This window comes from Ruegeria sp. O6 (genome assembly GCF_056535045.1).
Genome location: NZ_JBQERM010000006.1, coordinates 109,223 through 166,893, shown reverse-complemented (window position 1 = coordinate 166,893; position 57,671 = coordinate 109,223). Strand labels below are relative to the sequence as shown.

General features: G+C 58.0%; 49 protein-coding genes, 3 tRNA genes, 2 pseudogenes and 1 riboswitch (1 of these 55 cut by a window edge). Of the genes and pseudogenes, 37 read left to right on the top strand and 17 right to left on the bottom strand.

The window, feature by feature from the left end:
• The 5 genes and pseudogenes from ACR0DY_RS10405 to ACR0DY_RS10385 form a co-directional block, all read left to right on the top strand.
• Window positions 1–937, top strand: partial view of an NADPH:quinone reductase gene (locus ACR0DY_RS10405; RefSeq protein ID WP_480545799.1) — the 3' portion only. The gene continues 53 nt to the left of window position 1, outside the view; the window shows 937 of its 990 coding nt (coding positions 54–990); the start codon falls outside the window, past its left edge; the stop codon is at window positions 935–937.
• A gap of 90 nt (window positions 938–1,027) precedes the next feature.
• Window positions 1,028–1,102, top strand: a tRNA-Gln gene (locus ACR0DY_RS10400).
• A gap of 161 nt (window positions 1,103–1,263) precedes the next feature.
• Window positions 1,264–1,456: riboswitch (cobalamin riboswitch) on the top strand.
• 153 nt (window positions 1,457–1,609) lie between these two features.
• On the top strand, window positions 1,610–2,614 hold the full coding sequence (locus tag ACR0DY_RS10395) for an ABC transporter substrate-binding protein (RefSeq protein ID WP_480546099.1): 1,005 nt from the start codon (window positions 1,610–1,612) through the stop codon (window positions 2,612–2,614).
• Between the two features lie 14 nt (window positions 2,615–2,628).
• Entirely contained in the window at window positions 2,629–3,660 is a 1,032-nt protein-coding gene (locus tag ACR0DY_RS10390; RefSeq protein WP_480546157.1) for a FecCD family ABC transporter permease, read from the top strand.
• Window positions 3,657–4,166, top strand: a pseudogene (locus ACR0DY_RS10385) (ABC transporter ATP-binding protein); the annotation flags it as partial. The gene ACR0DY_RS10390 and the pseudogene ACR0DY_RS10385, both read left to right, overlap by 4 nt.
• 889 nt (window positions 4,167–5,055) lie before the next feature.
• Here ACR0DY_RS10385 and ACR0DY_RS10380 read toward each other — a convergent pair.
• Window positions 5,056–6,006, bottom strand: a complete 951-nt coding sequence (locus tag ACR0DY_RS10380; RefSeq protein ID WP_480546100.1) for a GlxA family transcriptional regulator — start codon at window positions 6,004–6,006, stop codon at window positions 5,056–5,058.
• Window positions 6,007–6,172: 166 nt separating this feature from the next.
• Between ACR0DY_RS10380 and ACR0DY_RS10375 the strand changes: the two genes are divergently transcribed.
• Genes ACR0DY_RS10375 through ACR0DY_RS10360 form a run of 4 tightly spaced genes read left to right on the top strand, consistent with a single transcriptional unit; the run spans window position 6,173 to window position 10,647 of the window.
• Window positions 6,173–6,883, top strand: coding sequence for a GntR family transcriptional regulator (locus tag ACR0DY_RS10375; protein ID WP_480898213.1), 711 nt, complete (start codon window positions 6,173–6,175; stop codon window positions 6,881–6,883).
• 7 nt (window positions 6,884–6,890) lie between these two features.
• Window positions 6,891–7,808, top strand: a complete 918-nt coding sequence (locus tag ACR0DY_RS10370) for a dihydrodipicolinate synthase family protein (RefSeq protein ID WP_480546102.1) — start codon at window positions 6,891–6,893, stop codon at window positions 7,806–7,808.
• Between the two features lie 5 nt (window positions 7,809–7,813).
• Window positions 7,814–9,310, top strand: a complete 1,497-nt coding sequence (locus ACR0DY_RS10365) for an aldehyde dehydrogenase (protein ID WP_480546103.1) — start codon at window positions 7,814–7,816, stop codon at window positions 9,308–9,310.
• Window positions 9,307–10,647 (top strand): NAD(P)/FAD-dependent oxidoreductase, encoded by a 1,341-nt coding sequence (locus ACR0DY_RS10360; protein ID WP_480482092.1) that lies wholly within the window; start codon window positions 9,307–9,309, stop codon window positions 10,645–10,647. Before ACR0DY_RS10365 ends, ACR0DY_RS10360 begins: the two co-directional genes overlap by 4 nt.
• Before the next feature lie 9 nt (window positions 10,648–10,656).
• Here ACR0DY_RS10360 and ACR0DY_RS10355 read toward each other — a convergent pair whose 3' ends face one another.
• The gene (locus ACR0DY_RS10355; protein WP_480546104.1) at window positions 10,657–12,204 is read right to left on the bottom strand and encodes a trimethylamine methyltransferase family protein; all 1,548 of its coding nucleotides are present in this window, start codon (window positions 12,202–12,204) and stop codon (window positions 10,657–10,659) included.
• A 228-nt stretch (window positions 12,205–12,432) separates the two neighbouring features.
• Between ACR0DY_RS10355 and ACR0DY_RS10350 the strand changes: the two genes are divergently transcribed.
• The 3 genes from ACR0DY_RS10350 to ACR0DY_RS10340 all read left to right on the top strand — a co-directional run bounded on the left by ACR0DY_RS10350 (window position 12,433) and on the right by ACR0DY_RS10340 (window position 15,033).
• Entirely contained in the window at window positions 12,433–13,899 is a 1,467-nt protein-coding gene (locus ACR0DY_RS10350) for a flavin-containing monooxygenase (protein WP_480546105.1), read from the top strand.
• A complete protein-coding gene (locus tag ACR0DY_RS10345; RefSeq protein WP_480546106.1) occupies window positions 13,900–14,901 on the top strand; it encodes an alpha/beta fold hydrolase in 1,002 nt (333 codons plus the stop codon).
• Window positions 14,902–14,956: 55 nt separating this feature from the next.
• Window positions 14,957–15,033: transfer RNA gene (locus ACR0DY_RS10340), tRNA-Met, on the top strand.
• A 57-nt stretch (window positions 15,034–15,090) separates the two neighbouring features.
• Here ACR0DY_RS10340 and ACR0DY_RS10335 read toward each other — a convergent pair.
• Window positions 15,091–15,648 carry a ZrgA family zinc uptake protein gene (locus ACR0DY_RS10335; protein WP_480482100.1) on the bottom strand — a complete coding sequence of 186 codons (558 nt, stop codon included), beginning with the start codon at window positions 15,646–15,648 and terminating at the stop codon, window positions 15,091–15,093.
• 248 nt (window positions 15,649–15,896) lie between these two features.
• On the opposite strand from ACR0DY_RS10335, the gene ACR0DY_RS10330 reads away from it, so the two are divergent.
• The 10 genes from ACR0DY_RS10330 to speB all read left to right on the top strand — a co-directional run bounded on the left by ACR0DY_RS10330 (window position 15,897) and on the right by speB (window position 26,928).
• Window positions 15,897–17,168, top strand: a complete 1,272-nt coding sequence (locus ACR0DY_RS10330) for an imelysin family protein (RefSeq protein WP_480546107.1) — start codon at window positions 15,897–15,899, stop codon at window positions 17,166–17,168.
• Window positions 17,169–17,261: 93 nt separating this feature from the next.
• Window positions 17,262–17,555, top strand: coding sequence for a (2Fe-2S)-binding protein (locus ACR0DY_RS10325; protein WP_480482354.1), 294 nt, complete (start codon window positions 17,262–17,264; stop codon window positions 17,553–17,555).
• Window positions 17,503–17,988, top strand: coding sequence for a bacterioferritin (gene bfr, locus ACR0DY_RS10320; RefSeq protein ID WP_267365109.1), 486 nt, complete (start codon window positions 17,503–17,505; stop codon window positions 17,986–17,988). The genes ACR0DY_RS10325 and bfr overlap by 53 nt, the downstream gene beginning before the upstream one ends.
• Entirely contained in the window at window positions 17,948–19,495 is a 1,548-nt protein-coding gene (locus tag ACR0DY_RS10315) for a di-heme oxidoreductase family protein (RefSeq protein ID WP_480546108.1), read from the top strand. The genes bfr and ACR0DY_RS10315 overlap by 41 nt, the downstream gene beginning before the upstream one ends.
• A 3-nt stretch (window positions 19,496–19,498) precedes the next feature.
• Window positions 19,499–20,509: an imelysin family protein gene (locus ACR0DY_RS10310; protein WP_480546109.1), complete on the top strand. Its 1,011-nt coding sequence runs from the start codon at window positions 19,499–19,501 to the stop codon at window positions 20,507–20,509.
• Window positions 20,510–20,512: 3 nt separating this feature from the next.
• On the top strand, window positions 20,513–21,598 hold the full coding sequence (locus tag ACR0DY_RS10305) for a DUF1513 domain-containing protein (RefSeq protein WP_480546110.1): 1,086 nt from the start codon (window positions 20,513–20,515) through the stop codon (window positions 21,596–21,598).
• 100 nt (window positions 21,599–21,698) lie between these two features.
• Window positions 21,699–23,588: a biosynthetic arginine decarboxylase gene (gene speA, locus ACR0DY_RS10300; RefSeq protein WP_480546111.1), complete on the top strand. Its 1,890-nt coding sequence runs from the start codon at window positions 21,699–21,701 to the stop codon at window positions 23,586–23,588.
• Between the two features lie 22 nt (window positions 23,589–23,610).
• On the top strand, window positions 23,611–24,834 hold the full coding sequence (locus ACR0DY_RS10295; protein ID WP_480482112.1) for a saccharopine dehydrogenase family protein: 1,224 nt from the start codon (window positions 23,611–23,613) through the stop codon (window positions 24,832–24,834).
• Window positions 24,835–24,919: 85 nt separating this feature from the next.
• Window positions 24,920–26,089 (top strand): carboxynorspermidine decarboxylase, encoded by a 1,170-nt coding sequence (gene nspC, locus ACR0DY_RS10290; RefSeq protein ID WP_480482114.1) that lies wholly within the window; start codon window positions 24,920–24,922, stop codon window positions 26,087–26,089.
• Entirely contained in the window at window positions 26,086–26,928 is an 843-nt protein-coding gene (speB, locus tag ACR0DY_RS10285) for an agmatinase (protein WP_480482116.1), read from the top strand. Before nspC ends, speB begins: the two co-directional genes overlap by 4 nt.
• Here speB and ACR0DY_RS10280 read toward each other — a convergent pair.
• Complete coding sequence (locus ACR0DY_RS10280) at window positions 26,925–27,515, bottom strand: HD domain-containing protein (RefSeq protein ID WP_267365093.1); 591 nt, start codon at window positions 27,513–27,515, stop codon at window positions 26,925–26,927. The genes speB and ACR0DY_RS10280 overlap by 4 nt on opposite strands.
• Before the next feature lie 101 nt (window positions 27,516–27,616).
• On the opposite strand from ACR0DY_RS10280, the gene ACR0DY_RS10275 reads away from it, so the two are divergent.
• Complete coding sequence (locus ACR0DY_RS10275; RefSeq protein WP_480482118.1) at window positions 27,617–28,450, top strand: LysR family transcriptional regulator; 834 nt, start codon at window positions 27,617–27,619, stop codon at window positions 28,448–28,450.
• 2 nt (window positions 28,451–28,452) lie between these two features.
• On the opposite strand, the gene lptF is transcribed toward ACR0DY_RS10275, so the two are convergent.
• Window positions 28,453–29,592 carry an LPS export ABC transporter permease LptF gene (lptF, locus tag ACR0DY_RS10270; protein WP_480482120.1) on the bottom strand — a complete coding sequence of 380 codons (1,140 nt, stop codon included), beginning with the start codon at window positions 29,590–29,592 and terminating at the stop codon, window positions 28,453–28,455.
• 443 nt (window positions 29,593–30,035) lie between these two features.
• Between lptF and ACR0DY_RS10265 the strand changes: the two genes are divergently transcribed.
• Window positions 30,036–30,248: a hypothetical protein gene (locus ACR0DY_RS10265; RefSeq protein WP_480493678.1), complete on the top strand. Its 213-nt coding sequence runs from the start codon at window positions 30,036–30,038 to the stop codon at window positions 30,246–30,248.
• 164 nt (window positions 30,249–30,412) lie between these two features.
• Here the strand turns inward: ACR0DY_RS10265 and ACR0DY_RS10260 are convergent.
• A tRNA-Trp gene (locus ACR0DY_RS10260) sits at window positions 30,413–30,488 on the bottom strand.
• Window positions 30,489–30,629: 141 nt separating this feature from the next.
• Here ACR0DY_RS10260 and ACR0DY_RS10255 point away from each other — a divergent pair.
• Window positions 30,630–31,334: a lysophospholipid acyltransferase family protein gene (locus ACR0DY_RS10255; RefSeq protein ID WP_480546113.1), complete on the top strand. Its 705-nt coding sequence runs from the start codon at window positions 30,630–30,632 to the stop codon at window positions 31,332–31,334.
• Here the strand turns inward: ACR0DY_RS10255 and ACR0DY_RS10250 are convergent.
• The 5 genes from ACR0DY_RS10250 to ACR0DY_RS10230 form a co-directional block, all read right to left on the bottom strand.
• Window positions 31,331–31,576 (bottom strand): MoaD/ThiS family protein, encoded by a 246-nt coding sequence (locus tag ACR0DY_RS10250; protein WP_170346142.1) that lies wholly within the window; start codon window positions 31,574–31,576, stop codon window positions 31,331–31,333. The two genes, ACR0DY_RS10255 and ACR0DY_RS10250, sit on opposite strands and share 4 nt — an antisense overlap.
• Window positions 31,569–33,824 carry a xanthine dehydrogenase family protein molybdopterin-binding subunit gene (locus ACR0DY_RS10245; protein WP_480546114.1) on the bottom strand — a complete coding sequence of 752 codons (2,256 nt, stop codon included), beginning with the start codon at window positions 33,822–33,824 and terminating at the stop codon, window positions 31,569–31,571. Before ACR0DY_RS10245 ends, ACR0DY_RS10250 begins: the two co-directional genes overlap by 8 nt.
• On the bottom strand, window positions 33,824–34,303 hold the full coding sequence (locus ACR0DY_RS10240; RefSeq protein WP_209597982.1) for a (2Fe-2S)-binding protein: 480 nt from the start codon (window positions 34,301–34,303) through the stop codon (window positions 33,824–33,826). The genes ACR0DY_RS10245 and ACR0DY_RS10240 overlap by 1 nt, the downstream gene beginning before the upstream one ends.
• Window positions 34,300–35,166, bottom strand: a complete 867-nt coding sequence (locus ACR0DY_RS10235; RefSeq protein ID WP_480546158.1) for an FAD binding domain-containing protein — start codon at window positions 35,164–35,166, stop codon at window positions 34,300–34,302. Before ACR0DY_RS10235 ends, ACR0DY_RS10240 begins: the two co-directional genes overlap by 4 nt.
• 125 nt (window positions 35,167–35,291) lie before the next feature.
• Window positions 35,292–38,504 (bottom strand): reductive dehalogenase, encoded by a 3,213-nt coding sequence (locus ACR0DY_RS10230; RefSeq protein WP_480546115.1) that lies wholly within the window; start codon window positions 38,502–38,504, stop codon window positions 35,292–35,294.
• Window positions 38,505–38,579: 75 nt separating this feature from the next.
• Here ACR0DY_RS10230 and ACR0DY_RS10225 point away from each other — a divergent pair, with 75 nt between their 5' ends.
• Window positions 38,580–39,482 (top strand): LysR family transcriptional regulator, encoded by a 903-nt coding sequence (locus ACR0DY_RS10225; protein WP_480482132.1) that lies wholly within the window; start codon window positions 38,580–38,582, stop codon window positions 39,480–39,482.
• Between the two features lie 131 nt (window positions 39,483–39,613).
• Window positions 39,614–40,315 (top strand): SDR family oxidoreductase, encoded by a 702-nt coding sequence (locus ACR0DY_RS10220; protein ID WP_480482134.1) that lies wholly within the window; start codon window positions 39,614–39,616, stop codon window positions 40,313–40,315.
• A gap of 2 nt (window positions 40,316–40,317) precedes the next feature.
• On the opposite strand, the gene ACR0DY_RS10215 is transcribed toward ACR0DY_RS10220, so the two are convergent.
• From ACR0DY_RS10215 to ACR0DY_RS10205, 3 genes are all read right to left on the bottom strand, one after another.
• Window positions 40,318–41,589, bottom strand: a complete 1,272-nt coding sequence (locus ACR0DY_RS10215; RefSeq protein WP_480546116.1) for an NAD(P)/FAD-dependent oxidoreductase — start codon at window positions 41,587–41,589, stop codon at window positions 40,318–40,320.
• A 176-nt stretch (window positions 41,590–41,765) separates the two neighbouring features.
• Window positions 41,766–42,923 carry an acyl-CoA dehydrogenase family protein gene (locus ACR0DY_RS10210; protein WP_480482138.1) on the bottom strand — a complete coding sequence of 386 codons (1,158 nt, stop codon included), beginning with the start codon at window positions 42,921–42,923 and terminating at the stop codon, window positions 41,766–41,768.
• 142 nt (window positions 42,924–43,065) lie between these two features.
• On the bottom strand, window positions 43,066–43,629 hold the full coding sequence (locus tag ACR0DY_RS10205) for a TetR/AcrR family transcriptional regulator (RefSeq protein ID WP_480482140.1): 564 nt from the start codon (window positions 43,627–43,629) through the stop codon (window positions 43,066–43,068).
• Between the two features lie 303 nt (window positions 43,630–43,932).
• On the opposite strand from ACR0DY_RS10205, the gene ACR0DY_RS10200 reads away from it, so the two are divergent.
• Together ACR0DY_RS10200 and ACR0DY_RS10195 are read left to right on the top strand one after the other, a co-directional pair.
• Window positions 43,933–44,397 (top strand): nuclear transport factor 2 family protein, encoded by a 465-nt coding sequence (locus ACR0DY_RS10200; protein ID WP_209504702.1) that lies wholly within the window; start codon window positions 43,933–43,935, stop codon window positions 44,395–44,397.
• A gap of 11 nt (window positions 44,398–44,408) precedes the next feature.
• Window positions 44,409–45,029, top strand: coding sequence for a pyridoxamine 5'-phosphate oxidase family protein (locus ACR0DY_RS10195; protein ID WP_480482142.1), 621 nt, complete (start codon window positions 44,409–44,411; stop codon window positions 45,027–45,029).
• Between the two features lie 220 nt (window positions 45,030–45,249).
• Here ACR0DY_RS10195 and ACR0DY_RS10190 read toward each other — a convergent pair whose 3' ends face one another.
• Window positions 45,250–45,912, bottom strand: coding sequence for a TetR/AcrR family transcriptional regulator (locus tag ACR0DY_RS10190; RefSeq protein WP_480546117.1), 663 nt, complete (start codon window positions 45,910–45,912; stop codon window positions 45,250–45,252).
• A gap of 65 nt (window positions 45,913–45,977) precedes the next feature.
• On the opposite strand from ACR0DY_RS10190, the gene ACR0DY_RS10185 reads away from it, so the two are divergent.
• From ACR0DY_RS10185 to ACR0DY_RS10150, 8 genes and pseudogenes are all read left to right on the top strand, one after another.
• Window positions 45,978–47,294 carry a flavin-containing monooxygenase gene (locus ACR0DY_RS10185; protein WP_480546118.1) on the top strand — a complete coding sequence of 439 codons (1,317 nt, stop codon included), beginning with the start codon at window positions 45,978–45,980 and terminating at the stop codon, window positions 47,292–47,294.
• Window positions 47,291–48,193 carry a bile acid:sodium symporter family protein gene (locus ACR0DY_RS10180; RefSeq protein ID WP_480482148.1) on the top strand — a complete coding sequence of 301 codons (903 nt, stop codon included), beginning with the start codon at window positions 47,291–47,293 and terminating at the stop codon, window positions 48,191–48,193. The genes ACR0DY_RS10185 and ACR0DY_RS10180 overlap by 4 nt, the downstream gene beginning before the upstream one ends.
• Window positions 48,190–49,122, top strand: a complete 933-nt coding sequence (locus tag ACR0DY_RS10175; RefSeq protein WP_480826703.1) for an SDR family oxidoreductase — start codon at window positions 48,190–48,192, stop codon at window positions 49,120–49,122. Before ACR0DY_RS10180 ends, ACR0DY_RS10175 begins: the two co-directional genes overlap by 4 nt.
• Complete coding sequence (locus tag ACR0DY_RS10170; protein ID WP_480482152.1) at window positions 49,119–49,883, top strand: SDR family NAD(P)-dependent oxidoreductase; 765 nt, start codon at window positions 49,119–49,121, stop codon at window positions 49,881–49,883. The genes ACR0DY_RS10175 and ACR0DY_RS10170 overlap by 4 nt, the downstream gene beginning before the upstream one ends.
• Window positions 49,884–49,962: 79 nt before the next feature.
• Window positions 49,963–52,431, top strand: a complete 2,469-nt coding sequence (locus ACR0DY_RS10165; protein ID WP_480546120.1) for a heavy metal translocating P-type ATPase — start codon at window positions 49,963–49,965, stop codon at window positions 52,429–52,431.
• A complete protein-coding gene (cueR, locus tag ACR0DY_RS10160) occupies window positions 52,428–52,817 on the top strand; it encodes a Cu(I)-responsive transcriptional regulator (RefSeq protein ID WP_209504709.1) in 390 nt (129 codons plus the stop codon). The genes ACR0DY_RS10165 and cueR overlap by 4 nt, the downstream gene beginning before the upstream one ends.
• 95 nt (window positions 52,818–52,912) lie before the next feature.
• Window positions 52,913–53,791, top strand: a pseudogene (locus tag ACR0DY_RS10155) (NAD(P)-dependent oxidoreductase); the annotation flags it as partial.
• 107 nt (window positions 53,792–53,898) lie between these two features.
• Entirely contained in the window at window positions 53,899–56,964 is a 3,066-nt protein-coding gene (locus ACR0DY_RS10150) for an aminotransferase class III-fold pyridoxal phosphate-dependent enzyme (RefSeq protein WP_480898204.1), read from the top strand.
• Window positions 56,965–57,013: 49 nt separating this feature from the next.
• Here the strand turns inward: ACR0DY_RS10150 and ACR0DY_RS10145 are convergent, their stop codons facing one another.
• Window positions 57,014–57,490: a hypothetical protein gene (locus ACR0DY_RS10145; protein WP_480898202.1), complete on the bottom strand. Its 477-nt coding sequence runs from the start codon at window positions 57,488–57,490 to the stop codon at window positions 57,014–57,016.
• On the bottom strand, window positions 57,487–57,654 hold the full coding sequence (gene hemP / locus ACR0DY_RS10140) for a hemin uptake protein HemP (protein WP_209504713.1): 168 nt from the start codon (window positions 57,652–57,654) through the stop codon (window positions 57,487–57,489). The genes ACR0DY_RS10145 and hemP overlap by 4 nt, the downstream gene beginning before the upstream one ends.
• Window positions 57,655–57,671 lie beyond the last annotated feature (17 nt).

The window sequence follows — 57,671 nt, the reverse complement described above, 5'->3', positions numbered from 1 at the left end:
ACAGGATATTCCCCCAGTTCCGCCTGGACCGGGTGAAGTCACGGTCGAGTTGTCTTATTCCGGCGTAAATCCCTCGGACGTCAAGGCCCGCGCGGGAACCCGACCGGGTGTCACAGAACCTCCGTTTCCGCTGATCGTTCCGCACAGCGACGGGGCTGGAGTCATCACAGCGGTTGGCGATGGCGTACCCGCGACGCGGATTGGTCAGCGCGTGTGGATTTGGAACGGGCAATGGCAACGCGCGTTCGGTACAGCTGCCAGCCACATCACCCTGCCTGAATCTCAGGCTGTAGAACTGCCCGAGACGGTGTCACTTGAAACCGGAGCGATTCTTGGAATTCCGGGCCTTACCGCAAGCCACGCAGTGTTCTCGGGCGGCACGCCGCGCGGGCAAACCATTTTGATCCATGGTGGGGCGGGTACTGTCGGGTATCTGGCTGTCCAGCTTGCCAAATGGGCCGGAGCCAATGTGATCGCAACGGCCAGCACCCGCAGCTTTGACCGGGTCAAGGCAGCCGGTGCAGATGTCGTTCTCGACTACTCCGGTGAACACCTTTCGGATCAGATTCTCGACGCAAATGATGGACGTACAATTGGTCGAATCGTCGATGTCGAATTTGGACAGAACCTTGACACCAACATTGCCGTCATCGCCGAGAACGGCCGTATCAACGCATATGGATCTGCCCGGAATATGACACCTGTCTTTCCCTTTGGACCCATGATGTTCAAGGCCGTGACACTCGAGGCAGTCCTGATCTACCTGCTGCCCGCAGATTTGCGCGCCGCCGCAATAGAGACTCTACACAAGGCACTGGCTGATGGCGCATTGATCTGCCCCGTACATAAGGTCTTTACACTGGAAGAATGCGCTGCCGCCCATGCGATGGTACAGGAAGGCAACCGTACCGGAGCGGTGTTGATCGACACCAAATGAGGGGCCTTCAAAAAAAATTTACGGCGCTCGCTTTTTTTGCAAAACGCTCTTGAACCCTGCCATCAACAATCGTAGATAGCCGCTCACCGTTGGGGTGTAGCCAAGTGGTAAGGCAGCGGTTTTTGGTACCGTGTATCGTAGGTTCGAATCCTACCACCCCAGCCATGATTTTCCCTAATATCACACACTATGAATCTGGGTCCGGATTTTGGCGCGTTCTCAGCGGCTTTTCTGATATCAGCGCCATGTTGAGACGCGCAGGTGCATGCTCTTGCGAGAAAATAGGAAAGACCCCGGAGTTTTTTCTTGCCGCAGGGTAAGTGTTAAGGTACCCGCGTTTTACCGGTCCCGATGTGGCTAAGAGGGAATCCGAGGTGCCTTTTGGTGCCAACCGGAACTGCCCCCGCAACTGTAGGCGGCGAGCGCTGTCCATTTCCGTCACTGGGCCATTTTGGTCTGGGAAGACAGGACAGACAAAGACCCGTCAGTCAGGAGACCTGCCGGTATGAAACCGAAACACGCCGGGCGGGGTTGTCCGGGGAGGTTGCCGAAGAAACGCGCCGGGCGGTCTATTTTCTACCCTGCGCTCACGGCAGGCAGTAAAGCGCCTGTTGCTTCGGTAAATGCCCATTCACCCGTTCTCTGGTCATTGACACATGGAGATCGATTGTCATGTTTCTACGCACTGGCCTGTTTGGCCTTTCCTTGCTGGCTACCAGCGCTGCCGCCGAAGGAAACTTTCCCCTTTCTATCGAAAACTGCGGTCACTCGGTCACGTTTGACGCGCCAGTGACGTCGTCAGTCACGGTCGGCCAGGCCGCGACCGAGGTGCTTTATGCGCTGGGTCTGGGCGAGCAGGTTCTTGGAACTTCGGTCTGGTTCAACGAGGTGCTGCCTGAATATGCCGAGGTGAATGCCAAGGTAGAGCGTCTGGCGGACAATGATCCCAGCTTTGAAAGCGTTGTTGCCAAGCGGCCGGGACTGGTCGCAGCGCAATATGAATGGCATGTCGGACCCGAGGGCATCGTCGCCACGCGTGAGCAATTTCACGAACTGGGCATTCCAACGTACGTAATGCCTGCAGATTGCATCGGCAAAGACAATACGGTCGGCGGCGATGGCACCCGCCTGCAAGCGTTCTCGACCGATACGCTGTATCAGGGTATCGAAGAACTGGCGGCAGCCTTTGATGTATCCGAACGCGGCACGGACCTGGTTGCCGAGTACAAGGCCCGCGAAGCCGCAGCCGTCGCCAAGGCGCAAACCGTGAAGCTGGACGATGTGTCAGCCGTATTCTGGTTTTCCTCTCCCGAAATGGAAAGCGACCCGTTTGTGGCCGGACAGAAAGGCGCACCGGGATACATGATGAGTAAATTGGGTATCCGCAACGTCGTCGAGACGGATGAAGAATGGCCAACAGTGGGCTGGGAAACCATTGCCAAAGCCAATCCGACGGTGATTGTTATCGCCAAGATGGACCGCCGTCGCTTTGCTGCGGACGACTACCTGAAAAAGCTGGAGTTCCTGCGCACTGATCTGGTGACCAGCCAGATGGATGCGGTCAAAAATGACCGGATCGTCATTATGGATGCGCAGGCCATGGACGCCACCATCCGCGCAATCCCGGCGCTGGAGGATCTGGCCGAGAAGCTGGATACCATCGGAAACAACCTGTGAACGAGGTCGCCGCAATTTTACGGCAGGGTTTCAAGGCTGCGTGCCTTACCGTGCCATTGTTGATTGCGGCGGTTCTTGCGGGCGCGATGATCGGGGAAACCTCTCTGTCGCCCGATTTGGTTCTCTCCGTTCTGGCCAACAAGCTGGCCGGAGTGGACTTTCCTGTAGACCCAATTGATCAGGGTATTATCTGGAGCTACCGGATTCCTCGCGCTCTGGTCGCTGCGTCCTGCGGTGCCGGTCTGGCTGTCGCAGGGGTCGTGTTGCAGGCTTTGCTGCGCAACCCGTTGGCCGACCCTTACATTTTGGGCATTTCTGCCGGGGCCTCGACGGGTGCCGTGGCTGTAACCATCGCTGGTTTGGGTGGGGGGGCCTTGTCGCTGTCTTTTGGCGCGTTCAATGGCGCGCTTTTGGCTTTTGGTTTTGTCGCGTTGCTGGCCCGAGCCGCTGGCGCAGGGGGCGGACGGGCTGCGACGGCACAGATCGTCCTGGCGGGAATTGCCGGGTCTCAGTTGTTCAATGCGCTGACGGCCTTCATCATCGCCAAATCCGCCAATGCCGATCAGGCGCGCGGGATCATGTTCTGGCTGATGGGAAACCTCAGCGGCGTGCGCTGGCCGGATGTGTATCTGGCCATTCCGGTGGCCCTTGTCGGTTGGCTCATTTGCCGCTTTCACGCCAGAGCACTGGACGCCTTTATTTTCGGCTCTGATTCAGCGGCCTCGCTGGGCATATCGGTACGTCGGGTGCAGGCAACCCTGATCTTTGCGACCGCACTTACAACAGCTGTCATGGTTTCTATCGTCGGATCCATTGGCTTTGTCGGGCTGGTCATCCCTCATGCTGCCCGGTTCCTTGTGGGACCGGGGCATCGCAGGCTTATCCCAACCGCCGCCTTGATCGGAGCGGTCTTCCTGATCGGCGCAGATATCGTGTCGCGCATCATCATCCCGGGTCAGGTTCTGCCGATTGGGGTGGTCACCGCCCTGATCGGTGCGCCTGCCTTTGCCGTAATTCTGGTGCGCGGCCAGAGGAGCGCCCGATGAAGATCGAGGCGAAAAACCTGACATATTCCGTTCGCGGCAAGACTTTGCTGTCAGACGTATCCTTTGTCGTGGAGCCCGGCGAAACACTTGCTTTGGTCGGACCTAACGGTTCAGGGAAATCAACGCTGATGCGCCTGCTGGCGGGGTTGGTACGTCCGGTTTCAGGAAAAGTCGTCATAGCGGGTCATCCCGTTTCGCATTTGTCGCGCAGACAAATTGCCCAACGGATTGCCATCGTTGAACAACAGGCTGATACGGCCGAACGCGTGACTGCACGATCCGTGGTCGAACTGGGCCGCACGCCCTGGCTGTCGGCCTTACGGCCGTGGCGCGCCGAGGACACCTGGCAAGTCGACAAAGCCCTGCAAACCGTGGAAATGGCCGATATGGCACACAGAGAATGGGCGACATTGTCGGGAGGAGAGCGCCAGCGACTGCACATCGCACGCGCTTTGGCTCAGCAACCGGGACTCTTGCTTTTGGACGAACCGACCAACCATCTGGACATTCATCACCAACTGTCGATCCTGAACTGTGTTCGAATTCTAAAAGTGACGACAGTGATGGCGCTGCACGATCTGAATCAGGCGATGGCCTGTGACCGGGTGGCTGTTTTGTCAAAAGGGCGGCTGGTCTCTCTTGGCCCGCCCGAACATGCCCTGTCTTTGGAAACCGTTTCAGAAGTTTTCGGTGTCAAAGCACAGTGGGGGTATAGTACCGGCGGGACAGAACGGTTTCTGTCCTATCATCTGGACTGACGGCTTCCGATCGCTTCTGGTCGTACTGGATATCAGTGTCGTCAGCGCAGCATGCCAGATACGTACAATCTACGGCCTCAAAGCCATATTCCAACGGCGCGCAATCTTGACCTGGGTTTCCTCACAACCCGTCAAGTTGCCCGTCGAATGCTGTCTTGATTCTGACCTGGATTGGATTCGTTCGTTTTTTGCCTTCAAAGATGATCGGCAGGCGCGTTGTCCGAGCGTGGGTCGACCAAACCTCAGTGATATGTTCACTACTTGTTTTGAACCGTGAAACAGATTCCTTTTAGAAACCTCTGAGGCCTGACACAAATCACGACACGCCATCAGGTTGAACAGATTGCGGCGACCGCATGTCGATATTGCAGATTACCCACAATCAAAGCCTCAATCTGAGCCTTAAATTAACGGTAGATTAACGAAACAGGGCACAACAAACCTGTCGATGACAAGTTCTTGATATACTTATGCCAATATCGAGATCTATTGGTGGGTAATCCTGCCGATCTGTTGACTAGTCCAGTTTTAACGAGGGGGTATCTCGGCGGGATCAGGGGGTGCCAGGTCGGACCTGTTCAAGGTCGGCGGATCGCGGCACCCCCGCCGGCAGGTAGAAGCAGCAATTTATCCGATTTCAGTTGATCTTGTTGCGCTGCGCGTGCGGTGTGATGCCAAAACTGGACCGGTATACCCGAGAGAAATGTCCCGGATTTTCAAAGCCGCAGGCCACGGCGACCTCGGTGACCGACGCTTCGGTTTGCAAAAGCAGCTTCCGGGCCCGTTCCAGCCGCATTTCCATAAAGTACCGTTTGGGCGAAGTGTTGAGGTACTTGCCAAACAACCGTTCAAGTTGACGGGTGGAGATACCCAAATTGTCTGCAATGAAGGATGGTGAAACTGGGGTTTCCAGACTGTCCTGCATAATATCTATCGCCTTTGCCAGATGGGCATTGCGCATTCCATTGCGCGACTGCAGCGAAACGCGCTGCTTAGCGGTCGCATTACGCACAGTGTTATAGACCATTTGATCCGCAACATCGGTGGCCAGCTCTTCGCCATGGTCTCGTTCGATCAGATGCAGCATCAGGTCTGCGGTCGCGGTTCCACCTGATGCTGTAATGTGTTTTTCGTCGGCGACAAAGACGCTGCGCACCAGATTGACATCCGGAAACGCCTCCATGAACGCGTCGTGGTATTCCCAATGGATCGCCGCCTGCATACCGTTGAGGAACCCGGCCTCGGCCAGCAGCCACGCGCCGGAACACAATGCCCCGATCCGCGTTCCACGCGCTCGTTCGCGCCGCAGTGTGGCCAGAAGGGAACGGGTCACGTGGTCACGCATGTGAATGCCCGACAAAACAAAGAGCTGATCGCACTTGGACAGTTCCTCAAGTCCGGAATGCACAAGGGTGACGGACCCATTGGAAGACACGGCCTGCTCGCCCTGTTCGGATACAAATGACCAGCGATACAGCTCTTCGCCACTTACAAGGTTGGCGATCCTCAGCGGTTCGACCGCACAGGAAAAGGCGAGGTGCGAAAACTCCTCGACAAGGATGAAGGCGAAGTGCTGCGTCTGAGGCATGAGCAGGACCATTTCCAAACTGGGCCGACGCCCAAGCGTGAGTCTATTTTGCAGACACCCATGCTGCACGAGATTTTTTTGTATACAAGTTGTATTTTTTAGAAATACAAAAATACGACCACCGCGATTCGGACACGGCAGCCAGAGGACATAGTGAGGCCAAAGGATGAAAGACGAAGCCAAGTCGCGCAAAAATGCGCTCAGAGAACACCTGAAGATGTCCATCCTGACGCTGCGCCTTCGTCCAGGTGACGATCTGGATGAGGCGCATTTGTCCGATGAATTCGGCCTGTCGCGCACGCCTCTGCGTGAGGTGTTTCGTCAACTGGCAGGCGAAGGCTATCTGGATCTGCGAAAAAACCGCAGCGCCCGTGTTTCGGAAATGTCCTACACCACACTGCGCGATTTCTTCCTTGCCGCGCCGATGGTCTACGGGGCCATCCTGCGTCTGGCGGCAGTGAACGCGACTAACGCGCAAATCGCTGACCTGAAAGCGGCTCAGCACGCGTTCAAAGCTGCCCTTCGTTCAGGGTCGGTCGAGGATCGCGCACTTGCCAACAACCGTTTTCATGACGTGACCGGAGAGATGTCCGGCAATGTCTACCTGCTGCCGTCATTCAACCGGCTGCTGATCGATCATGCACGGATTGGCATGACGTTCTACCGGCCACAGACAGTTGAAATGTCCGAAAACCTGTCGCTGGCCAGCCAACAGCATGACGCGATCATCGCAGCCATCGAGGCACGCGATGAAGCCGCGGCGGCGAAACTGGCCGAGGATCACTGGAACCTGTCCCGGGATCAGATCGGGATGTTCGTGATGCCTGACGCGCTGGATGTGCCGATGGGTATCCCACCATTTTCGAAACCCGCATGAGGACGGAATGAACCCGATTTTCAAGTTTGAAGGGATATATACCCCTGTGGTCACCCCCTATCACGACGATGGCAGCGTGAACTGGGACGCCCTGTCCGACGTGATCGAATACCTGATCGAAAATAGTGTGCACGGCCTGATTTCCGGCGGATCCACAGGTGAGAATTATGCCCAGACCGTGGCGGAGCGGCTGGAACTGGCCAAATTCACGCATCAGCGCCTGAAAGGGCGGTTGCCCTTGGTCGTTGGCACGGGCGCGATGCTGACTTCGGACTCGATTGCACTGGCCGCTGGCGCGCGCGATATCGGCGCGGACGCCATCCTGTTGGCCAGCCCGCCCTACTCGGTGCCGACGGATCGCGAAAACGCGCTGAATGCACTGGCCATCGACAAGGCCGCCGACCTGCCGGTGATGCTGTACAACTATCCGCACCGTACCGGCACAATGATGGGGGAAGAGTTCCTTGACCGCGTGGGTCGCAGCCGAAATTTCTGCGGCATTAAGGAAAGCTCGGGCGATATCAACCGGGTGCATCTGTTGGCGCGGGATTATCCGCATATCCAGCTGGGCTGTGGCATGGACGACCAGGCACTGGAGTTTTTCGCCTGGGGCGCACCATTCTGGGTCTGCGGCGGTTCGAACTTCCTGCCAGCAGAACATGTGGCATTGTATCAGGCCTGCGTGATCGAAGGCAACTTTGCCAAAGGGCGCCGGATCATGTCTGCGATGATGCCACTGATGCGGGTGCTGGAACAGGGTGGCAAGTTCATCCAGACCATCAAGCATGGCGTCACCATGAACGGTATCGACGCGGGTATCATGCGGCCTCCACTGAAGGGCCTGAACAAAGATGACAAGCGCGCGCTGGAGCAGGTTACGCGCGTGCTGACGAAGACAATCGCTGACATCGTGGCTGAGGGGTGACAAACATGGATCTGCTGACACAGGACGAGTACAAATCCATCGCCGCAGGTCTGAACCTGCCGACAGGTGCCTTTATCGACGGCGTATTCCGTCCGTCGTTCTCGGGCCAGACCTTTGCGACAGAGAACCCTGCAACCGGTGAAAAGCTGACCGATATCGCATCCTGCGATGGGGCGGATGTGGATTTTGCGGTCGCGAAAGCTCGTGAGGCGTTTGACGATGGCCGCTGGAGCAAGCTGCATCCGTCCGATCGCAAGGATGTATTGATCGGGTTGTGCAAACTGGTAACCCGCAACGCCCGTGAACTGGCCGTGATGGAAAGCATCGACAGCGGCAAGACGATCTTTGACTGCGAAACTGTTGATGTGCCCGAGACGATCCACTGCCTGAAGTGGCACGCCGAGGCGATTGACAAGATTTACGATCAGGTTTCGCCCGCCAGCGACGATCACATCGCCATGGTGGTGCGCGAGCCAATCGGCGTCGTCGGTCTGGTGCTGCCGTGGAACTTTCCGCTGCTGATGCTGGCATGGAAGATAGGGCCAGCACTGGCGGCAGGCTGTTCGGTTGTTGTGAAACCGGCGATGGAAACCACTTTGACGGCCCTGCGCCTTGCCGAATTGGCGATGGAGGCCGGTTTGCCACGCGGTGTACTGAACATCGTACCTGGTGGCGGGACCGAGGTGGGCGAACCCATTGGGCGGCACATGGATATCGACATGGTGTCCTTCACAGGCTCGACCGTGACCGGCAAACGCTTTCTGACCTATTCGGCGGAAAGCAACGCCAAAGAGGTGGTGCTTGAGATGGGCGGCAAGAACCCTGCCATCGTGATGGAGGATGCCGAAAACCTCGACCGGGTGGCGGCGCATATCGTCAATGGCGCATTCTGGAACATGGGGGAGAACTGCTCGGCCTCGTCACGCCTGATCGTGCATAAGAAAGTGAAGGCCGAGCTGCTGGAGCGCATCGCGCATCACGTCAAACAATGGAACACCGGCGACCCGCTCGACCCCGAAACCCGCATGGGCGCACTGGTGAGCGAAGACCACTACACCAAGGTTTGTGGCTATCTGGATCAGGCCGAGAACGTGGTGATCGGTGGCAAAGCGGACAACGGGTTTGTCGAGGCCACCGTGGTCGAAGTGCCCGGCAACGACGCTGCATTGGCGCGCGAGGAGATCTTTGGCCCTGTCTTGTCGGTAATTGAAGTCTCGGGCTTCGATGAAGCGATCCAGATCGCGAACGACACCGACTATGGCTTATGCGCCTCAATCTTCACGGCCAATGTCAAACGCGCCATACGTGGTGCGCGGATGATCCGCGCAGGCACCGTGACGGTGAACAGCTTCGGCGAAGGTGACATCACGACACCTTTCGGTGGTTACAAGCAGTCGGGTTTTGGGGGTCGCGATAACTCGATCCACGCGCATGACCAGTACACCCAGTTGAAAACCATCTGGATCGATCTGGCCGATGACGCGGATGAGGCCGTCGATTGAGTCGACATGACGCAAAAAGGCTACCCCGGCAGACAGGCCCGTCGGGTTGGAATGCGATTCTGCCGCCCCAAACACCTCTGGCGGTGCTGGAACGGAACCTGACCGCAGATATCACAATAGTTGGCGGTGGGTTTGCCGGGCTCAGCGCGGCGCGGCGGCTGCATCAATTGGATCCTTCCCTGAAAATCGTTCTGCTGGAAGCCGGCCGCTTCGCGGACAGCTCGGCAGGCCGAAATTCCGGGTTTATGATCGACCTGCCCCATGACTTGGCCTCGGACAACTACGCAGGCAAGGGATCAGAGGCAGATCGCGCCACCATTGCGCTGAACCGCAAGGCCATTGCCTTTGCGACCGAAGTGGCCTCCGATTGCGGGCTGCCACAGGAAATGTTCGACCCTTGCGGCAAATACAATGCCGCCGCCACCAAAGCGGGCGACGCGCAAAACCGCGCCTTTGCCGCGCACCTGACCAAACTGGGCGAGCCGCATAAGCTTTTAGATCAGCAGCAGATGCAAGAGGTCACGGGCAGCCCGCACTATACCTCGGGACTTTATGCGCCGGGGACAGTGATGATTCAGCCTGCGGCTTATGTGCGTGCGCTATCCGCCCGTCTGGCCGGGCAGATCGAAGTGTTCGAGCATTCACCCGTCACCGGTTTGGAACAACAAGGCGCAGGCTGGGTGGTCAGCACCAACAAGGCCAAGGTGAGCACCGGGCGGATAATTCTGGCCAATAACGGCCACCTGGAGAGCTTTGGGTTCTACCAGCGGCAATTGATGCACATTTGCCTTTACGCCTCGCTCACAGCCCCGCTGAACGAGGCGCAGATCAAGACACTAGGCGGGAAGTCGCGCTGGTCGGTGACGCCAGCGAACCCGATGGGGACGTCAGTACGGCGCATTTCCGGCAGCTATGGGGATCGCATCCTGATCCGCACCTGCTCCAGCTTTCATCCAACAATCGAGACCAGTCCAATGCGACTGCGCAATGCAGGCTGGGTGCATGACCGAAAGTTTAGGGAACGCTTCCCGCATCTGCCGGATGTGCAGATGGAACATCGCTGGGCCGGGATGCTTTGCCTCAGCCGCAATGGATCGGCTGCGTTCGGCGAGCTTGAGGACGGTGTCTACTCAGCCTGTTGTCAGAACGGTCTGGGCATTGCACGGGGAACACTGCAAGGCATGGGCATCGCTGAACTGTTGTTGGACCAGCAGTCTGACATCGCCGATCATTTTCTGGCGCAACCGGACTTGCCGCGTTTGCCGCCCGAGCCATTCGCCTCGCTTGCCGCCAACAGCTATCTAATCTGGAAAGAGTGGCGGTCCGGTAAGGAATGAACTTGACCGTCAGTAAGTCTGGTTTAGCTCATCTGCTGCCGGAATTTCCCTCTCACGGCGGGCGACATAGTCCAGAAGGGCGTCGTTCTTGGCCTCGTCCAGCTTTGGTTCCTGATACTCGGCTAAAAGCTTCCTCGCGTATTTCAGAGCGCGTTCGGTGATTTCAACTTCACCTTCCGCCACCCATTGTTCGATCGAGTTGTTGTCAAACAGTTCGGGCATGAAAAAAGCCGTCTGAAAATTCTCCTGGGTGTGCGGATGCCCCAAATAGTGCCCGCCGGGACCCACATCCGGAATTGCGGCCAAGCCTTCGTCAAAATCATGCCATTTAGGCCCCTCCGCCATCCGATAGGCCATCGCGCATTGTTCCGCGTCCACAACAAACTTGGCGACCGAACAATGCATCCCCGCCTCGTTCCAGCCTGCCGAATGCCAGATGTAGTGGGCCCCTGCATGCAGAACAGCGCCCAGAGTTGTGGCGGATTCGTACCCGGCCTGCGCGTCAAACGTCTTGGCCCCGCCCAGCGTGTTCGAGGTGCGCCATGGCACATCGTAAAAGCGCGCCATCTGACCAATCATGAAATTCATCAGACTGATTTCAGGCGTCCCTGCCATCGGCGCACCGGATTTCATCGAAACGGTTGACAGATAATGCCCCCAAATCGCCGGACAGCCCTTGCGGATCACCTGCGTATAAGCCAGTGCCGAAAGCGCCTCGGCGGTTAGCTGTGCCACGGTTGCGGGTACCGATGCGGGCGTATTGGCACCGCCCAGAACGAAGGGCGAGCACAAAACCGGCTGATTCCGGCGGCAGAAGGCGCGCATTGCACCCAGCATGGTTTCGTCCCAGACCAGAGGGCTGTTGCCGTTGCAGTTGCCGGTGGTAACAGGATGGTCGTCAATGAAACCTTCGCCGAACAGGATATCGCACATGTCCATCACGTCTTCGGCATTCCTGGGCGAGGTGGTCATGCCCATAAAGGTTTTGTCCGAGTATTTCATCGACGAATAAGTGATGCGCAAGTGCCGCTGGCTGATCGGGTGGTCGTAAGGTTCGACGATATGATGGGCCGAGCTGTGCAATGCGGGCATCATGTGCGACAGTTTGTGAAACATCGCCAGATCGTCCAGCGTCGGGTTCCGGCGCACGTCGTCAAGATCACGAAGAAACGGCGCGCCGGTCATCGGCACGAAGATCGAGTGCTTGCCGCCTAGAGCGAGGTTCTTTTGCGGATCGCGCGCGTGATAGGTGAATTGCGCCGGAATGGTCGCGATCAGCTCGCGCACCATGTTGCGGTCCAGAAAGACCAGCTCTTCTTCGACCTTTGCCCCCGCTTTCTTCCAGTCTTCCACTGCGGTCGGGTCGCGGAACTGGACACCGACGTTCTCAAGAATATCCATGGCGGCCTTGTCGATAAGCTCAACCTGACTTCCGTCCATAACTTCGCAATGCGGGATGCCGCGTGTCAGCCCCGGCAGCATGTCAAAATTCGGCGCAGTGCGAAGAGCGCGGCGCGCGGAACGCCCACCAGCGCGTGTAAGAGTACGGGTCGACAAGGGGCAATCCTCCTGTTTTGAATCAGACTGGCGGAATTACGCCGCGTTCACCTCTCTGATTGCGATATGTGTTTGCAGGAAGCGACACCGCCCTGATGACGGTTTTTCGCCATGTCTGTTCACGTAAGGTCGTTCGGTCAATTTACCTTGTGTGACCTACTTCACTGCCAATCACGTGCAGACATCTGCAACAGATATCCATAAAGTTGTTTCAGGAGGGGCGCTTCAATGCACCACACGACAGAGATGCTGATCATCGGTGCCGGGTTCTCGGGGCTGACGATGGCGCTTGAGGCGCGCAAACGTGGCATCAAAGATATCGCCATTCTGGAAAAGGCCGAAGATATCGGTGGCACGTGGCGCGAGAACACCTATCCTGGCGTCGCCTGCGATGTGCCTTCGCATCTGTATTCCATGGCGACCCACCCAAATCCGCACTGGAGCCGCGCCTATGCCGGTGGCGCAGAGATACAGGAATATCTGCAAGATGTCGCGCATCAGGAAGGGTTGTATGATCTTTGCCACTTTGGGCAGGCGCTGAAATCGGCGAAATGGGATGGCACGCTTTGGCAGGTCGAAACCATGGATGGCCAGTTCTGGTCGGCCCGGTTTCTGGTCTCGGCCATCGGCGCGCTGCATCATCCCAGCATTCCGGACATTCCTGGCGCGGGCAGTTTTCCCGGCCCCTGTTTTCATTCGGCCGAATGGGATCACACCGTCGATCTGACCGGAAAGCATGTGGCTGTTGTCGGCACCGGGGCGTCAGCCGTTCAGTTCGTGCCCGAGATTGCCAAGGTTGCGGGCCACGTCACCGTTTTTCAGCGCAGCGCGCCTTACGTCATGCCGCGCCCTGACGGCCCGATCGCACCTTGGGTGCGCAAACTATATGCCTACCTTCCCCTGCTTCCGCGCATCCGGCGCAAACTGATTTTCATGTTCTTCGAGTTTCGTCACCGCGTGTTCAGGGGCGAGGAACGCGCGATGAACTTTGCTCTGAAGATGTGGCGAAAATCGTTGGAAGGCGCGATTGCCGACCCCGAAGAACGGCGCATTCTGACCCCGGACTATCGAATTGGGTGCAAACGCATTCTCAGTTCAAATGACTGGTACCCGGCGCTGGCCCGCGACAATGTCAGCGTCATTCCGCACGGCGTGGCCAGTATCGATGGCAACAGCATCCTCGCGTCAGATGGCACCAGGGCAGAGGCAGACTCGCTGATCTGGGGCACCGGGTTTCAGGTTACCAATGTCGTAGAGAGGTTGGATATTACTGGCACAGATGGGCTAACGCTGCGGTCGGCCTGGACAAACGGGATGTCTGCTCATCTGGGCACGGCGATAGCCGGTTTTCCCAACTTCTTCATCCTTCTGGGGCCTCATACCGGGCTTGGGCATAATTCGGTCGTGTTGATGATCGAAGCCCAGGTCGGGCATATCGGCCGGGTTCTGAGCGAGATGCAACGCAAGGAACTGTCGGTGATCACCCCCGATGCGGCGAAACAGGCGGCCTTTACACAGGAAATGCAGGACCGCCACGCGGACAGTGTCTGGCAGACCGGAGGCTGCACATCCTGGTACATTGATGCGGACGGGCAAAACACGACGCTTTGGCCCGGAACAGTTGCCGAGTTTCAGAAACGCATGTCACAATCGGGATTGGAGCAATACATCCCTATTAGGACCGGAGACAGCTAGATGACAATTTTTCTTAGCCTGGTTGCGGCCTTTGCCGTCTTTCTTCTGGCCATGGCCCTGTGGACCCGGCGTATAACCCGTCAGGGGCTAAAAACCGTGCCGCAGATGGGCCAGATCGTGCCCGCGCAGGGCGGCAGCATCCACTATGTGGAAAAGGGCAATCCGGACGCGCAGACGGTTATCCTGATTCATGGTCTGGCTGGGCAGTTACAGCATTTTACCTACGCGTTGGCAGATCAACTGGCCGAGGATTTCCACGTCATCGCGCTGGATCGCCCCGGTTGCGGATATTCAACCCGGGATACGGCAGAACTCGCACAATTGCCGCAGCAGGCCGCGATGATAGCTGAGTTTCTTGAAACCAAAGGCGTGAATCAGGCCGTGCTGGTCGGGCATTCACTGGGTGGTGCGGTGTCGCTGGCGCTGGCTTTAGACCACCCCGAGCGGGTATCCGGCCTCGCTCTGTTGGCACCACTAACGCACAGGGTGCCTGAAACACCGGTGATCTTCAAACCGCTCGAGATCCGGACCAAATGGCTGCGCAGCCTGATTGCCAACACGATTGCAGTGCCCATGGCCTCAATAACAGCGCCGCACAGTCTGGGCGTGGCATTTGATCCTGAAACCCCACCAAATGACTTTCTGGACCGTGCGGGTGGTGCACTCGGGCTGCGCCCGTCGGCCTTTGTCACGGCCTCGCAGGACGTTATCGGGTTGGATGCCAGTTGCGATGTGCTGGTGGCCAGATACCCCGAGCTGTCGGTCCCCGGCGGGATATTGTATGGAAGTCAGGATGCGCTTCTGTCCCCTGCCCTTCACGGGCCGCCGATGGTCAAATATGGTCTGAGCTATGAAGAGCTTGACGGTCTGGGTCATATGATCCTGATCACAGAACCGGAGATATGCGCCGCGTTTATCCGCAGAACGGTGGACACCACGATATTCCGTCAGACGCCCTTGCAGGACCCGGTGAAAGAGCCCGTGAAAGAATTCCCCGGTTAGGGCGATTTCCCTCTTGACCCTTCCCGGCCCCTCGCTTACATCGCCTCTCACTCACGGCGGAGTAGCTCAGTTGGTTAGAGCAGCGGAATCATAATCCGCGTGTCGGGGGTTCAAGTCCCTCCTCCGCTACCAATTCCCCAGAGCATCAAACCGAAACACCACTTGTGGTTTTTCTTTTGATTTCAGCGCTCATCGATCCGGCTGAAGATCGAGATATGGTGCCGCGCGTGTGATTTCGACAGCGTCCTGTACCCCGTTCGTATTCAAGTGGATGTTCAGCTGGTCGGTCCCACTGAACCGCGCGAAATAGGCGAACTCGATCATGTTCAGCGCATTCATATCCTGACACTGAATGACATAGTCCGCCTGAAACTCCGAGTGACCCTCCGCCGTTGTGGAGCCTGTGACTGCGTTCGCCTCACCACTCTGCAGTGTGATGCCATATGTCAGAACCACATGGGCGGCCACCGTAGAGCACCCAGCTTCGGGCGGGGTTACGAACAGGTTCAGCGGGTCGGAAAGTTTTGACATTGCTATGGCCACACGTGTGCGGCTGTCATCGTTTTCAACCGGGGTTTCAAACCCGACGATGTCCATGCTTGGCACCCTCAGCGCCAAGGCGAACCCGGTGTCAGAAAACACGATGTCGATCTGGGCCGAACCATGGTGATGAGGCGTGGAAACCTGCGTTGCTTGCGCCGCAAGTGCCGCAGGAAACAGGAACAAGGCCAGAACCACGCGCTTCATGAACAACAAACCACCTACAAAGAATCACTTGGCTGATTTTAGCCCGAAACATGTACCGCACAATGTGATCCGCCGGACCGAACCCCCGCCAGATATGGGGATAGTGGCAACCGAGTCAGCGGTTTCATTATCCGACAAAAAAACTCAGATTGACAATGTTGACTTTTTAACTCAGTTATTTCAACGGAAGCCGCCGCGGGAACAAACCCGCCTGATCTGACAGTTCTGAAAAGAGAGTATCGACCTCCATGACCAAGTTGTTTGCAACAGCCAGCGCTTTGACATTTGCGACAGCCACTTTTGCTTTTGCCGGTAATGTGCCGACAAAAGCGGATATTCTGGAAACCTATGCCGATATTGCCGAAGCCAAGTATGACGACAGCCTGACTGCGGCAAAGGTTTTGCGGGACGCAGTCGGTGCGCTGATTGCCGAACCCTCGGACGCGACCCTGACTGCGGCACGGGCAGCATGGGTTGCAGCGCGTGTGCCTTATCAACAGACCGAAGTTTATCGTTTTGGCAACGCAATCGTTGATGACTGGGAAGGCAAAGTAAACGGTTGGCCACTGGATGAAGGTCTGATTGATTATGTCGACGCGGCCTATGGTGGCGCGACGGATGAGAACGAATTTGCGGTTCTGAATGTCATCGCCAACCCCAGCTTCGAACTGTCGGGCGAAACCATTGACGCCAGCGAGATTACTCCGGAACTGCTGAGCGAAACCCTGCACGAAGCTGATGGTATCGAAGCCAATGTCGCAACCGGCTACCACGCTATCGAGTTCCTGCTGTGGGGTCAGGACATGAACGGCCACGGGGCCGGTGCAGGCAACCGTCCAGCCACTGATTATGCAAACGGCGATACCTGCACTGGTGGCAATTGCGACCGTCGTGCCCAGTATCTGAGCGCCGCAACCGACCTGCTGGTCAGCGATCTGACCTGGATGGCCGATCAGTGGAAACAAGGCGGCGCGGCGCGCACGGCGCTGATGGAAAATGAAACCGCGGGTGTCAGTGCGATCCTGACCGGTATGGGTTCACTGTCTTACGGTGAACAAGCGGGTGAGCGGATGCGTCTGGGCCTGATGCTGAACGACCCGGAAGAAGAACATGATTGCTTTTCGGACAACACCCACAACAGCCATTACTACGATGGACTGGGCGTTCTGAACGTCTATCTGGGCAGCTATACCCGCATCGATGGCACACCTGTATCAGGCGCATCGCTGGCCGATCTGGTAATCGCAACTGATCCGGCACTGGACGCCGAGATGAAGGCGAAACTGGCCGTCACGATGCAAGCCCTTGGCAGGATCAAATCGACCGCGGAAGCAGGGTTTGCCTATGACCAAATGCTGGAACGCGGCAACGAAGGCGGTGAAACCCTAATCATGGCCGGCGTCAACGGCCTGATCGACCAGACCAAAACAATCGAGCGCATCGTGACCACACTGGAACTGGACCAGATTGAATTTGAAGGATCAGACAGTCTGGATAACCCCGACGCGGTATTCCACTAAACAAGAACGCGTGCCGGGGGCTTGCCTGCCCCCGGTACACTCAGCACGCTAACCCGCCAGCCCTTTGAACCACACAAACCCAAGCCAACATTCATGATTGTCTGCCACTGCACCAACATCTCGGACCACGACATCCGCGCCGCCATCGACTGGATGCGGACAGCCGACCCCCAAACCATCATCACCCCCGGCAAGGTTTACCGTGCTCTTGGAAAATCGGCGGATTGCGGCGGATGCATGCCTCTGTTTCTGGACACGATGCGGTCAAGCGATAATCTCGAAGTACCCATGCAACTCCGCGCCCTGCGCGCGGCAGTATCACAGGAGAGTGCAGATGAAGGGCGATCCAAAAGTCATCGAATATCTCAACAAATCTCTGCGGCATGAACTGACTGCAGTCAGCCAATACTGGCTGCACTACCGGTTGCAGGAAGACTGGGGGCTTGGCCACATGGCCAAGAAAAGCCGCGAGGAAAGCATCGAAGAGATGGGCCACGCGGACAAGCTGATCGAACGGATCATCTTTCTGGAAGGCCACCCCAACCTTCAGAAGCTGGACCCGCTTCGGATCGGTCAAACACCAAAGGAAACGCTGGAATGTGACCTTGCGGCCGAGATCGATGCACGGGCCTTGTACAAGGAAGCGCGCGAATATTGTCGGGATGCCGGCGACTATGTCTCGATGTCGCTGTTCGAGCAGTTGATGTCCGATGAAGAGGGCCATATCGACTTTCTCGAAACGCAGCTCGACCTCTATGAAAGGATCGGCGAAGCCAACTATGCGCAACTCAACGCATCGAAAATGGACGAAGGCGAATAGCCTTGTCGCCCTGTCGGTGGTCGCCTTTGCGGCCACCCCTTCCCTGTCAGCCGAGCTACAGGACCTGCATCTGAACGTCACCCCCCGCACTGACGAAGAACGCGCCCGAATTGCCGTTGTCACAGCACCGCCCCAGGATTTCAGCGCACCGCAGCAGTTTGAAGAACTGCCCGCCGGGGCTGCGACTGTTCGGGTCCGTACTGACGCGGATGCGTTCTCGCAACCGTCAGACAACCTGAGCTTTGAACAGGAGCTGAATTTCAAAGTCGGAAACGGACTGTTCAAGAAGATCTGGGTTTCGTCGCCCTCATCGACGCTCGCCTCTGACGGGTTGGGGCCGCTCTATAACGCGCGGTCGTGTCAGCGCTGCCACATCAAGGATGGGCGCGGACACACGCCAAACGGGCCCGATGACAACGCGGTTTCGATGTTCCTGCGGGTCTCGATCCCCGGCACGTCGGAAGATGGCTATGCAGCGATAGAAGATTACATCGCCACTCTGCCCGAGCCTACCTATGGTGGGCAGATGCAGGATTTCGCACTGGCAGGTCATCCAGCGGAATACCGGCTGGACATCTCGTACGAAGAAATCCCGGTGGAGCTTTCTGACGGTGAAACCGCCTCATTACGCCGCCCGACTTATCAGGCAGCCGATCTGGGTTATGGCCCGCTGCACCCCGACGCGATGCTAAGCCCCCGGGTCGCGCCGCAGATGATCGGGCTTGGCCTGTTGGAAGCGATCCCGGTCGAAGACCTGCTTGCCAAGGCCGACCCTAACGATTTGGATGGGGACGGCATATCAGGTCGCCCGAATATCGTCTGGTCGGTCGAGTTTGACACGCCGATGATGGGCCGGTTCGGTCACAAGGCGGGGACGCCGTCAGTTATGGAACAATCGGCAGCTGCTTTTGCCGGGGATATCGGCATTTCGAACCCACTCTACCCTGCTCCGCACGGGGATTGCACCAATGTGCAGGTGAACTGCATCAAAGCCCCGCACGGCGACAATGATGAGCGCGGCTTTGAGATCGATCATCAGGGTATGGACCTGGTCGCTTTCTACAGCCGCAATCTGGGCGTGCCGGGTCGCCGCGACGTGGATAACCCCAAGGTGTTGCGCGGGAAAGAGGTATTTCATGCGACCGGCTGCGCGTCATGCCACACACCGTCACATGTCACTCATCGGATGGAAGATCGGCCCGAGCACAGTTTTCAGCTGATTTGGCCCTACACCGACCTGTTGCTGCATGACCTGGGCGAAGGTCTGGCCGACAATCGCCCCGAGGCCCGAGCGACAGGCCGGGAATGGCGCACGCCGCCTTTGTGGGGCGTTGGCCTGACGAAACGCGTCTCGGGCCACACAGAATTTCTGCATGACGGGCGGGCGCGCACCTTGCTTGAAGCAATCCTGTGGCATGGCGGTGAAGCGCAGGCTACCCGCGACACCGTTGTCTCGATGCCCAAGGCAGACCGTGACGCCCTGATCCAATTTCTGGAGAGCCTCTGACCCATGCGAGTTTTTACCCTTGTTGCAGTGTTGATCATGCCACTTGCCGCGCAGGCACAGGATCGCGCGCCGATCCTGATGGATGTGACTGAAACCCATATCCTGCCCCGGTTCGACACGCTCCCGGAAACGACGGGCGCGCTGGTCAGCGCATCCCTGGTTGAGTGCGATCCGACCTCACCGGAGCTGCGCGCGGCCTACGATGCGGCTTTCGATAGCTGGATATCCGCCAGCCACCTGCGGTTTGGTCCGACCGAGGTCGATGACCGCGCTTTCGCCATGGCGTTCTGGCCGGACACGAAAGGGTTCACCACCAAAGCCCTGTCCCAGCATATCGCAACCGAGGATGACGCCGTGCAAAGCCCGGAGACCTATGCCGAAACGTCCATAGCAGGGCGCGGGTTCTTCGCGCTCGAACGGATGTTGTTCGATCCCAATTACGCGGAACAGGGTAGTGCCGAATATCGCTGCGCGCTGATCAGGGCGATCACGGCGGATATCGATGCCAATGCCCGGGCGATGGCGCAGGACTGGCACAGCTATGCCCCTAGCCTTACCCAACCCCAAGAGAACAGGCGCTACCGGACGCAGGACGAAGCAATGCAGGAGCTGTTCAAGGCCTTGGCTACCGGTCTTGAGTTCACGGCTGACACTCGGCTGGGTCGCCCCATGGGGACATTTGACCGCCCCCGTCCGAACCGGGCCGAAGCGTGGCGGTCCGGGCGGTCTTTACGCCATGTAGAACTGTCGCTGATATCCTTGCGAGATTTAGCTGCACGGCTGTCTTTTGATCACCCCGAAATCGCGTCGGAACTGGACGCTGCGTTTGCACGTGCCATCCAGAACGCTCAATCCATTGACGATCCCTCGCTGGCCGGGGTTTCAGATCCCCAGGCCCGGTTCCGGATTGAGGCGCTTCAACAGTCGATCCACGATATCCGCAGCATCGCCGTGACCGAGCTGGGTCCGACATTGGGGATCAGCGCAGGATTCAACTCGCTGGACGGAGACTAACCCGTGACGTCACGCCGCCATTTTCTTGCCGGTCTTGCCGCAGCCACGATTTCCCCAGTCCGCGGGTGGGCCTCGGCCGGTTCGCCTGGTTTTCTGGCCGCAGGGCTGTTTCCCGACGGGTCCTTTCGACTTGCCGGGTTGAGCACATTGGGGAAAATCGTGTTCTCCGTGCCTCTACCCGAACGCGGACATGCGGCCGCTGCCCATCCACACAAGGCCTTGGCGGTCGCGTTTGCCAGACGTCCGGGAACCTTTGCCATCGTCATCGATTGCGCAACCGGCGCGCAGATTGCGCAGCTAAATGCCCCTGAAAGCCGACACTTCTACGGCCACGGCACATTCTCGGCGGATGGCGCGTATTTTTATGCCACCGAGAACGACTACGAAGCCGGGACAGGTATCGTCAGTGTCTGGGACGCTAAAAGCTTTTCGCGTCTGGGTGAGTTTTCATCTGGTGGAATAGGCCCGCATGACATGCGCCTGATGCCCGACGGGGAAACGCTGGTGATTGCCAATGGCGGGATCGAAACCCACCCCGAAACCGGGCGCACAAAGCTGAACCTGCCGACGATGGCACCCAACCTGAGCTATCTCACCCAGTCGGGTAGGATCCAAGAACAGGTGTCGTTACCTCACGAGCTTCACAAGAACTCGATCCGCCATCTGGCCGTGCGACGTGACGGTCTGGTTGGTTTTGCCATGCAATGGCAGGGCAGCAAGTCCGACCATCCGCCCCTGCTGGGCCTGCATCGTCAGGGTGAAGCCCCGCGCCTGCTGGCGGCACCGGATCACGAACAAAGCATGTTGCAGGGATACGCTGGCAGCGTCGCGTTTTCAGCCGACGCCGATATGATCGCAATAACCTGTCCGCGCGGCAATGCGCTGCACCAGTTCGACATAACCAGCGGCACATTCACCGGCGCCTTCGCGCTTGAGGATGTCTGCGGGCTTGGGGCCGGGGCGGGCGGGTTGGTCTTTACCACGGGAACAGGCGCTTTCGGGACATTGATGGGCGCGCGCCCAGCTGTTAGAACCCGCGCCGAATGCCAATGGGACAATCATCTGATCCCGATCCACCCGTCCGCGTAAAATTCGGAATCCCCAATCAGATAGTTTACACTTGGAAGAATCAAACTGCTGCCGTATTGGCGGGCGCGAAACTGGCACCCTACGTTAAGGACCGACTTGATTGAAACAGACGCCCGACGCACCGCATTCCATCTACGGAGTTGAGAAATGGGGCAAAGGCCTCATCGAGGTGACCGAACAGGGCGAGATCGGTCTGCGCAATCCCATGGCCCCCGAGGCAGCGGCGATTAGCCTGCCCGGTATCCTCAGCGATCTGGACGACCGCGGCATCAAGGCACCGATGGTCCTGCGAGTCGCGTCTTATCTGGAACACGAAATCACCCATCTGAACGAAAGTTTCCAAGATGCGATTACGCGCGTGGGCTACTCAGGCAGCTATCGCGGCGTATTCCCGATCAAGGTAAACCAACAGGCCCAGGTTGTTGACCGGATCGTCGAGTTTGGGAAGAAATACAACTATGGGCTCGAGGCCGGTTCCAAACCCGAACTGGTGATTGCGCTGGCGCATCGTCTTGCCCCCGACGCGCTGATCGTGTGCAACGGCGTCAAAGATGCCGAGTTCATCCAACTGGCGATTCTAAGCCGCAAGATCGGGTTCAACACGGTCATCGTTCTGGAAAGCCCGAAAGAGGCCGACACGGTAATCGAAGTTTACAACGAACTGGGCATCGAGCCCCTGATCGGTGTTCGGGTGAAGCTGACCAACCAGATTAGCGGCAAATGGGAAGAAAGCTCGGGCGACCGCTCGGCCTTTGGGATGAACACCGATCAGCTTATCGCCACGGTAGACAAGCTGAAAGACGCAGGCTTGCTGCACTGCCTCAAGCTGCAGCACTCACATCTGGGCAGCCAGGTTCAGGATGTCAACGATGTGCGCCGCGCTGTCGGCGAAGCCTGTCGCTATTACACCGAGCTTACACGCGAAGGCGTGCCATTGACCCACCTGGATCTGGGTGGCGGCATGGGGGTCGATTACACCGGCGAAAAGAAAGCCGCCGAAAACTCGATCAACTACACAGTCGAAGAATACTGTGCCAATGTCGTCGAAACCGTGGCCTACGCCATGGACGAGGCAGAGGTGGACCACCCGACACTGGTCACGGAAAGTGGGCGTGCGGTGGTGGCAACGTCCTCGATGCTGGTCTTCAACGTGCTCGAAAGCACGCTTTACGATGCGCCCAATGGCCCCGAGGTTGAAGCTGACGATCACCACATGGTTTCAGACCTTGCTGCGGTGCATGGCTATCTCAGCAAAGACCGTCTTCAGGAATGCTGGAACGACGCCACCTTCTATCGTAACGAGCTGCGCGCCCTGTTTCGTCGCGGCTATGTCGACCTGCGTCAGATGGCCCGGGCCGAACGGATATACCTGTCGCTGATGGCGCGGCTCAAGGCGTTGGCCGCGTCAGAGGATCTGGAAACGGACCTGAACGACCAGCTTGAAAAGGTTGCGGATATCTATCACTGCAACTTCTCGCTGTTCCAGTCGTTGCCAGATGTCTGGGCCATCGACCAGCTGCACCCGATCGTGCCGCTGCAATATCTGAACCAGATCCCCGACCGTCGCGCCGTGCTGTCCGATATCACCTGCGACAGTGACGGCAAGATCGACCGGTTCATTCTGGCCGACGGTGTTTCCCCCAGCCTGCCGGTGCATTCCCTGCCAGAAGAGGACGAATACTTCATGGGTGTCTTCTTCGTCGGTGCCTATCAAGAGACCTTGGGCGATCTGCACAATCTCTTTGGTGACACCAACGTCGTCACCATCGACCTGCGTCGGGACGGTGGCTTTGACCTGCTGCACGAACAAGAGGGCGACACGATCAGCCAGGTTCTGTCATATGTCGAATTCGACCCGCAGGATTGCGTCGCCGCCTTCCGCAAAATGGTGGATGAGGCGATTTCGACCGGCACCCTGAAAGCCAAGGACCGCAAAACCCTGATGAGCGCTTACCGCGACTCGATCAACGGTTACACCTATTACGAATAACCCCTGAGAGGAGATCACCCCCATGGGCACTTTGAGTGGCAAAACACTGGTTGTCGGCGCGGGCGGCGTATCCCACGCTGCCGTGCACAAGATGGCAATGAATTCGGATATCTTCACCGAAATCACACTGGCCAGCCGCACGAAATCGAAATGCGACGCGATCGCCACGTCGGTGAAAGACCGTGTGGGAGTTGATATCGCGACCGCCGAACTGGACGCCTACAAGGTCGAAGACACCGTAAAGCTGATCAAGGAAACTGGTGCTGAAATCCTCGTGAACCTCGCCCTGCCCTATCAGGATCTGGTGCTGATGGACGCATGCCTTGAGGCGGGCATTCATTATGTGGATACGGCAAACTATGAGCCCGAGGATGAGGCCAAGTTCGAATACCACTGGCAATGGGCCTATCAGGAACGGTTCAAAGCGGCCGGTTTGACCGCCATCCTTGGTTCGGGCTTCGATCCCGGCGTTACATCGGTCTTTGCCAAATGGTTGAAAAAGCACAAGCTGGACACCATCCGCCAGATCGACGTGCTGGACGCCAATGGCGGTTCGAACGATCAGGAATTTGCCACCAACTTCAACCCCGAAATCAACCTGCGCGAAGTGCTGGCCGAAGTGCGCCACTGGGAAGGTGGCGAATGGAAACACTCTCCCGCCATGACCCACAAGGTCGAGTTCGATTTCCCCGCCATCGGCCCTAAGAACATGTACCTGATGTATCACGAGGAACTGGAATCGCTCTCGACCCACTTCCCCGAGATCGAGCGCGCCCGCTTCTGGATGACCTTCGGCGACGCCTATATCATGCATGCCAAGGTCTTGGAAAATGTCGGCATGACCCGCATCGACCCAGTGATGCATGACGGCAAGGAAATCATCCCGATCCAGTTCCTGAAAACCCTTTTGCCCGATCCCGGTGATCTGGGCGCGGAAACCAAGGGCAAGGCCTGCATCGGCGACATCGCCACAGGTCAGGCCAAGGATGGCTCGGGCGAGAAGACTTATTACATCTACAACATCTGCGATCATCAGGAATGCTACGCGGAAGTCGGCAGCCAGGCTGTCAGCTACACCACCGGTGTCCCCGCCATGATCGGCGCGGCGCAGGTGCTGAAAGGCAACTGGACCGAGCCCGGCGTTTGGAACATGGAACAACTCGACCCGGACGACTTCATGGCCATGCTGAACGAACATGGCCTGCCGTGGCAGGTCCATGAACTCGACGGCCCGGTCACCTTCTGATCCGCTTCAGCTTCATCTGGCCCTAAATATCCCGGGGGTCCGGGGGCAGCGCCCCCGGCCTCTCCACCAAACGGAGACGCCGGTTATGTCCGACATGATGACCACACAGGCCGGAGACGCCGGCGCCTTCCGCAATTTCAACCTCTCCCGTGTACCCAGCCCTTGCTTTGTCGTCGACGAAAAGGCGGTTGAACGGAACCTGAAAATCCTCGCTGATGTCGGAACCCGCTCCGGCGCGCATGTTCTCAGCGCGCTCAAGGCGTTTTCAATGTTCTCACTGGCCCCACTGGTGCGCCAACACCTCGGCGGCACCTGCGCCTCAGGTATCTATGAAGCGCGGCTGGGACGCGAGGAATATGGAGGTGAAGTCGCAACCTTCTGCGCCGGGTACAAAGACGCCGACATCGACGAAATCCTGTCGCAGTCCGATCACGTCATCTTCAACTCCGCTGCCCAAAAGGACCGGTTTCTCGCCAAAGCCCAAACCGCCAAAGTGCAGGTTGGCCTGCGCATCAATCCGGAACATTCCGAAGGCGAGGTTCCGAAATACGATCCCTGCGCCCCGTGCTCGCGCCTTGGCACACCAGTCAGCCAACTGACCGCCGACACGTTGCGCGGCGTTGACGGCTTGCACATGCATACGCTTTGCGAACAGGGGTTTGCGCCTTTGCAGCGCACCTGGGACGCTGTCGAACCGAAGCTCAAACCCTACCTTGATCAACTCAAGTGGGTGAACTTTGGCGGTGGCCACCACATCACCCGCGACGATTATGACCGCGACGGGCTGGTGGCCTTCCTCAAGGACATTCGCGAAACCTATGGCATTGATGTTTACCTTGAACCCGGTGAGGCTGTGGCGCTGGACGCAGGTATTCTGATCGGTGAAATCCTCGACCTGCCGACCAACGGCATGAACCTCGCGATCACTGATATCTCGGCCACATGTCACATGCCCGACGTGATCGAGGCCCCCTATCGCCCTGCCCTTATGGATGAAGCCAAAACAGGCCATACCTATCGCCTTGGCGGCCCGTCCTGTCTGGCGGGTGACGTGATTGGCGACTACACCTGGGGCAAGCCGCTGGAGATCGGACAGCGTTTTGCCTTCCTCGATCAGGCACATTACTCGATGGTCAAGACAAACACTTTCAATGGCGTCCCCCTGCCCACAATCGCCCTGTGGAACAGCGAAACGGACGAGCTGAAGATCATCCGGCAGTTCGGATATGACGACTTCAAGGACAGACTCTCATGAGCATTTTTCTCGACAGCGAATTGACCGCATCCGAACGCACCGAAGATGCCCGCTTTCGCGTGATCCCGGTGCCTTTGGAGCGCACGGTCTCTTACGGGGCCGGCACGGCCAAAGGCCCCGAGGCAATTATCGAGGCCAGTAATGAACTGGAACGCATCACCGGTCACGCGGAGCCCTGTGTCGAAGGGATTTTCACCGAAGAACCGCTAAATTGTGACGGCCCGTTGCCCGAGGTAATGGAACGCCTTGCGCACCGCACCGAAGCTGCAATTCGGGCTGGAAAGGTACCGGTCACTTTGGGCGGCGAGCATTCCCTCAGCTATGGCGCAGTGATAGGTGTGGCCCGTGCGCTAAACCAACCCATCGGCATCGTCCAGATCGACGCCCATGCCGACCTGCGCAACGCATATCAGGGCGAAAAACACTCTCACGCCTCAGTGATGCACCTGCTTGCCGAAGAGGGCGTTCGGCTCGCCCAGTTCGGTGTCCGCGCTTTTTCAACTGAAGAGGCCCAAAGCCGACTGAGAAACCACGTCTTTCACGTGGATGCCGAGGAACTGGTGACAGGTAACATCCATTCGGTCGACCTGCCTGCAGACTTCCCCGAGCTGGTCTATGTCAGTTTCGACGTCGACGGGCTGGATCCATCGCTGATGCCCGCCACTGGAACACCGGTGCCTGGCGGGTTGGGCTATTACCAGGCACTGCGGCTAGTCGAGCACGCGCTCAAGGGGCGCAGATGCGTGGGCTTCGATGTGGTTGAGCTGGCCCCGGACGGCAATGCCGCCTGGGACTTCACCACAGCTCAGATTGTCTATCGCCTGATGGCTGCCTGTTAATCTTCGGCAGTTTCGTTCAGTTCCATATGGCCTTCGCCCTTGCTCAGGATGCGGCGCAGCATGGGTTCAAAAAACTCCAGCGGTTTCGTCGGATAGTCTGGGTCAAACGCCTTCTGATCGTATTCATGGCAGAAATAGCGGCAGTCCTCCCAATGGGGGCTGTCGCGATACTTGTCGCGCGCGTTTCGGTCTCCTCCAAGGTGGTGGTTGTAGTAGTAACCCTGAAACACGCAATGGTGCTTGAGTATCCAATAGGTTTTCTCGCTGACATAGGGCTTCATCATCGCCGCTGACAGCTCTCCATGGTTGTAGGGTGACAGAATATCACCGGTATCGTGGATTAGGGCAGCGACCACCAACTCCTCTTCCGCGCCATCCTCATAAGCCCGGGTCGCGGCCTGAAGGCTGTGCTGATACCGGTTGATGGGATAGGGTGTCCATTCCTCGTCCAGTGACCGAATGGCGTCCAGAATGCGATCCGGCAAGGCGGCATTATACGCCTCTTCATAATCCATAACGGCGTCCCAGTCGGCCTTGGTGGCATTCTCAAAACTAGTCCAGGTCGGTTTGTGGCTTTTGTCCAGCATGGCTGATCCTTTGGCGTGTTTCCCGAAGCCGACAATATTACGAGTCGCAACTTCAAAAAAATGAATTGATTTTATCACAACGATCAAAAAATACTCTCGGTATGCGAACCAAAGCTTTGGAAACCTTTCTATGTGTGGCGGAGACAGGTGGTTTTCATGCCGCTGCCCGTAAGCTGAATGTAACTCAAACGGCCGTCAGCGCGCGCATTCATCTGATCGAAGAAGAAACCGGCAGACCACTATTCACCCGCGGAGCCGGTGGCACTTCGCTGACCGAGTTTGGCCAACAATTCAAACCGTATGCAGAACAAATACTATCCCTTTGGGCCTTCGCGTCGCGGGATTTACCGTTGCAGACACAGAACCGTCCAGCGCTTCGGTTGGGTAGTCAGCTTAGCATCTGGGACCCTTTGCTTGTGGATCTGGCTGTTCGGTTTGAACAGCGCTTTGACAAACTGCTGCTGACACTGAATTACGACCACGATCTGAACATGGTTGAAGCTGTTGCGACCCATGTGCTGGACGTGGCGATCACGCATGAAACGCCATCAGACCGACGCGTCACCTATCACGAGCTGGAACCGGAGCTTCTAACCCTGGTCAGAACCCCGCAAGCAGCAACAGCAGAAAACGATTTGGTCTTCGTCAACCTTGAACTTGGAGAGATTTACCAAGATCACATCAGATCGGCTGTGCGACGCGCCTCGGGGCAGACCTTGTTTCTGGGTAATTGCATGATGGCACTACGTTATGTCCTGCAAAGAGGCGGATGCGGCTACTTCCCCGATTACGTTACTTCGCAACATCTGGCTTCGGGTGCACTCGAACCGGTCGAGGACAGTGTGAGCCTGCGGCTGCCAATGTATCTGGTCGCCCGTGGTGATCGCGAAGAATTCGACGACATTCGTTGTTGTCTGGAAGAACTTCGAACCTGAAATCAAGCGGGTGTTGGGATGACCTCGGACCCGCGCGCACGTTTCCGCAAAAGCGGACGACCTGCGACAAGCAGAAAACAGCACGAAATCAGCACACCCATTATGGCGGGAAGGTAAAGCAGCGCCCAAAGCCTCGGGTCATCAATCACAACCGGGGACACAAACCCGCGAACGCCTTCAAGCAGTACAAGTATGGTAAATGCACCCAAAATCTGAGGCCACAATCCAAACCGTGAAAAGCTGCCCAGCATCAGGGTCGAATACCCCGCCAGCGACACCGCAATGCAAATAACTATCCAGGAAAAACGCTGGTGCAATTCTTCGATCAACTTACCCTGGCTGAACCCTTCGGTTTTTGAGATCGCATCACGGTCGAAGATCAGATCAGATGTCGGAATGGCTTCGAGGCTGCGATGCGCCATTGGGCTTGTGTTCGTCAGCTCAGAGATGTCGTATGATGCGTCCTGAAACAGGGTCGAGGACAGAACCCTGCCCACCTTGTTCAGGCGCAGCGCTACCCCGTCGACCATCACCAGATGAATTCCTGCGTCGTTGTTGACCAGATAGGCGGTCACGCTGGAATAGCTGACCGCGTTTTCCGGGTCGCGGCGATCCGATACGAACACCTCGTGCAACGTACCGTCCAGATCGATGCCCCCGATGTAAACCGTAACGTCTTCGGCGGGGTGCAGAAATTCACCTTCATTCAACAACTGCGCTGTCACATCTCCTGCAACTTCGGCTTGCCGGAATTCCAGTTGTTGGACCGAGGCCGGGCGCAGGAACACGCTGATGGCGGCCATCATCAGACCGGTGATCACACCGAACAAAACCACGGCACGCGCCAGTCGCCACGGGCTTGACCCGGTTGCCAACATCACTGTCATCTCGCTTTCGCGACTCAATCTATTGGTCGCATAGACAGCAGCCGCAAATACCGCCATCGGCATAACCGTACGAACAAGCGTTGGCAGGGTAAGCGCGGTGAATTCAAGAAACACCATAGCGGACTGGCCACCGCTGATGACTTTGTCAAACAGGCTGACGGAACGGGTGATCCAGAACACACCCACCAGGACAAGGGTGAAGAAGCCGAATAAAACCAGCAATTGCCGCAGAAAATATCCATCAAAACGCGACATATATCCTCATCCGGCTGATTGCGTCGTGGCCGGACAATAAGTCAATCGCCCACCCAAGGAAACCTCGATTACCGCCTCAGAACCGGCATCGGCGGCAACCTAGTTATTCAGACATAGGAAGGGCGCGCTCAACCACAAGCGCGCCCCGGCCACAGGAGGGAAAAACAAAACAGCGTCATGTACCGAACGTGAGCGCCAACTCGTAACAGTTGTAAGTAAAGCGGGATTCTAGTGATTGGTCTGTGATTTAGTTCACCTTTGAACCGGTCACATGAACACTCTTATGGACAAGAACCCCAGCAAAAAGTTAACGACACGTTAACGCCTTGTTTCCAGCCCATTCACTGTTCTACCCACATAATGATACCTGTCGGTTTTGGTGAATGTCCGTGACAGGACGATTGCAAATAACAGTATCAGTTGGCACAAGGGGTCCGATGGCAATGCATAAACCTTCGACATCAGAAGCCGCTGCACTGAATGCGCAATTACTGAAAAAGACCGACTCGGATTACGATGTCGCTATGTGGGCCGCGTGTGCATTGATGGCGCTCCACTCAGACAAACCAGCGGTGTTTCAAGAATATCAGAATATGTGGGCTGAAAAACTGGATGCGGTACGCCCGCACGAAAAAACAGGTGCCAACAAAAGATAACAACAGGTCACGATGGCCTCGCGTCATTGTAGCAGTGTTGTCGAAGCCAATGCTGCGACTAGTATTGATCCAAGCGCGAAATAGCTGAAGACAGGTATAGCGAACTCAAAGGCTGAAACCCGTTCATCCTTGGAAATCACAACTTAGTATTCGGACAATTTCAATGGCAGGGGCAGCAGGGTTCGAACCCGCGACCTACGGTTTTGGAGACCGTCGCTCTACCAACTGAGCTATACCCCTGTAGTGAGCCCCAGATATGCCAGCCGCGCGGCGGACTCAAGAGGCTTTTTCAGATTCCGATCCACGAAATGTCCGGACAAACAAGTTGCGCAAAACGCATGGTGCGCTAAGACAAGGACCGGTTAGCAGAAGGAACCCGGCGTGAACCTCCGTAAGAAGATTGCAGACAGCGAAGCTGTGCTAAACTGGGTGGCGCGTCGGATTGCAAACTATATTCGGCTGGTACACCGCAATACACGCTGGCAGCGCATCGGCTATGAAGAGCTGGACCAGTTGGCCGAACAGGGTGAGCCGGTCATCGTTGTTCTCTGGCATCAACGGCTGGCGCAGTCGCCCTATTTCTTCCCACTCGACAAGGGGCGCATCTGTTCGATTACATCGTCTGCGCGGGCTGGCAGCATGGTGGGTCGCGTGCAAAAGCTGTTCGGAATGGACACGATTGCCATGTCCAGTCATCAGCGCCACGTGGCGTTATCACGCGAAGTGCTTGGAAAGATGAAACAGGGAATATCCATTGGCATAGCGGCGGACGGACCCCGTGGGCCAGAGCGGGTTTTGTCAACGGTTCCGCTGGTTTGGGCGCGCACATCAGGCAAACGCGTGTTTGGAATTACCTTTTCAGCGAAACATGGGCGCGAAGCAGGAACATGGGATCATCTATTGATGCCCCGCCCATGGGGTAACGGGGGGGTGTTTCTGTGCCGGGAATGGACAGAAACGGTTCCGCGCAAAGCAAGTGAAGACGAAATCGAAACCCTGCGCCAAAGCCTTGAGCAGCATATGAACGATATCACGGCCGAGGCAGACCGAATGGTCGGGCGCGAGCCTTGGTCGCCTGACGCTTAACCGCCCCTCAGCCTTTGCATCAGATAGACTTCACTGCCTTCGGGAATCGGTTCGGTCAGTCCGGTCGCGATCACGCGCCCGTCGACAGCGATAGACACGCCAGCGTCGATGGGCGCCTGAAGCTGCGGATGCGCACGCACGAGCGCGCGCAGCAACTCGCCAGTGGTTTTGGCCTCGACCTCAACCACCTGCTGGCCCCCGGTCAGTGACCGGAGGCCGGACCAGAGGTGAACCTCAACCATTGTCCTTGAGAGCGGCCAGAATGCGTGGCGGCGACATCGGCAACCGCTTCATCCGCACGCCAGCCGCGTTGGACACAGCGTTGGCAATGGCGGCCAGTGGCGGCACGATACCCGTTTCGCCCACACCGCGAACGCCAAACGGGTGGCCCGGATTCGGAACCTCGACGATCACGGTGTCGATCATCGGCAGGTCACTGGCCACCGGGATGCGGTAGTCGAGAAAGATCGAATTCTGCAAGCGACCGTCTTCGCCGTAGATATATTCCTCGTTCAGGGCCCAGCCGATACCTTGCGCGGCACCGCCCTGATACTGGCCTTCGACATAGGTCGGATGGATCGCCTTGCCCGCGTCCTGAATGACCGTATAGCGGGTCACACTGGTCTTACCGGTTTCCGGGTCAACCTCGGCATCGACAATATGGGTACCAAAAGACACGCCGGCCCCTTCGGGGGTTGCCTCGAAATGGCCCGAGATTGGACCACCGGTGCGGCCCATATCAGCGGTGATATCGGCCAGCGGCATCGGATCGAAATCGCCTGCATTCGGGCCTGAGGGCACCGCACAGCCGTTTTCCCATTTCACCGCATCAACCGGGATGCCCCATTTGGCCGCGGCCCGTTCGCACAGTTTCTCGACCGCATGTCTCGCTGCTTTGATCGTCGCCAGCCCTGACGCGTAGGTCACGCGAGAGCCATGGCTTACGTCATTGTAGCCCAGTGTAGCCGTATCGGCGATGGTCACCCGGATGTTTTCATACGGGATGCCCAGAACCTCGGCCGCCATCAGGGCCATCGACGCGCGCGAGCCACCGATATCAGGCGTTCCGACCATCACCTGAGCCGAGCCATCCTCGGATAAGGCAAGCGAAACGCTGGTCTCGCCACCATGGTTAAACCAGAAGCCACAGGAAATACCGCGCCCCTGCCCCGGCTTCAGCGGAGCTGAATAATGAGGATGCGCCTTGGCTGCCTCCAGCGTTTCGACAAGACCGATGCGCTCGTAGGTCGGTCCATAGCTGGCTTTCGTGCCCTCATGCGCGGCGTTCTTCAGGCGCACCTCAACGGGGTCGAGACCCAGCTTGTTGCACAACTCGTCAATCACCGACTCGACTGCAAAGGCGCCCATTGGTGCACCCGGCGCGCGATACGCTGCCTGCTTTGGGCGGTTGGACATAACGTCATAGCCGATCTGCTTGACGTTGGTCAGGTTGTACGGCGCAAAGGCACACATGGCTGTCATGTCGCCCGGCGCACCGGGAAAGGCCCCGCCCTGCAAGCGGAAAACACCCTGGGCCGCCGAGATCGTGCCGTCTTTCTTCATGCCGATCTTGACATCCATCGAGGCAGACGAAGTCGGACCAGTGGCCCGGAACACTTCGGACCGGGTCATCACAAGCTTGACCGGGCGATTGGCCTTACGGCTGAGCGCTAGTGCGACGGGTTCGATGAAAACGGTTGTCTTACCGCCAAACCCTCCGCCAATCTCAGACGCAGTGACGCGCAACTGCGAGGTTTCAATTCCCAGAAGCGCGGCACAGGTTTTCTGCGCAATCCAATGCCCTTGTGTCGTGCACCACAACTCACCCTTGCCGTCATTACCCAATATGGCCAGACAGGCGTGCGGTTCGATATAACCCTGATGCGTCGCTTCGGTGACGAAACTATCTTCGATGACCAGATCAGCTTCGGCAAATCCGGCCTCAACATCGCCGTGACCACTTTCATGATAGCGGACAACGTTCGGGTGCATTCCTTCCGGCACGGAATAATCCGCTGCCCCTTCGCGAATGACAGGCGCATCCGGTGCCATCGCCTTATCCACATCAGTGACGTGGGGCAGAACTTCGTACTCGACCTCGATCAACTTGAGCGCGTCACGGGCCGCCAATGCCGAAGTCGCAGCAACCGCTGCAACTGCATGCCCGTCATATAGCGCTTTCTCACCGGCCATAACGTTTTCCAGAACGTTATAGAATTCACCTTCCAGACCGGGCTTGAACGGCACGTCAGCAAAGTCGGCGCGCGTCACAACAGCTTTGACATCCTTGTGCGCCTCGGCTTTCGACGCGTCGATCTTCACGATCCGCGCATGCGCATGTGGTGAGCGCAGGATCGCACCATGCAGCATTCCCGGGGCGTAGGCATCCGCACCGAACTTGGCGCGGCCGGTCACCTTGTCCAGACCGTCCGGGCGGTTGGGGCGGGTGCCGACAAAAGTGAAGTCTGATTTACGATCGTCCAGAGCCATTACGACGCCTCCCGCATCTCAGCCGCCGTATCCATTACGGCGCGAATGATCTTGTCATATCCAGTACAACGGCAGAGGTTGCCTGCTAGCCAATATCGCGTTTCTTCCTCGGTCGGGTTCGGGTTTTTCTCCAGCAGCGACTTGGCCGCCACCAGAATGCCCGGCGTGCAGATGCCGCATTGCAGGGCAGCGTATTCGATCATCTTCTTTTGCAGCGGATGCAGAATATCACCGTCGGCAATGCCTTCGACCGTTTCGATCTGCTTACCTTCAGCCTCGACACCCAGCATCAGACATGAACAGACCAGACGGCCATCAACGGTGACCGAGCACGCGCCGCAATCGCCGGTGCCACACCCCTCTTTCGCGCCTGTCAGGTTCAGCTTGTCGCGCAGACAATCCAGCAGGGTTTCACGCGGATCACACAGGTATTCGACCGCATCGCCATTCACGGTGGTGGTTACGTGGAGCTTTTTCATGCGTTTTCTCCCTTCGCGCGGGCATAGGCAATTTTCGCGGCGCGCTTGGCCAGAACGCCTGCGACCTCGGTACGGAACGCGATCGTGCCGCGCTTGTCGTCAATCGGGTTACAGGCGACAGAGGCGGCGGCGGCCAGCGCATCCAGGGCCGCATCATCCAGCGCGCTGCCGATAATGGCCTTGGCACAGTCTTCGACCAGCAGAACGGTCGGGGCCACAGCGCCCAGTGATACGCGGGCCTCGGTGATGGTGTCGCCGTCAAGACGCAGGTTCACACCAACGCCAACCACCGCGATGTCCATTTCGGTGCGGGGGATAAACCGCAGATAGGCATCGCCGCCGTTTTCACCACGCGCAGGGATATTGACCGCCGAGATCAGTTCGCCTTTGGCCAGTGAGGTTTTGCCGGGGCCGGTCGGAATATCCTCGACCGCGACTTCGCGAGTGCCGTCCGGGCCGGTCACGGTGACGGTCGCACCAGCGGCGACCATGGCGGGCACGGAATCAGCCGCAGGTGAGCCGTTACACAGGTTACCGGTCGGTGTTGCGCGCCCCTGCACTTGGGTTGATCCGATCAGGTCCATCGCCTCGACCACACCGGGCCAGTCACGACCTAATTCGGGATGTTCGCTCATTTCGGCACCGGTTGCGGCAATTCCCAACGTCCAGCTGCGATCAGCATTGCGGGTGATGTCGTGTACACCGTTGATTTTCTTGATGTCGATCAGCGTATCAGGCGTCACCAACTCCGAGCGCAGCTGCACCAATACGTCGGTGCCGCCCGCCAGAAAGCGCGTGATGCCCGTCGCATTTGCGGCCAGAGCCGAAGCCTCGGCAAAGCTGGCGGGGCTGTGATAATCCATAATGCTACCTCGCACCTGTTGGTCAGGGATATCTGGGTTCGGGGCGACGTTAATTCACCACCCACCTGACGTCCATGGGCCGAGCGACCAAATTTAACCGTCCAAAGGTCGCTTTCTGACCATGCTTACAGATCGAGCTCGATCACACCATCCGGCGCCACAGCGCGGCTTTGGCACAGAATCATCGCCCCTTGGCGCTGCTTTTTGGACAGCACGAAATCCCGATGCTCGACCTCGCCCGAAAGGACACCGCATTTGCACACACCACAGATACCATCGGCGCATTTCACATCCACGCGAAAACCCGCCTCGTTCAGAACCTGAGCGGCATCCTTGTCTGCGGGCACAGGCAACGTTTTACCTGAACGCGCGAGTTTCAGGATAAATGGGTGGTTTTCGTAGTCCGGGGTTTCCGGGACCGAGAAATACTCAAGATGTCGGGCCTCTTCGGGGAAACCCTGATGTTCCGCGGCCTGCATGACCCCTTCCATGTACCGATCAGGCCCGCATGTATAGAGGTGCCATCCCTGCTGATACCCCGACAGGATCGCATCCAGATCAGCGCGCGAGCCTTCATCCGAGAAATGGTAGTGGACGCGGTTCGCCCAGGGCATCCCCGCCAGATCATCCAGATACCCCGCCCCACCCCGCGTGCTGGCCGAGTAGTGCAACTCGAAATCCATGCCCAATGAATGCAGGCGATGAGCAAATGCGATCATCGGGGTTATACCGATACCACCCCCCATCAAAAAGGTTTTGGACGCCCCTTCGTTCAGTTCGAAATGGTTGATCGGTTTCGAGATGAAAACCTTGCGCCCTTCGTTGAAAATTCGGTGCAGCAAGGCCGAGCCACCCCGCCCTTCATCCTCGCGCAGAACACCGATCTGATAAGACCCCCGTTCCGACGGGTCGCCAGACATGGAGTATTGGCGCAGGAACTCTGGCGCGACAAGCACATCCAGATGCGCACCTGCGGACCATTCAGGAAGCGGCGCACCGTCAAGGGAGGAAAACTCATACTTGGTGACATCCGAGGTCATCTTGTCGACCTTGGTCACAGCGACCCGCATCACCGGCGCGTCACCTGCGACCTGATAACGATGAATGATCGACATATCCCCCGCAGCTTTACGCGCCTTGTACTCTTCGGCTGTCACCAAGGCCTCATAGGCGGCAATTCCTGCCTCGCGATCCATTGCAAACGGATAGGGCCAGGGGTGCGGGGCCAGATAGGCCGGGTAGACCGCCAATGTCTGATCTTCGTATCTAAGGTCCAGATCCTTTTGCAGATCGCGCCGGTTCAAAGGGTGTGTTGTTGGCCGATACGCCCCGTCGGGCTGCAACTCGATATCCCACCACCATTTCTTGGTGTCGTTCAAACCGCCATTGCCAACCGCATCATCCAGCTTGGCCAATGCAGGCGCCGCCGAGGGGATGTTCATCGCGGCCCAACGGAACGGGCGCTCCTTGAAGATACCCTCAAGGTTCCAAGGGCAGGTCTTCATGCACCGCCCGCACATTGCGCCTCCCGGAGTGGTCACGCGGTAGGTCGCGCATTTCTGGCTGTCGGATTTCCAGATTTCATAGCCGTTGAACATCAGCTTTGGCCCAGCCGTGATCGCGCCCGATGGGCATTCGCGCGCGCATTTGTTGCAAGACTCGCAAAAGCTTTGCAGACCGAAATCGATGGGCCTGTCATGCACGATCGGCATATCCGTGGTCACCACGCCTGATTTCAGTCGCGGCCCAAGATAGGGGTTCAGGATCACTTCGCCGATCCGGCTGACTTCGCCCAGACCGGACAGCAACAAAAGCGGAGGTTGCAGAACTTCGCCATCCATCACCGTATGCGCCTTGGCCTTGTAGCCAAGATTGCGGATCTGCTGTGCAATCACGCCACCCAGCAGCGAAAATCGCAGATAGGCGCGCATCGATTGGGCGACGCTGATCCAGTCGTCGCCGCTGGCACCCTCCATCGTTTCATAACCCTGATCGATGATCATGCTGACGGCCTGATCATGGGGCGGCACGATTTCTTCGCCCGTCGCGTCATGGGAATACCAGGCCCATTCCGGGCAGCGGCTGAGACCCACCGCATCGACCCCCAGAAAATAGGTCGCAGCCTTGATGTTTGCTGCGTTGCGTTGTGCGTCAGATGGCTTGGGCGCGTCAGCGCTTTCACCGTCCTGCAACAGTACAAACGCACCCAAAGCACGGCGTTGGGCAAAACTCGGCGCTGCCTTGCGGACGTAATACCCGCCTTTGGCCGCATCCTGTAGCGACTTGCCCATATCTCCGAACTGCGCCCGAGCAAACATATCTGCACGCTTGGGCACACGAGCGACATTCTCTTCGTCAATAAAGGTCGTTGGTGTCTCGACCCGTTTGAGTTTCTCAAACGGATGCGCCCCGTCCACATAGCGCCGTTTGGCATATGGGTCACGGTTGAGGGCGTTCTTGGCAAAGCCCGTGCCCAACCACCATGCCGGCCCCTGCGTCCGGAACCAGGGCTGATCGGCCATAGGCTTCAGCGGTTTGTCATGGGCGATCGGCATGTCAGTCGTCACGGCGGCCAAACCAAAGCGCTTGCCCAGCCAGGGCACGACAACCTCTCCATCCTCGACCGAAGCCAACCCGGCGGTGACCGCCAGCTTGCCCAAATCAACGTCGGTTGACATCATGCTGTGCGCCCGTGCGTCAAAGCCCAAAAGGCGGATGTAATTGGCGATGACCACCGCATTCTCGGTCGCCAGCAGACAGGCGCGATGGTCCTGCGCGTCGACTATCCAATCAGCGCCGGGTTCGGACGGGTCGGGATCGCGGTTGTGTTCATAAAGAAAGACAATGCTGTGCCGATGGCTGTCGATCGGCTTGGGCGCAGCCTCCATACTGTCTTTCAGATCAGCCATGATGACGTCGATCCCGGATGCCAGCGTTTTGGTCTGACGGGTGCGCAACGCGTGGGCAAGCCGGTCAATATCGGGATTGCGGCGGGCCTCAAGCAACAGGGCGTCAGATGGCAATGGACCGCACCCCATCATCGACGCATCGTTGAAGTAGCCGAACGCTTTTATGTGGTTGGCCCGTTCCTGCGGGTCCGATGGAATCTCGGACGCAACCGGGTTCACCATTCCGTCGCGGATGGCGTCCATCATCGCCTGAAACTCACCCATCGCATTGACGATGCTGTCAGGGTGTTCCGGTCGGTGGAAACTCAGCTCGGCCAAAGCGGGCACAAGCGACAGATCCGGCATGTCATCTTGCCGGGCCAAACGCTCCAGCGGGTAGCCGCCCATATGAACGGGCCGGTTTCTGTCCGAGAATAAACGGATCCCCATCGAATATCTCCTGTTGATGCCCGTCCCGTACCCCGCCATGGACAGCAAAACCATTCATGATTAATCATAAATGGTATGAGCAAATTCGATTTCATTGACCTCGACGGCAAGGTTCTACGCACTTTTTTGACGATACTCGAGGAAAACTCGGTCTCGAAAGCCGCAGATCGGCTGGGGGTTACGCAATCTGCGATCAGTCATACTCTGGCCAAACTGCGGCAGGTCCTGGGCGACCCGCTGTTTGTTCGCTCAGGTCAGGGTCTGACGCCAACCGAACGCGCCCTGTCCCTGAAAGAGCCTGCGCAAAAGGTACTGGACGGGATGCGCGCGCTGACCGACGGCCGGCCGTTCGATCCTTTGTCGGAACAGATCAACATCCGCATCGCCACCAATGACATGCCACGAGAGCTGATCTTTCCATGGTTGCTGCGTGACACACGCGCCGAAGGCGCGCGCCTGCGGTTGGAATTCATCCCATCGGGTGTGCCCGACCCCGAATTGTTGCGCAGCGACCGGTGCCAGTTGATGCTAACCCCGCTGCCGCCCGACGGACCGGATATTTTCCAGAAAAGACTGATCGAAAGCCCGCTGATGGTGTTCTACGACGCCACGCAACGCACGCCCCCGGACAGCTGGCAGGACTATTGCCACAGCGACCATGTCGAAGTGCGCTTTGCCGATGGCCGAAACGCCCGTGCCGTTATGCGCGGCGTTGATCAAAGCCAGATCAATCCTGCGGTTGTAACCCTGCCGCATTTCAACGCGATCCCGGCCTTTGTGCAGGGCAGCGACCTGATCTCGACAGATACGGCACTGATGAAACAGGGCCCACTTGCCGCGCTGGATTGCGCACCTTTACCCTTCGCCTGTCCCCCTGTGTCCATCTACATGGTCTGGCATCAAAGATCGGCCAATGACCCCGCCCACCGCTGGTTACGCGACCGGATAGAAGCCATCGCAGCGTCCCTTCAGACCTGAGACAGCCGTCAGCTGCGCATAACAAAGGCCAGGTTCGGCTGCGGGACACGGTTACGAGTACTCAACAAAACTGATTGGTCAAACCGCAAATCATTCGCCATCCTGAAACCAAATCAAAACGGAGACGTCAGATGGAGAAAGTAGCACTGATCACAGCAGGCGGCAGCGGCATGGGCGCGGATTCCGCGAGACGGCTGGCCGCGGACGGTTTCAAGGTCGGGATTCTGTCATCCTCGGGCAAGGGCGAAGCGCTGGCGCATGAGTTGGGAGGAGTCGGTGTAACCGGCTCGAACCAGTCCACGGAGGATCTGCAAAAGCTTGTTGATGCGGCCATGGCCCATTGGGGGCGTATTGACGTTCTGGTCAATTCCGCTGGTCACGGCCCCCGTGCCCCGATCCTTGAGTTGACGGACGAAGATTGGCACACCGGTATGGACGTCTATTTCATGAATGCGGTCCGCCCTTCGCGGCTTGTGACGCCGATCATGCAGGCGCAGGGCGGTGGATCGATCATCAATATCTCAACCTTCGCCGCGTTCGAACCTGACCCGGTTTTCCCGACCTCGGGCGTGTTTCGCGCCGGGCTGGCCGCCTTCACCAAACTGTTCTCGGACAAATACGCTGCCGAAAACATCCGCATGAACAACATCCTGCCCGGTTTCATCGACAGCCTGCCCGAAAAAGAAGAATTCCGAGCACGCATTCCCATGGGGCGCTATGGGCGCAGTTATGACGAGGTCGCTTCGGTCGTGGCCCTGCTGGCATCCGAGGGCGGTGGCTACATCACCGGGCAGAATATCCGGGTTGATGGTGGCATCACCCGCTCGGTCTGAGCTCAGAACCGCGCCTTTATCAGATGCGTCAGCGCCGCACCGGATTCAAAAAAGGCGCGGCGCACGCGCGTCCAGCTTTCGCGATGCTCAAGCACCGCAGGAACGGGCAAAAGCGAAAGCTCAGCTGCAAGAAGACTTTCGGCCATCATTCGACCGAACACCGTGCCGGGGCCAATACCACGGCCGGAATACCCGTGCGCGGCCAGAGCGTTAGGGCCAATCTGCGTGATTTTCGGGATATGGTCCGAAGTCATGGCAATCCGACCGTGCCAACCCTGTTCAAACGGCTGATCGGCAAGCTGAGGATAAAGCTCAGCCAGTTTGCGTCGGACCCATCCGGTATGCGCGCTGCGGCCTGCATTCCCCAGATCGCCCATGCCGCCAATGATCATCCGCCCCGCCTGATCCAGCCGGAAGGACGTCATGATCAGCCCTGTATCCCAGCAACCTTCTGCCTGCGGCAGGATGCTGGCGCGCAGATTATGCGACAGCGGGGCCGTAGCGTATTGAAAATAATAAACGGGAACATAGGCGGGCGCAGTATCTGGCAAGCCAAGGTGATAGGCGTTGGTTGCCTGAATGACGGACTTGGCCCTTACAGCCCCTCCCGGTGTGGTCAGCACCCATTGGCCACCTTCGTACCGAAGGGTTTGCACTGGACTTTGTTCATGTATCTGCGCCCCGGCCTGAGACGCGGCACGCGCCAATCCCATGACATAAGCCAAGGGTTGTATGGTTCCTGCGCGAGGATCGAACAACGCCCCATGGAAAGCATCGCTACCGGTCCGGTCACGGGCCTGATCCGCCGACAGCAGCTCTACCGGCGCGCCAGACCCGCTTAGCTGGGCATGGCGCGTTTGCAGGTTCTTCAGCCCCGAGGCGGAATGCGCGCAATGCAGGGTTCCGTTGCGAATGGGCTCACATGCGATGCCGTGTTCTTCGATCAGGGAAAATACGTCCGACGGTGCCTTGCCCAGCAGATCGATCAGGCGATCGCCAGCCTCTGCACCGATATGCGCGCGAATGTCATCCGGTGGCAGCCACAGCCCGGCATTGACCAGACCGACATTGCGCCCCGACCCGCCAAACCCGATCTTCTGCGCTTCAAGCAAACAGACCGAAGCGCCGGACCGGGCTGCCGTCAAAGCAGCTGAACACCCGGTATATCCGCCACCTATGATGGCCAGATCAACGGTTGTATCACTGCTCAGCGGCAGAGCTGTGACTGCTTCGGTACATGTAGTCCGCCACAGGGTTTGTTCGGGATCGTTCACGTCTGACCTCTGAGTCTTTTTGGCGGATCATCATACCGCTGCACGTCCTTTGCAAGTGGGCAACTGCGGTCGGGTCAGCAAAGAAAAAACCCCGCAAGCACGGGCCTGCGAGGTCCAAAAGAAGCGAATAGTCCGTCAGGGATGATGACATCAGGCAAGAGGCCGCCCGGATACCTTCAGACGTCGAGCGACCGTGCAATCACCTCTTTCATGACCTCGTTGGTGCCGCCGTAAATCATCTGCACGCGCGCGTCTGCGTAGAGGCGGGCAATTGGATATTCCATCATAAAACCGTAGCCGCCGAACAGCTGCAGGCATTCGTGCATGATTTCGTTCTGCACCTCCGAGCCCCAGTATTTGGCCATCGAGGCGGTTGCCGCGTCCAGTTCTCCTGCCTCCAGCTTGCCGATACAGTCATTGACGAAACTGCGCAGAACCTCGGCCTTGGTCTTGCATTCTGCAAGCTTGAAACGCGTGTTCTGGAAATCCATCACCCGCTGACCGAACGCTTTGCGCTCCTGCACGTACTTTACTGTTTCGGCAATGGCAAAATCTATCGAACCCAGCGCCATGATCGCGATATTCAGCCGTTCCCATGGCAGTTGCTTCATCAGCTGATAAAACCCCTGACCTTCCTCAGCCCCCAGCAGGTTCGTCATCGGAACTTTGACATCTTCGAAAAACAGTTCGGCCGTGTCGTTGCCCTTCATCCCCAGTTTCTTGAGGTTGCGCCCCCTGCGAAACCCCTCGGCCCCCTCGGTTTCGACCACGATCAATGACACACCCCGCGCGCCCTCGGACTTGTCAGTCTTGGCGGCCACGATGATCAGATCAGCCGTCTGGCCATTCGTGATGAAAATTTTCGAGCCATTCAGCCGGTAGGAGTTTCCGTCTTTCTCGGCTGTTGTGCGCACAGCCTGAACATCCGAGCCGGTGCTAGGTTCCGTCATGGCAAGTGCGCCGACCATTTCGCCCGAAGCCAGTTTGGGCAGCCATTTCCGTTTCTGATCTTCGCTGCCATAGGCGGTAAGATAATGGGTCACGATCGACTGAATACCATAGCCCCAGCCGGCGTCGCCCCGTGCGCCCTGTTCGTACGCAGTGATGGCGTCAAAGCCCATACCACCGCCGACGCCGCCATATTCTTCGGGGATTGCACCAGCCATCAGGCCGGTTTCACCCGCTTTGCGCCAGAAGTCGCGATCAACGGCCCCGTTTTCAACCCAGGTTTCGATATTCGGTGACAGTTCGTCATCCATGAACCGGCCAGCCATATCTGCAAACATGCGGTGTTCGTCGGTGACCCATGCTGCGGTCGAAGTGAAAAGTGACATCAAAGGCTCTCCAAACTGTCTTTCGCAAAAGCCTAGCGGTCCGCCCGATTCCCGCCAATCCATGTGACGCGGCGTTCCGACTTCGAACAACGCAACGTTTCTATGCTAGGTAACTTAAAGAACCTGCTTGTTTTTAAGGAAATTAAGTCAGCGCCAATGCCAGCAATTGCTGTGCCGCATCCCTGGCGTCTTCCGCAGGATCACAATTCTTGAGCAAAACCGCAGACACGATTGCCCCTTCCTGCAACAACACGATCTGGCTGGCGAGTTTCTGAGGATCACGCGCACCAGCCTGTTCGGCGACGGACGTGAAATGCTCCAGCAACAGCTGTTTATGTTCGGCTGCCTGCACATGGATCGGATGATCTGTTTCCTGATATTCTGCCCCGGCCTTGATGAACATGCAGCCCCGGAACCCATCTTCTTCGAACCATTCCTTCAAGGCATCAAAACTGACGATGAGTTGCTCGGCCGGTGTATCCGACATCTCGTCAATGCGCTGATAGAACCACTCGCGAAAATTCTCATCCCGCAAGCGCAGAGCGGCTACAATCAGGTCTTCTTTAGTACGGAAATGTTTGTACATCGACGTTTTCGACACGCCCGTTTCCGCCACCAGCTTATCCATGCCGGTCGCGTGAAACCCGTCGCGGTAAAAAACCTTCAGGGCTTTGCGGACAAGTTCATCCCGTTTGTTTGGACGCATGATTCGGCTCCATGGTGTACCGTTCTGTACATATTACCCCGAAACATGAAGTGCAACCGGCCCCGCCCAAAGCATTGTTTTCATTATAATTCATGGCTCACCTTAAACTGCGAGGAAAATTTTCAACTTTTCCTCTTGCAAAAGTTAACAGATCGGTACACCTTATTGCTAAGTTTACCGATCAGTACACCAGAGGATTTGACCGATGAAACGTCGCGCCAGCATATTCCCCCCTCAGTACGTTCCATTTCTTCTGACACTGGCCATTCTTGCCGCTTCTCTGACCTGAAAGCCCCCTGCACCATGTCTCGACCCCCTCTTCCCCCGTTCACGTTGGAAACTGCCACGCAAAAAGTGCGCATGGCAGAGAATGCCTGGAACAGCCGCGATCCCGACCGCGTCACCCCCGCATACACAGATGACAGTCAGTGGCGAAACCGGGCGGAATTTCTGTCAGGGCATGACGAAATTCACGCCTTCCTAAGCCGTAAATGGCACAAGGAGCTGGACTATCGGCTGATCAAGGAACTCTGGGCCTTTACCGGTAATCGCATCGCTGTGCGTTACGCTTACGAATGGCACGACGATAGCGGTCAGTGGTTCCGGTCATATGGCAACGAGAATTGGGAATTTGCCGAAGACGGACGCATGTCGCATCGGCATGCCTCGTTGAATGATCACCCCATAGCCGAAAGCGACCGCTTGTTTCATTGGCCATTGGGTGAGCGCCCCGATGACCATCCCGAGCTGTCTGATCTGGGTCTTTGAAAGGACATACTGTGCCGCGTGCGTTTTCCGAACTGACCTTCACCCCCACCGTCCGCGCCCATCAGGAGCGGATGGGATCGGCAAAAACCTATGCCAAATTCATTGAAGGTGGCCCGCAACAGGGCCATCTGATCGGCGAACCCGAAAAACAGTTCATTCAGGCGCGCGACGGGTTTTATCAATCCTCGGTGTCTGAAACAGGCTGGCCTTATGTGCAGTATCGCGGCGGGCCGGTCGGGTTTCTTAAGGTGCTGGGGCCGCAAACCATCGGATATGCCGATTTTTCGGGCAACAAACAGTATATCTCGCGTGGGAATCTGGATGGCAACGATCGGGTCGCGATGATCCTGATGGATTACGCCAATCAACGCCGTTTAAAGATCCTGGGGCGTGTCGAATTCACGGAGGGTCAAGCCGCCGCTGCCAGCTTGCATCCAGAAGAGGCCGAAGCCCCTGCAGAGCGGGCGGTGATCATACGTGTTGAGGCGCTTGACTGGAACTGCCCGCGCCACATCACGCCGCGTTTCACCGAAGCCGAACTGCGACCGCATCTGAACAGTTTGGGCCAGCAACTCGCGCAGTTGCAGGCTGAAAATGAAAGGCTGAAACAAGAGCTGTCAAAGCTCTCGTGACGCGTAAGACACCACAGATTTTATTGAGTATAAACAGGGAATAAGCCAATGGTTCGTTCGGTCTTTCAGCTTTCTGCGGCGTGCCTTGCCGGAGCGGCCCTGATCCTTATGATCATGATGTTCGGTTTTTTTGTCTCACCCAGCGCCGTCCGAACGTCACCACCTTCTGTGTTCAGCACCATCCTGTTCAACCATTTGCAGCAATAGCAATGCCGCGCGTTCAACCACGACTGGTCTGAACCATCGCTTCGATACCGGCTGCACAAAAATCGATCAGGCGTTCCGCCTCCGACACTCCGCCGCCTTGCGACAGGGCCCCGACCCGCCAGCCACTGTTGAGATGCGCCAGCATTGCCGAAACTGAATAGACCTGGCCGCTGGCCAGCAGCGCAGGGTCAACATCCGGATAAAGCGCAGCGATTTCGTCGATAAAAAGCCGGGCGGTCGGGTCGAAACACTCAGCCGCGATATCGCGCCAGCGGGGATCGACCGAGACATGCGCCACGAGGCGCCCATACGCCATCCATCCCGAACCGCCTGTTTCTGCCAGTTCCACATAAGGCCGGATAAAACTGTCCAGAATGCTGCGCAATGTTAGCGGGCCTGCTTTTCTTGCTTTGGCCAGCGCATCGGTTCTGATTTGTGCCAGCTTGCCCGCACGGCGTTCGATCGCTCGAAAAAACAGCTCCTCCTTGCCGCCGCCATGGTGATGAACAAGGCCAACCTGAACGCCTGCAAGCGCAGCGATATCGCGGATCGACGCGCCTTCGAATCCGCGTTCGGCAAAGACTGTTTCGGCCGCGTCCATGATCCGCGCTTTGGTTTCCAAAGACCGCTTGGACGGTGCCCTTTGTCTTTGCTTTTCTACGTTTTTCAGCGTCATAAAATTCACCTTGCCTTATTTTGGTCGTTCGTTCAATTTAAACCTCACGAACTTTGGGAGGGTTCATGACAGAAACGCGCGACACATTCGCCCTGATTGGGGCGGGGCCAATGGGTTTGGCCGCGGCCAAGGTGCTGAAAGAACAGGGGATCGCATTTCAGGGGTTTGAGTTGCATTCGGATGTGGGCGGTTTGTGGGATATCGATGCCCCACGATCAACCATGTACGAGTCGGCGCACCTGATCTCATCCAAGCGTATGACCGAATTTGCAGATTTCCCCATGGATGACGCGGTTGCCGAGTACCCCTCGCACCGGGCGATGCGCGACTATTTCCGCGCATTTGCGGACCGTTTCGGGTTGCGTGAGGGTTACAAATTCAATGCAGAAGTCACTCAGGTCGCTCCGCTGGGCAATCCGGGTGACGGTTGGCGCGTGTGCTGGCGAGACCAAGATGGCGACCATCAGGCCGAATATGCCGGCGTACTCATTGCGAACGGTACCCTGTCGGAACCGAATGTACCCAGCTTTCCGGGTACATTTGACGGCGAGTTGATCCATGCCTCGCAATATCGGTACCCAAGCCAATTCGACGGCAAGCGTGTGCTGGTCGTGGGCGCAGGCAATTCCGGCTGTGACATCGCAGTCGACGCCATCCACCACGCGAAACGCTGCGATCTGTCGATGCGGCGCGGGTATTATTTCGTCCCGAAATACGTCTTTGGCAAACCCGCTGACACAATAGGTGGAAAGACCCGTCTGCCGATGTGGCTGAAGCGTAAGGTCGACAGCCTGATCCTTGGCTGGTTTGTCGGCGATCCACAGAAATACGGCTTTCCCAAACCGGGTTACAAGCTGTACGAAAGCCACCCCGTGGTGAATTCGCTGGTTCTGTATCACGCAGGCCATGGCGATCTGAGCATCCGCCCGGATATTGCCCGGCTGGAGGGCCACACCGTGCATTTCAAGGACGGCTCCTGCGACGACTATGACATGATCCTCGCCGCGACCGGATACAAACTGCATTACCCGTTCATCGACAAAGGCCTGCTGAACTGGCAGGGCGACGCCCCGCATCTGTATTTGAACACGATACATCCCGAACGGGACGATCTGTTCGTGCTGGGCATGGTCGAAGCCACGGGCCTGGGCTGGCAAGGCAGGCACGAGCAGGCCGAGATGGTGGCGCGCTACATCAAGGGGCTTCGACACGGCTGCCCCGTGGCAGCCGATCTGCACGCAGAAAAGCAAAAAGACTATGCCCGCGCCACCGGAGGCATGAACTATATCGATCTGCCCCGCATGGCCTATTACGTGGACAAGAATACTTACAGAAAGGCTGTCACCGGCTGGATCGACCGGCTGCGGAAGGCCGCCGCATGAGTGGTATTGACCAGATCACACTGAATTTCAGTCCGGCGTCTCTGACGCTGTTGAATGCTATTCTGGCAATCGTGATGTTCTCGATTGCCATCGACCTAACGCCTCGGGATTTTGACCGTTTAAGGCGTGCACCCAAACCAGTGGTTGTCGGATTGTTTTCACAACTCGTCGTCCTGCCTGCGCTGACCTTTGTGATGGTGTGGATTGCAGCACCGCAACCGTCAATTGCGCTTGGCCTGATCCTTGTCGCGGCCTGCCCAGGGGGCAATATCTCGAACTTCATCACCCACCGCGCGGGCGGGAATGCAGCGCTTTCGGTGTCGATGACAGCCTTCGCCACCATCTGTGCGATCTTCATGACACCTTTCAATATTGCGCTTTGGGGTGGGCTTTACCCACCGACCCGCGCAATCCTGCAACAGACCCAGATCGACCCAATGCAGATCGCAATCCTGGTCGGTCTGATGCTGATCCTGCCGCTGGTTCTGGGAATTACGCTGAATCAACGCCTCCCCGCCTTAACGGCACGGTTGCGCGCACCGCTGCAGCTTCTGTCGATGGGTATCTTTGCTGGGTTTATCGTACTTGCTCTGGCTGCCAACTGGGGGTTTTTCCTTGGGTTTGCCGGGGCTGTTGCCGGGCTTGTAATCCTTCACAACGCCCTGGCGCTGGGGGGCGGTTGGGTTGTGGCCACTCTGACCGGGCTGTCCCCCTTCGATCGCCGCGCCATCACCATTGAGACCGGCATTCAGAACTCCGGGCTTGGGCTCGTCCTGATCTTTGCATTCTTCAACGGTCTTGGCGGCATGGCCGTGGTCGCTGCATTCTGGGGAGTATGGCACGCTATTTCGGGCCTGGCTTTGGCTTCGGTCATGGCACGAACCGAGGCCGCGCGATGACCCGCATCCTGATTACCGGCGCTGCCGGGATGGTCGGGCAAGCGCTGTTGCCCGAACTTGTTGGGCACGAGGTCTTTGCAACCGATCTGAAACGCCCGGTTAACCTGCCGGAAGACGCCTCATATTTGTCCATGGATGTTACAACCGACGCTCCTGCACGTGTGATTGCCAAGGTGAATCCGGATGTGATTGTGCATTTGGCTTCAGTCGTGACGCCGCCGCCGAAGATGGGGCGCGCGACAGCCTATGCTGTCGATGTCGAAGGCACGCGAAATGTGGTGAATGCCGCCATCGCAAACGGGGTGCGCAGACTGGTTGTTACGTCTTCCGGTGCCGCTTATGGCTATCATGCAGACAATCCTGTGCCGTTGCGCGAAGGCGATCCATTGCGCGGCAACCCCGAGTTTCCTTATTCAGATCACAAGCGTCAGGTCGAAGAGATTTTGGCCGAAGCCCGCAGAACCGCCCCCGATCTTGAGCAGGTTGTTCTGCGTGTGGGTACGGTTCTGGGAGCCGGAACCGAGAACCAGATCACCGCCCTGTTTCGAAAGCCCCGGTTGCTGGCGGTGTCCGGCAGCGAAAGCCCGTTTGTCTTTATCTGGACCCGGGACCTGGCACGCATCCTTCAGCGCGCAGCAACCGACGGGCCAGCCGGGATTTACAACGTCGCCGGTGACGGCACGATGGGCGTGAACGACTTGGCGCGCGCCATGGGAAAGCCGGTTCTGCGTCTACCCCCCTGGGTGCTGAAAGCGGCCCTAGCCTTGGCGCGCCCACTGGGTTTATCTCGCTATGGGCCGGAACAGGTAAGGTTCCTTCAATATCGGCCAGTTCTGGATAATTCTGCCCTGAAATCTGAATTCGGCTATTCGCCTGAAAAATCCAGCGCCGAGGTTTTTGCGCTCTGGCAACGGCAGGCCGGGTTATGAAAACCGCGGTCATCTCTGGCGGTGCGGGCGGTTTGGGACAGGCTTTAAGCCGTGCATTGCAAGCCCGTAGGTGGCGGGTGGTGCTGTTAGACCTTGATGTGTCCGGTCTGCAAACAGAACCGAACCAACTGCCAATTGCCTGTGATCTGACTGACCCCGAACAGCTTGCCAACGCAGCTCAAAGGGCGATCACGTCAAGCGACAGCATTGATCTGGTCATCTACAACGCCGGGGTTACGCAAATTCGGGGGTTTGACCAGTCCGACACGGCCAGTCACCGTGCACTGTTTGATATCAACTATTTTGCAGCCGTTGAGATGGCTCGCGTATTTTTGCAGCCTCTCCGCGCGTCAAAGGGAACACATCTGGCGATCTCGTCGGTGGCTGGTTTCGCTCCGCTCTGCCATCGCACGGCTTATGCAGCCTCAAAACACGCGCTTGAGGGTTTTTTCAAATCGCTTCGATCCGAAGAAAAGCCACATGGCGTTCAGGTTCAGATTGCAGCGCCGTCTTTTGTGGCCACCAACCCCGGCAACGCAATGGAGCAACCCGATGGAACCGCGCGCCCCGGATCGGCCAAGGACGGAATGGACGAAATGAGCCCCGAGAGCGCCGCCGTGGCGATCCTGCGCGGACTGGACAAATCGCAGCCCATGATCCCGGTCGGACGCGTTGCACACATATCGTGGTGGCTCAACCGTCTGTCACCACGCCTGTATCAGCGCTTAATGGAGCGTAACATGCGCGGGCCGGGATCGTAGAATTTTGCCGCGACCCCCTTGACCTTCCCGTCACTGGAACCCCCATCTGGAGGGCAGAAAACCACGTGGGATGAGTCGCATGGCGCAAAAAGCACTGACAGAACTGAAAATCACCGGCATGGGATGCGCATCCTGTGTGGGCCGTGTCGAGGCTGCACTGCGTGATGTGTCTGGTGTTGATGCGGCCTCGGTCAATTTCGCGACCAAAACGGCACAGGTGGAATTTGACGGGCCAGTTTCGGCCCTGACAGTGGCGCTGGATGCAGCTGGCTATCCGGCTGAAACAAGCCATTCAGATCTGAGCATCGAGGGCATGAACTGCGCATCCTGCGTTGGCAAGATCGAGCGCGCGTTGGCTTCCACCGCTGGCGTGATCGAAGCGCAGGTCAATCTGGCAACTCGGACAGCTACGGTGACTTACGCCACAGCTGCAACTACGCCCGAGGCGCTGGCTCAGGTTGTTACCGGAATTGGATACCCCGCGCGTATCCAAGGCGTTGCGGAACCAGAAAGCCGGGAAGACGATGAAATTCAGCGGCTGGTCCGTTCCACAATACTGGCAGCGGCACTAGCCCTGCCCGTATTCATTCTTGAGATGGGCGGGCACATGATCCCCGTCTTCCACCATTGGATACAGGCGACCATTGGAACGCAGACGAGCCATTTGATTCAATTTGCCCTGACCTCGGCTCTGCTGATCGGACCGGGCCGTGTGTTTTACCGCAAAGGTATCCCGTCGCTGATGCAGGGCACGCCGGACATGAACGCGTTGGTAGCACTTGGGACCGGCGCGGCTTATCTGTATTCGGTCACGGCCACTTTCGCGCCCGACCTGCTGCCGCAGGGTACGGCCAATGTCTATTTCGAAGCGGCCGCGGTGATCGTGGTTCTGATCCTTCTCGGCCGGTTGATGGAGGCACGCGCCAAAGGCAAAACAGGGGCTGCGATCCGAAAACTGGTGGGTTTGCAACCAAAAACCGCACGGGTCGAACTAGACGGACAGATACAGGACCGGCCAATCGCCGAAATCGTTGTCGGAGATATCCTGCACATCCGCCCCGGCGAGCGTGTACCGGTGGATGCCGAAGTGCTTGAAGGCACCTCTTACGTTGATGAGAGCATGATCACCGGCGAGCCTGTGCCTGTTGGCAAGTCGGTGGGAGCGCCTGTTGTCGGCGGCACCGTGAATGGCACCGGCGCTCTACGGGTAAGCGCCACCCGGGTCGGTGGCGACACGGCTCTGGCACAGATCATTCGTATGGTGCAGCAGGCGCAGGGCGCGAAACTGCCTATTCAGGGGTTGGTGGATCGGATTACCTATCGCTTTGTTCCTGCGGTCATCGCTGTTGCGGTGATCACCGTCGCGCTCTGGCTGATCTTCGGCCCCAGCCCGGCCCTTCCCCTTGCGCTTGTCGCAGGTGTTTCAGTTCTGATCATCGCCTGCCCCTGCGCAATGGGGTTGGCGACCCCAACCTCGATCATGGTGGGCACCGGGCGTGCGGCAGAAATGGGCGTTTTGTTCCGCAAGGGGGATGCGTTGCAACAGCTTCAGCAGGCGCGCGTCGTCGCGTTGGACAAGACCGGAACCCTGACGCTGGGGCGCCCCGAACTGGACAGCGTGACAACGGCTAAGGGGTTTGACCGGGAGGAGGTTCTACGGCTGACCGCAGCCCTTGAGGCAAGGTCGGAACACCCGATCGCTTCCGCCATCACCCGAGCGGGGCCCGCGACACTGCCAGAGGCATCGGATGTCCGTTCGCTTACCGGGCTTGGCCTGCAAGGGTTGGTCGAAGGCCGCGACGTGTTAATCGGGTCGCACCGGTTGATGCAGCAGAGTGGGATCACCCTTGGAGCTCTGACGGATGAGGCCGAAACCCGTGCCGCTCAAGGGGCAACTCCTCTGTTCGTGGCTCTGGATGGGCAGGCGGCGGCCACTTTGTCCGTTTCTGACCCGATCAAGCCCGGCACAGTGGAGGCGCTGGACCGGTTGCACCAAATGGGGCTAACCGTGGCCATGATCACCGGTGACAACGCGCGCACGGCGCAGGCTCTGGCCGACCGGCTGGGGATTGATCATGTCACTGCCGAGGTACTGCCTGATGGCAAGGTAGATGCAATAACGGCTTTGCGGGACCGGTTCGGAGTGCTGGCCTTTGTCGGTGACGGGATCAACGATGCCCCCGCTCTTGCGGCGGCTGATATCGGCATCGCCATCGGTACCGGCACGGATGTGGCCATCGAAACAGCCGACGTTGTCCTCATGTCCGGTGATTTGCGGGGCGTCGCGAATGCGACCGAGATCAGCCGCCGGACAATGAAGAATATTCGCCAGAATTTGGGCTGGGCCTTCGGATACAATGTCCTTCTGATACCGGTGGCTGCCGGTGCGCTGTACCCGTTTGGCGGCTATCTGCTATCCCCTGCACTGGCGGCTGGTGCAATGGCACTGTCGAGCGTTTTTGTGGTCTCGAATGCGCTGCGCCTGCGCCGCATTCGCGCCAGCCTGCCGGAAACATCAGGTACGGCCACCAAAGAGGTGCACGCATGAACATCGGAGATGTTTCCGCCCGCACTGGCCTGCCCGCCAAGACGATCCGGTATTATGAGGACATTAACCTGATCAAACCAATGCGCGACGACAATGGCTATCGCCGGTTTCGCGACCAGGACGTGCATAAGCTGAACTTTCTGGGTCGCGCCCGGGCGCTTGGGTTCACCATCGAGGATTGCCGGACCCTGCTGGCACTCTACGAAGATGAGACCCGTGCCAGTGCCGACGTGAAACAGGTTGCACGCGACCATCTTGTTCAGATCGAAACCAAGATCGCAGACCTGAACGCCATGCGCGATACGCTAAGTCACTTGATCGACGCCTGCGCCGGGGACGACCGGCCCGATTGCCCAATCCTACGAGATCTGGGTGGGAAAGGCTGACTTGGGGTTGCCCTTTGGGCGCAGCTTTGCTTTGTCTTCGCCAGAGATTTCGGTCAGGCCTGTTTCGCTGAAGCCGACCGAACAGCGGAGAGGATCACAAAATGGCAAAAGTCGCGTTCCTTGGCCTTGGTGTCATGGGCTATCCCATGGCCGGACATCTGCATGCCGCAGGCCATGACGTCACCGTTTACAACCGTACGACTACCAAGGCCGAGGCCTGGGTCGCGCAGCATGGCGGCGCGATGGCGACCACTCCGGAAGACGCCGTCACGGGTGCTGAGTTTGTCATGGCCTGCGTCGGTAATGACGACGACCTTCGCGCGGTTTGCACCGGAGAGGGCGGCGCGTTTCAGGGCATGTCCGACGGGGCCATTTTTGTCGACCACACGACAGTTTCGGCAAAGGTCACGCGCGAACTTTATGCGGCTGGCCAATCTGAGGGTATCGCTTTTGTGGATGCCCCCGTTTCGGGCGGTCAGGCGGGCGCTGAAAACGGCGTTCTCTCAATTATGTGTGGCGGCGATCAGGCAGCTTATGATGCGGCTGAACCGGTGATGAACGTCTATTCCAAAATCTGCCGTCGACTCGGAGCCAGCGGCGCGGGCCAGATGACCAAGATGTGCAACCAGATCGCGATTGCCGGACTGGTTCAGGGTCTCAGTGAAGCATTGCACTTTGCCGAAAAAGCGGGCTTGGACGGAAAGGCCGTTGTTGAGGTGATCAGCCAGGGTGCGGCGGGCAGCTGGCAGATGGCAAACCGATATGAAACCATGCTGGATGATCAGTTCGAACATGGCTTTGCTGTTGACTGGATGCGCAAGGATCTGGGGATTTGTCTGGATACGGCCAATGAAACCGGTGCGTCTCTGCCGGTGACCGCTCTGGTCGATCAGTTCTACAAGGACGTGCAGAAACTGGGCGGCGGACGATGGGATACGTCATCGCTGTTCAAACGTTTGCGTGCCTTGGATTGAGGGGCCAGGGGGCTGTCTGCCCCCTCTTGTCCCTTTGGGCCAATTCACCCCCGAGGATATTTCCGGCCAGATGAAGAGGATCCCGGATGAGCGGGACGGAGAAAGAAATGAGCGATTTGGTGAACTTCTGGGCAGACGCGCTGCGCCAACACTGGGGGCTGGACGCACGGTTGACCCGGCTGGATGGCGAGTATGACCTAAACTTTCTGGCGCAGGCCAGAAATGGCCAGGACTATGTGCTGAAAGTCATGCGCGCGGGGTGTGACGCGGGCCTGGTAGATCTTCAAATCGAAGCGCTTGCGCATATCGCCTCGGAAGCACCGGGGTTGCCGTTTCCCAAGGTGTTCCCGGCGTTGAACGGCGCAATGTTGCCGGAAATTTCCGATTCCGAAGGGAAATCGCGGCTGGTGTGGTTGCAGGAACGCTTGCCCGGGCGCTGCTATGCACAAGCGAAGCCGAAATCCGAAGAACTGATCCTGAAATTGGGTCGTGTTCTGGGCGCAACAGATCGCGCGCTGGAGGGGTTTCAGCATGAAGCTTTGCACCGCCCAGATTTCAAATGGGACCTGACGCAAGCGAGTTGGATCAATGACAAGCTGGGCGCCATCAGCGATCCCGCGCGTCGGGCGTTGCTTCGGGATATCTGCAACGAATTCACGGCGATCACGGATAGGCTTGAGGGCCTGCCGAAACAGGCCATTCACAACGACGCCAATGATTATAACGTTCTGGTTGAAGGCGAATTGGGCGAGCGGAGGCGGGTTTCCGGCCTGATTGATCTGGGTGACATGTGTGCAGCACCGCGCGTCTGTGACCTTGCAATCGCCGGGGCCTATGTGGTGCTAGATCATGCCAGACCCGAGCGGGCATTAACTGCTCTCATACGGGGGTACCATGCCGCAAACCGACTGCAAGCCGAGGAGATCGACCTGATCTGGCCTCTGCTGTGGATGCGACTGGCAGTATCTGTCCTCAACTCGACCCTGATGGCGGTCGAAAACCCGGACGATCCATATGTGACAATCTCGCAGGCACCTGCGTGGCGGTTTCTTGAGAATGCATCCGTCAACGGCGGACTGATGTCTGCGCGTCTTCGTGCAGCGTGCGGGCTGCCGGTCGTGGACGGCGCAGAACGCATCCATGCGTATCTGCAAGAACATCGCGGCCGGTTTTCCCAACTGTTCGGTCAGGACCTAAGCGATGTTCCTATGGGGTCGTTGTCGGTTGAAAATTGTGTGTGGCCCCAGAACCCTTTCCACATGCCATTGGCCGAGGCCGCACATGTTGGTGAAGAATACGGCGAAGGGCTGTGGCTGGGCTATTACAACGAACCCCGCCTGATTTATGCCGAGCCAGGATTTCGCAAAGGGCCATGGAAAGCCTCGGACCGGCGAACAGTGCATCTGGCGGTGGATGTGTTTGCACCCGCAGGGACGGTGCTGCACGCACCAATGAGCGGGCGGGTCGAAGTGGTCGAGAACCGAGATCATCACCTCGATTACGGTGCGGTGATAATCCTGCACCATGGAACGCCGGATGGCGATCCGTTCTACACGCTCTATGGTCATCTGGACCCGGAATGCTGTGACCGGTTGAAACCCGGCGATCCGGTGGCACAGGGGGCGGCGTTCGCCCGGTTGGGCGACGCCAGCCAGAATGGCGGATGGGCACCGCATGTGCATTTCCAGCTGGCGCTGACAACCAATGGCATGGAGGCGGATTGGCCCGGTGTCGGCGATCCGGATGAGATGGAGTTGTGGCACGCAGTCTGCCCGAACCCGGCGGCCTTACTGAACCTGCCGAATGACAAGGTTTTCTACCAACCCACAGACAAACAGGCGATCCTGCAGGGTCGCCGCGATCACTTTGGCGGCAACCTGTCGCTGACTTATGATGACCCTGTCATGCTCGTACGCGGGTGGAAACATCACCTGTTTGACGAATGGGGCCGCCCCTATCTGGACGCCTATAACAACGTCCCTCATGTGGGTCATGCGCATCCCCGCATTCAAGCTGTAGCGGCGGATCAGTTGAAGCGGATGAACTCGAATACCCGCTACCTGCATCCGGCACAGACAACTTTTGCTGACAAGATCCTGTCCAAACTGCCCGATCACTTCGAGGTCTGCTTCTTCGTCAATTCCGGAACTGAAGCGAACGAACTGGCCCTGCGGCTTGCCCGTGCCCATACCGGCGCCAAGGGGATCGTGACGCCAGACCATGGCTATCACGGCAATACGAATGCGGCTGTGGCGATATCGGCCTACAAGTTCAACAAACCGGGTGGCATCGGGAAAGCCGATTGGGTCGAACTGGTCGAGGTTGCGGACGACTATCGCGGCTCGTTCAAGCGTGACGATGCGGATCGGGCGCAGAAATTTGCTGATCTTGTGGACCCGGCCATTGCTGCCTTGCAGGACCGGGGTCAAGGTCTAGCCGGGTTCATCGCCGAAACTTTCCCATCTGTCGGTGGACAGATTATTCCGCCCAAGGGCTACCTGCCTGCGGTTTATGAAAAAATCCGCGCCGCCGGGGGTGTCTGCATTGCAGATGAGGTACAGACCGGTCTGGGTCGCCTGGGTGAGTATTACTTTGGATTTGAACATCAGGGCGCGCTTCCTGATATCGTGGTGATGGGTAAACCCATTGGTAACGGGCACCCTCTTGGCGTATTGGTAACGACGCGGGCGATTGCCAACAGCTTTAACAACGGGATCGAATTCTTCTCGACCTTTGGCGGATCAACGCTGTCTTGCCGGATCGGCAAGGAAGTATTGGACATCGTCGATGACGAAGGCCTGCAGGACAATGCGCGTCAGATGGGTGAGCGCCTGATGGCGGGGCTGCGCCAGATCGAAGCCGACTTTGGTTGCGTTGGCGACGTACGGGGCATGGGACTGTTTCTGGGTGTTGAGCTGATCAATCCCGACGGAACCGAAGGAACCGAGATTTGCAGCTATGTCAAAAATCGGATGCGTGATCACCGAATTCTGATCGGCAGTGAGGGACCAAAGGACAACATCCTGAAAATCCGCCCACCGCTGACGATTGAGGCCGAGGATGTGGACATGATCCTGTGGGCGCTAAGGGACGTGCTGTCCGAGGTCGGTGACTTCTCTCCTGCTCCGGTTTGCGGTCACGACCATCACCACGCGGGATGCGGGTGCTGCTGAAGGATTGACCCCGGCGCTTTGCCGGGGTTTGACCGTCCTGCAAGCACAGTCAATGCAAAACGGCAGTGCGGGTATCGTGGCCTGTCGTCGGAATCGCATTTCCCGTCGTCATACGCCGGAGCGTCAGGCCCAGTTCCTCCGACAGGGATGCCAGAGCAGGCGCAAAATCCGGGCGCACGATCAGTGACGCCATCATCATCGCGTCTTCGCGTGCCCCTTCGGATGCGGCGGCAACCATTTGGGCAAAACAATTCTCATCCGCGCCCAGAAATGCACACCCCAGACCGTGCCTGATTAGCGGGCGTCGACAATGCGTTGCGCAAAGCGAACACAGACGATCCAGCGTCAGCATGGCGGCACGCCCATAATCTGATCCCAGCGCTATGCAAAAATCGCTCGCGATATCAGCGCGACCGCTTTCACCCTGGCTCCACATCCGCAGATACATCACCGCACCCGCTTCGACTGGATCAAGATCCGCCAGACGGCCGACCGCGGCACCGCCGCGCAATGAATGCGCGCTCATTTCGTCAGGATCAGTTTACCTGCACGGGTGATGCGCAGGGTATACAATTGGTCACCCAACTCGATATGGGCCAGGTGGCCACCTTTGGTCAAATCCTCGGCCTTGTGCGCAGGCAGCATCGAGACAGCATAACCTTGGGTTGGGGTCGGGTTCTGTACGTTCATCGGGGCATCTCCAGAGC

Bases quoted from the DNA above. Each gene is read 5' to 3' on its own strand.
- ACR0DY_RS10395 (WP_480546099.1), top strand. From the start codon at position 1,610: ATGTTTCTACGCACTGGCCTGTTTGGCCTTTCCTTGCTGGCTACCAGC.
- ACR0DY_RS10380 (WP_480546100.1), bottom strand. From the start codon at position 6,006: ATGCCTCAGACGCAGCACTTCGCCTTCATCCTTGTCGAGGAGTTTTCG.
- ACR0DY_RS10375 (WP_480898213.1), top strand. From the start codon at position 6,173: ATGAAAGACGAAGCCAAGTCGCGCAAAAATGCGCTCAGAGAACACCTG.
- ACR0DY_RS10370 (WP_480546102.1), top strand. From the start codon at position 6,891: ATGAACCCGATTTTCAAGTTTGAAGGGATATATACCCCTGTGGTCACC.
- ACR0DY_RS10365 (WP_480546103.1), top strand. From the start codon at position 7,814: ATGGATCTGCTGACACAGGACGAGTACAAATCCATCGCCGCAGGTCTG.
- ACR0DY_RS10350 (WP_480546105.1), top strand. From the start codon at position 12,433: ATGCACCACACGACAGAGATGCTGATCATCGGTGCCGGGTTCTCGGGG.
- ACR0DY_RS10345 (WP_480546106.1), top strand. From the start codon at position 13,900: ATGACAATTTTTCTTAGCCTGGTTGCGGCCTTTGCCGTCTTTCTTCTG.
- ACR0DY_RS10335 (WP_480482100.1), bottom strand. From the start codon at position 15,648: ATGAAGCGCGTGGTTCTGGCCTTGTTCCTGTTTCCTGCGGCACTTGCG.
- ACR0DY_RS10330 (WP_480546107.1), top strand. From the start codon at position 15,897: ATGACCAAGTTGTTTGCAACAGCCAGCGCTTTGACATTTGCGACAGCC.
- ACR0DY_RS10325 (WP_480482354.1), top strand. From the start codon at position 17,262: ATGATTGTCTGCCACTGCACCAACATCTCGGACCACGACATCCGCGCC.
- bfr (WP_267365109.1), top strand. From the start codon at position 17,503: ATGAAGGGCGATCCAAAAGTCATCGAATATCTCAACAAATCTCTGCGG.
- ACR0DY_RS10315 (WP_480546108.1), top strand. From the start codon at position 17,948: ATGCGCAACTCAACGCATCGAAAATGGACGAAGGCGAATAGCCTTGTC.
- ACR0DY_RS10310 (WP_480546109.1), top strand. From the start codon at position 19,499: ATGCGAGTTTTTACCCTTGTTGCAGTGTTGATCATGCCACTTGCCGCG.
- ACR0DY_RS10295 (WP_480482112.1), top strand. From the start codon at position 23,611: ATGGGCACTTTGAGTGGCAAAACACTGGTTGTCGGCGCGGGCGGCGTA.
- nspC (WP_480482114.1), top strand. From the start codon at position 24,920: ATGTCCGACATGATGACCACACAGGCCGGAGACGCCGGCGCCTTCCGC.
- speB (WP_480482116.1), top strand. From the start codon at position 26,086: ATGAGCATTTTTCTCGACAGCGAATTGACCGCATCCGAACGCACCGAA.
- ACR0DY_RS10280 (WP_267365093.1), bottom strand. From the start codon at position 27,515: ATGCTGGACAAAAGCCACAAACCGACCTGGACTAGTTTTGAGAATGCC.
- ACR0DY_RS10275 (WP_480482118.1), top strand. From the start codon at position 27,617: ATGCGAACCAAAGCTTTGGAAACCTTTCTATGTGTGGCGGAGACAGGT.
- lptF (WP_480482120.1), bottom strand. From the start codon at position 29,592: ATGTCGCGTTTTGATGGATATTTTCTGCGGCAATTGCTGGTTTTATTC.
- ACR0DY_RS10265 (WP_480493678.1), top strand. From the start codon at position 30,036: ATGCATAAACCTTCGACATCAGAAGCCGCTGCACTGAATGCGCAATTA.
- ACR0DY_RS10250 (WP_170346142.1), bottom strand. From the start codon at position 31,576: ATGGTTGAGGTTCACCTCTGGTCCGGCCTCCGGTCACTGACCGGGGGC.
- ACR0DY_RS10245 (WP_480546114.1), bottom strand. From the start codon at position 33,824: ATGGCTCTGGACGATCGTAAATCAGACTTCACTTTTGTCGGCACCCGC.
- ACR0DY_RS10240 (WP_209597982.1), bottom strand. From the start codon at position 34,303: ATGAAAAAGCTCCACGTAACCACCACCGTGAATGGCGATGCGGTCGAA.
- ACR0DY_RS10235 (WP_480546158.1), bottom strand. From the start codon at position 35,166: ATGGATTATCACAGCCCCGCCAGCTTTGCCGAGGCTTCGGCTCTGGCC.
- ACR0DY_RS10230 (WP_480546115.1), bottom strand. From the start codon at position 38,504: ATGGGGATCCGTTTATTCTCGGACAGAAACCGGCCCGTTCATATGGGC.
- ACR0DY_RS10225 (WP_480482132.1), top strand. From the start codon at position 38,580: ATGAGCAAATTCGATTTCATTGACCTCGACGGCAAGGTTCTACGCACT.
- ACR0DY_RS10220 (WP_480482134.1), top strand. From the start codon at position 39,614: ATGGAGAAAGTAGCACTGATCACAGCAGGCGGCAGCGGCATGGGCGCG.
- ACR0DY_RS10210 (WP_480482138.1), bottom strand. From the start codon at position 42,923: ATGTCACTTTTCACTTCGACCGCAGCATGGGTCACCGACGAACACCGC.
- ACR0DY_RS10205 (WP_480482140.1), bottom strand. From the start codon at position 43,629: ATGCGTCCAAACAAACGGGATGAACTTGTCCGCAAAGCCCTGAAGGTT.
- ACR0DY_RS10200 (WP_209504702.1), top strand. From the start codon at position 43,933: ATGTCTCGACCCCCTCTTCCCCCGTTCACGTTGGAAACTGCCACGCAA.
- ACR0DY_RS10190 (WP_480546117.1), bottom strand. From the start codon at position 45,912: ATGACGCTGAAAAACGTAGAAAAGCAAAGACAAAGGGCACCGTCCAAG.
- ACR0DY_RS10185 (WP_480546118.1), top strand. From the start codon at position 45,978: ATGACAGAAACGCGCGACACATTCGCCCTGATTGGGGCGGGGCCAATG.
- ACR0DY_RS10180 (WP_480482148.1), top strand. From the start codon at position 47,291: ATGAGTGGTATTGACCAGATCACACTGAATTTCAGTCCGGCGTCTCTG.
- ACR0DY_RS10175 (WP_480826703.1), top strand. From the start codon at position 48,190: ATGACCCGCATCCTGATTACCGGCGCTGCCGGGATGGTCGGGCAAGCG.
- ACR0DY_RS10170 (WP_480482152.1), top strand. From the start codon at position 49,119: ATGAAAACCGCGGTCATCTCTGGCGGTGCGGGCGGTTTGGGACAGGCT.
- ACR0DY_RS10165 (WP_480546120.1), top strand. From the start codon at position 49,963: ATGGCGCAAAAAGCACTGACAGAACTGAAAATCACCGGCATGGGATGC.
- cueR (WP_209504709.1), top strand. From the start codon at position 52,428: ATGAACATCGGAGATGTTTCCGCCCGCACTGGCCTGCCCGCCAAGACG.
- ACR0DY_RS10150 (WP_480898204.1), top strand. From the start codon at position 53,899: ATGAGCGATTTGGTGAACTTCTGGGCAGACGCGCTGCGCCAACACTGG.
- ACR0DY_RS10145 (WP_480898202.1), bottom strand. From the start codon at position 57,490: ATGAGCGCGCATTCATTGCGCGGCGGTGCCGCGGTCGGCCGTCTGGCG.
- hemP (WP_209504713.1), bottom strand. From the start codon at position 57,654: ATGAACGTACAGAACCCGACCCCAACCCAAGGTTATGCTGTCTCGATG.